This window comes from Bradyrhizobium sp. C9 (genome assembly GCF_002532045.1).
GTDB lineage: Bacteria > Pseudomonadota > Alphaproteobacteria > Rhizobiales > Xanthobacteraceae > Bradyrhizobium.
In genome coordinates this window covers 1-54,156 of record NZ_NWTG01000005.1, presented here as the reverse complement: position 1 = coordinate 54,156, position 54,156 = coordinate 1, and the positions used below count along the sequence as shown (strand labels likewise).

Genomic DNA, 54,156 nt, shown 5'->3' with positions numbered 1-54,156 from the left:
TCTCAAGAAGTTGGTTAAGCTGGGTCGTTTGGGATGGGGTGTCCTCTCCCAGATTTCTGGCGACGACGCGACTGACAAGATCGTATAGAAATGCTGATGCGGCCACTCCTGTAAGGCCGAGTACTTGAGCGGGATTCTGCTCGAGCCAAACGGCAAAGTCAGCGATCATGCTGCCTGCGGCTGGTGCACGCGCCCGGACAGCATTTCGGCCTAAGAACTCGCCACGCTGTCGGATTTTTCCCGTTTCTGCATAGTTCGTAACGAGAGCAAGAGTCCACGCGAAGCCTGCGAGGGCCATATACCCGTCGTAACCCTGGAATTGATGCTGATCGGCAGTATCGCCAGTTAGCTTCAAACGGAATGGAATAATATCTGCCATTATACCTTGAGCCAGTCGAGTTACTGAGCCAGCTTGTCCTTTTCAGGTGGCGCGGCGCGCTGACTTGATGGAAGCTTCGACCGCGAAAGCACGCTATCAGGAGAACTATTCGCTTCCGGCCATATCGTTCGGTACGCAATGAGAATAGCGGCAGCTACTGAGCTGGCTATCACGATCACCGCCAGCCACTTTGCTACCCTAAATGTCCGCTCACCAGACTTCACGCGCCGCCACTCAGTCTTTAGTAACGTTTGCGATGCGCCTAGAAACTGTCTCTCAACAGCACGAATATTTTCAGTGGTGAGTTTTGTTTCATCGGCCGTCAGCGAGTTGAAGGCTTCCATCGCATCAAGCAGAGCCCGGGAGTTACGTTCAGACGGGTTTACCCTGAGCAGAATGTTGAACGTCGAATTGTTCAACGGGATGTACAGGGGGCGAAGCGTCTCCACCTTTTCCGCGTGATCCGCGTATTTGACTTTTGTCGCGTCGTGGATGGCATTAACTTGGGTGAGGAATGCTGTGAGGTCTGACCGAAGCGCGTCAATCCAAGCCTGTCTAAAGTCGGATGTCTTTTGCTCTTTGCTGATTATAAGGCCGAGCAGGGACACAATCCCTGCTATCAATGCAGCCGCTACGGCGCCTATGGCGGCGTCTGGAATGTGGATCATTAGGTCTATGCCTCGAGTCGAAAGGTCCATAACTTCGCGGGTAGCGTCAAGTCTATTCTACCAACTGGCGAACTACACTTTCGAGAAATGCACAGCCAACTGCTTTGGAGGAGGGACGACGCCTCGCAAGTCGATTGATATTCGGTCCGCTTCGACCCGAGTGGGCGTTTAGATTTGCCGAAAAGCGTAACTAAAAGCTCGCCTCGTAACTCGGCTGATTTGCCTTCAACGCAAGCGAAATCCTGCTTGACCACCTGCGACAAATCACCCCGACGGGCAACTCAGCAAAAACCTGTCAATCCCGCGGTAAGAAAATATTCCTCTTGTCGTTTCCCCCAACTCAGATGTTCAATACGCACGTCTCACCCGACACGAGGGGCGGATCGCGATCGTCACGAACGTGGTGTGGGATGCGGTGGACGCTGAGTGCGCAGTTGACGAACGCGCATCAAGCGGACGGTGAAGTCGTGTGGTCCTGACGCCCTAACGGCAGGTGTCTTTTCCGATTGCGCAGGTCGCGCGTTGCGAAGACGGTGACAAGCAAGCCAAGTCTCGCCGGGGAGAGCACGAAGTAAGCCGCACAACCATCGCGCAGGGAAGGCCGGGATGTTCCCGGTTACACCTGTGGTCCTACCCCCGAGCTTCCTACCCATTGCTCGGGGCCCATGGGTGCGATCGGCACCCGGTCTTCCCTGCGCCCTCTGTTAGCAGCGAGGGCGAAACGAAGCGCAAAACTCGGACAGATCATGTCGCGAGACCGCGGACGTTCATGCTGTTTGAAACGTGAATGCTGTGGCCTGGCGGCAGGGCGCTCGCGTCAGCCGCAACGCGATCAATACGGGCCCGGTTCACAGGGGACATTGCCGCCGGTCCAGGGCGCAGTCGCGAACGAACCGACACGCGGCGCCGGAATGCAGGCGCGGCCATCGACATAGACGGGCTCGACCGGCGCGGCGGTGTTGGCTTCGGCCACATGCCTGGAAACAGCGTGCGTTTCACGCGCGATTGCCGGTGTCGCGATCATGGCAACCGCGATGAAAGCAGCCGACAACAGTTTGACGTTCGTCATTGAGTTTCTCCGTTTTGCTTAAGGGGCCAAGGAGTCTGGCCTCGTCAGATAGATGTGTGCAGGGCGGGTGAACTTAAATGCAATCCTCGCTCACGCCGGCTCAACGCTGCGTGAGGGGGTCGAAGCGATCGTGATCGTTGTGCCGGAACTGCAATGCGGCGTGGCGGTGCCGAGCAATTGCGCGAGGGCTGGGTCCCGCCTGGCGCAACTCAGCCGACCGGATGCTTACCCGTGTTGACTGCCAGCTGAGCCTCGAAAGCCCGCTTGTACGCAGGCCGGGCTTCGCCGCGGGCGACATAGGCGGAAAGGTTCGGAAATTCGTCGAGGATGCCTGACATTCTCAGCCTGAGCAGCACCGACACCATCATCAGGTCGCCCGCGCTGAAGGCGCCGTCGAGCCAGTCGGCATCGCCGAGGCGGGCGGAGAGCTGCTTCAGCCGGTCGCGGACGCGATCCATGACCAGAGGCAGGCGCTCCCTGGTCCATGGCTTGTCGCTCTCCAGGATTCTGGCGGTTGCGAGTTCGAGGATCGGCGGTTCCACCGTGTTGACCGCGGCAAACATCCAGCTGATGGCACGGGCGCGGGCATTGGCATCGCCGGGCAGCAGGCCCGCACGACGCTGGGCGATATGGAGCACGATCGATCCTGTCTCGAACAGCGCGAGGTCGCCTTCCTGATAGGTCGGAATCTGGCCGAAGGGATGCAGCGCCAGATGTGCCGGCTGCTTCATCGCCTGGAACGAAACCAGGCGAACCTCGTAAGGCTGGCCCACTTCTTCCAGCGCCCAGCGAACCCGCGTATCGCGCGCCAGCCCCTTGCCGCCGTCGGGGGAGCGTTCGAAGGCGGTGATGGTGGGGGTCATCGTTTCACTCCATGTCCTTGCGTCCCGAGGACGAACGAGCGGCGCGCGCCCCGACAGGCGATCGCCGAGTCTTTCGATAACGTGTCGCGAGCTGAAGTGCTGCTTGTCGCAACGGACGGGATGGAACCGTGGCTGTGACAACTTGAATCGAGAATTATCCTCATCGTCGTCCTGGCGGAAGCCAGGACGACACTGTGCATTTTTTCGTTGGCCTGTCGGCTGGCAGCTTGGTCAGGCGTCCTTTGCACAACACCAACAAGGAGACTGCAAATGACCGATCTCGTCACATGCCTTTGGTTCGATCAAGGCCAGGCGCGCGCAGCGGCGGAATTCTACGCCGCGACGTTTCCCGACAGCCATGTCGATGCGGGGCATGTCTCGCCGATCCCGGGGATCGGGCAGGGCGATGAGCTGACAGTCGAGTTCACCGTGCTCGGCCGCCGCTTCGTCGGGCTGAATAGCGGCTCCAACTACACGCCGAACGAGGCGGTCAGCTTCATGGTGCTGACCGACAGCCAGGACGAGACCGATCGCTACTGGAAAGCGGTCACCGGCAATGGCGGCAAGGAATTGCCGTGCGGCTGGTGCCGGGATCGTTGGGGCTTCACCTGGCAGATCACGCCGCGGCGGTTGCTCAAGCTCGTCAACAGCGCCGACCGCGCCGCCGGCAAGCGCGCGATGGAGGCGATGATGACGATGAAGAAGATCGACATCGCCGCGATCGAGCGGGCGGCTGCCGGGTAAATCCGTTTGGTGGAATGACTGGCCCGGACGCGACAATCATGTGTCCGATCAAGCTGGTCTATGCGACGCGCGGCCATTTGCGTCGCGGCATGCGCTTGCCGCGACGGTCACCCCGGCGCAAACGCGGGATGTGTCTCACGCCATCGCGTGATACGCATTTCGCTCCGCAGCTCTGGAGCCAGCCTTGATGTCCGTCGCAGCCGCCGCCAATCAACAGCAAAACCCCACCGCCGCAGGGTCCGATCCCGAGGCGCTCGGTTGGATGCAGGGCTTTCCGCCGCCGCAGGACAAGACGATCACATTCCAGGACGGCTCGTTCCGCAGCTTCCCCGAGCTGCGCTGGGCCTGGAGCAACATCCGCCAGCTGGTGCCGACGGTGAACGTCTGGCGCGGGCCAGGGCCGGCATCGGTGCTGCCGCGCGCAGATCATGACATCGGCGCCTCCGCGTCGGTCACGATGGACGGCCGCCCGCAGACGTTCGCGCGCATGCTCGAGGACAGCTACGCCGACGGCATCGCGGTGCTGCATCGGGGCAAACTGATCTACGAGCGCTATTTCGGCGCGTTGAAACCGCACAAGCCGCATATCGCGATGTCGGTGACGAAGTCGTTCACGGGCGTGCTTGCCGGCATGCTGGTCGCCGAGGGCAAGATCGATCCGCAGGCACCGGTGACCGACTATGTGCCGGAGCTGGCGCGAAGCGCATTCGGCGATGCGCGCGTCCACGAGGTGATGGATATGACGACGGGGTTGAAATACACCGAGGTCTATACCGACAAGAATTCCGACGTCTGGGGGCTGCGGCGCGCCAACGGCATGGCGCCGATCCCACCAGGCTATGAGGGCGCCACCAACATCTTCGATTTCCTGTGCGGGCAGCAGAAGCAGGGCGAGCACGGCAAGGCCTTCGCCTACAAGACGGTCAACACCGACGTGCTGGCGTTCATCTGCCGGCGCGCCAGCGGCATGACCTTGTCGGACCTGCTGTCCGAGAAGATCTGGGCGCCGATGGGCGCGGAGGAGGATGCGCATTATCACGTCGACCGCATCGGCACCGAAAGCGGCGGCGGCGGACTGTCCACGACGCTGCGCGATCTCGCCCGCTTCGGCGAGACGATCCGCAATCACGGCCGCTTCAACGGCCGCCAGATCGTGCCGTCCACGGTTGTCGAGGACATCGCGCGCGGCGGCGATCCCGAGAAGTTCAAGCCGGCCGGCTACACCACCTTGCCCGGCGCCTCCTACCGCAATCAGTGGTGGGTGACGCACAATGCGCACGGCGCCTACATGGCGCGCGGCGTGCACGGCCAGGGCATTTATATCGATCCGAAAGCCGAGATGGTGATCGCGCGCTACGCCTCGCATCACGCCGCCGGCAATGCCGCGAACGACCCGGTGACGTTGCCGGCCTACATGGCGCTGGCGAAGGATTTGATGGCCGGAGGATGAGGTCGGCTCACGCGCGCGAGATCTTCTCGAACCGCTTGACCAGGCGCTCCCGCTTCAGGCGGGACAGCCGCCTGATCCAGAACACGCCATCGAGCTGATCGATCTCGTGCTGATGGCACACCGCGCGCAGGCCGTCCGATTCCTCGGTCTGCATCTTGCCGTCGAGGTCCTGATAGCGGATGCGCACACGCGCATGGCGCTCGACCTCGTCGTTGACGCCGGGCATCGAGACGCTGCCTTCCTTGTGCAGGATCATTTCGGGCGAAGTCCAGATGATCTCCGGATTGACATAGGTCCGCGGCCCTTCGCTGGCATCGAGCTCGAGCACCACGACGCGCAGGGGCACACCGATATGCGGCGCGGTGATGCCGATGCCGGGTGCGGCATGCATGGTCTCGAGCAGGTCGGCTGCCAGTTCGCGCAGCGCGTCGTCGAACAGGTCGACCGGCTCAGCGGGTAGCGCAAGCCGCGGATCGGGAAAGCGGACGATGGAGCGAATGGTCATGGGAGCGTCATAGGCCAGCCCAGGACGCCGGACAACACGCGCGTGCAGATGCCGCGTGCGGCGGGCCGCTCAGAGATGCTTCTCGAAGAACAAGTCAGGGTACGGATCGTCGTTGAAGCGCGGAATCTCGGTCCAGCCGGTTCGGCGATAGAGCTGGCCGGCTTCCGCCAGCGCGCTGTTGGTGTCGAGCCGCAGCACCGCGATGCCGAGCTCGCGCGCGGCGCGCTCGGCGGCATCCATCAGTCGGCGGCCGAGGCCGAGCCCACGCGCGGCTGGTGCGACCCAGAGCCGCTTGATCTCCGCGAACTCACTGCTGCCCTTCAGCCCGACGCAGCCGATCGGCAGGCCGTCCGACATCGCCACGATGAAGCTGCCGCGGGGCCGCACCATGTCCTTGGCATCGGGATCGCGCGACAGCTTGACGTCAAAACCCTGTTTGAAGCGTCGCGCCAGCTCGGCGTAATATTCGCCGAGGCAGTAGCGCGCCTCGTCGCTGCGCGGGTCCATCTCGTTCAGCGCCGTGCCGTCGCGCCCGAGCGCCGAGGCGATCAGATCCATTGCCGCCAGCAGCGCCTCGCGCTGGGCGTGGTGGCCAAGGAAGTCCTTGGCCTGCCGGTTGGAGATCGCCTCGTAGGCGTTGAACTCGCGCTTGCCCGCCGGCGTCAGCCGCGCGATGCGGCGGCGCGCGTCGTCGCCATGCGCCGTGGTCTCGATCAGGCCTTCGTCCTCGAGGCTGCGAAGCAGGCGACTCATCAGGCCGGAATCGAGCCCGAGATAATCCCTGATCTCGCCGACGTCGGCGCGGCCGTGCCCGATCGCGTTCAGCACGCGCGCCGCGCCGAGCGGCCGGCCGCGGCCGAGGAACGAGGTGTCGAGCGCGCCGACCGCGGAGGTGACGGCACGGTTGAAGCGGCGGACGCGGGAAACAGGGTCGAGCATATATCTGACTTTAGTCAGATATCGTCGCAGCGTCAATTGGTGGCTTCGCGTTCATGGCTTGCCGATCGGCTCGAACTGGCGGCCGGCATGCTGATCCTGGGGCTCGCGCCCGGCGAGCACACCGCCATGGCCGGTGCGATCGTCGCGGGCTGCGGCATGTCGATGACGTATCCGCTGCTGGCGCTGCCGGTGGTGCGCGCTGTTCCCGCAACGCAGATTGCGTCCGGCATCGGACTGTTCGACGCCGCCTACGATGTTGCGACCCTGATCACGCCGCCGCTGGCCGGCTTGATCGCAGCGACCGTCGGCTACTCCGCGGTTTTTCAGGTCTTTGCGGCCGTCAGTCTGCTCGCCATGATCCCGGCGGCTGCGGCGTGGCGCCGTCGACCGGCGATCTGAACTCGCGAAGTGCGCGTCGGAAGATTCTAGGCGCGCGCAAGTATATTGCAACGAGATCGGAGCCATCGGAGCGCCTGCGCGAAAAATCCCGACACACTTGTCACTCCCATCATCCGTCGCCGCTGCGCCAGATTGCGGCATGGCCAATGACGAACGGCCTCGGCGCGGGAACTGCGCCGTGGTCGCGGAGTTCGCCCAATTCGAAAGATGGAGATCATCATGAGTAAATCGGCAGAGAACGGTCGCGGCGGACTGGCGGCAATGCAGACGCCGCCCGTGGTGTCGCGGGAGGCGTGGGAGGCGGCGCGCCTGGAGATGCTGGTGAAGGAAAAGGCGCAGCTGCGAGCGCGGGACGCATTGGCCGCCGAACGGCGGCGGATGCCGTGGATGGTAGTCGAGAAGGCCTATGTCTTCGAGGGACCAAACGGCAAGGCGAGCCTGCTCGATCTGTTCGAAGGCCGCCGGCAGCTGATCGTCTACCGCGCGTTCTTCGAGCCTGGCGTGTTCGGCTGGCCGGATCACGCCTGCCGCGGTTGCTCACTCGGCGCCGATCAGGTCGGCCATCTCTCGCATCTGAACCAACGCGACACCACGCTGGCCTACGCCTCGCGCGCACCCCAGGCCGACATCGCGCGGCTGAAGGCGCGGATGGAGTGGGAGATGCCGTGGTACACGATCACCGATAGCTTTGATGCCGACTTCGGCGTCGCCGAATGGCACGGCCACAACGTGTTCGTCCGCGACGGCGAGCGAATCTTCCGCACCTATCTCGTCAACAGCCGCGGCGATGAGGCGATGGGTACGGTGTGGAGCTATCTCGACATCACGCCGTTCGGCCGCCAGGAGCTCTGGGAGGACTCGCCGAGGGGTTATCCGCAGGGCCCGACCTACAAATGGTGGAACTGGCACGACAACTACGAGGCCGAGGCCGCGCCGAACGCCAAGTGGGCGGCCGTGACCGACGCCGGCGAGGCCGCGTTCCGCAAGATCGCGGAACAGGAACGCAAGGCCACTTGACGGGGGCGGAGCAGGGAGGACGCGCGCTGCGCCCTCCCTGGAGCTCTAGCGGCCGTCGTGCTTTGTGCCCGCGAGCGCCTTCAGCGCCAACAGCGTCTGCCGCAGCCCGCGGTCGAGGCGCTTGTCGCGGCGGATCACGACCGCGAGCCGGCGGTGGAGCTTTGGCGACAGCGACCGGACGATCAGGTCGCGCTGCTTGGTGTTGGCAGGCACCGCCATGCCGGGCAGGATCGCGCAGCCGAGGCCGGCGCGCACCATCTCCTTGATCGCCTCGACGCTGCCGAGCGACATCAACGGTTTCAGCGACACGCCGCCGCGCGCCAGCCACTCGTCCGCGGTACGCCTTGTGTTACCGCCGGGCTCGAACAGCAGAACCGGCCTGGTCGCCAGCACCTCCGGCGTGATCCGCGCCGGCAGCTTCATGTCGTGCGGCGCGATCAGCACGAACGCGTCGTTCATGACGGGGGTGATCTCAAAACTGCGCCCCGACACCGGCAAGGTGACAAGTCCGATGTCGATCGTGTTGTCCTCAATTGCTCGCGCGATCTCCACGGTGTTGCCGGTCGTGACCGTGATCTCGAGCGAGGGCAGTGCGGTCCGCAGGTCTTTCAGGATCGGCGGCAGCAGGAAGATGCAGGCGGTCGCACCGGTGCCGAGCCGCACGCGGCCCGCCGTTCCCGCCGTCTGCTGCGCAACGGCGTCGACCGCCGATGTCACCGCCGCACTGATCTGCTGCGCGTGCGAGAGCAAGGCGACGCCGGCGGCCGTCGGCCTCGCCCGTCGTCCGACCCGCTCGATCAGGGTCGCATTCAGGCTCTTCTCGAGCTGGCGCACCTGCAGGCTCACCGCGGGTTGAGTCAGCTGCAGCCGCTCGGCCGCGGCCGAGAAGCTGCCGCACTCGATCACGACGGCGAAGCTTTCGAGATAGTCGAGGTTGAGATTCTTCATCAAAGCATCTCTTATGCTGCGTATAACCAATCAAAGCTTCACTTATATAACGCCGAGGCGCATGCTCGGGCAATCTTGACGGCTCGGGTGAGACAGAATGGCGACAGGCAACAACGACGTTGTGGTGCGCGACGCAGCGGACGACGATATGGCCGACGTGCAGGGCATCTACGCCCATCACGTGCTTAACGGACTGGCGACCTTCGAGGAGCTGCCGCCGACGCTGGACGAGATGCGCAGCCGGCGGAACGCGGTGGTGGCGGCGGGACTGCCGTATCTCGTGGCTGTAGTTGATGGCCGGGTGGCCGGCTATTGCTATGCGACCGCGTACCGGCCCCGGCCGGCCTATCGCCACACCATCGAGGACTCGGTCTACGTGTCCAACGGGCTGCACGGCCGCGGCATCGGCATGGCGCTGCTTCAGGGCTTGATCGTGCGCGCCGAAGCGGGGCCGTGGCGGCAGATGCTGGCCGTGATCGGCAACAGCGGCAACGCCGGGTCGATCGCGCTGCACCGTCGCATGGGCTTCGAGATGGTCGGGACGCTGCGATCGGTCGGCTTCAAGCTCGGGCAATGGGTCGACACCGTGCTGATGCAGCGGCCGCTTGGGCCGGGCGCCTCCACGCTTCCGGCGGAGAGGGAATTGCCACGGTGATCGCCCGCCGCGTCGTGGCCGCGCTCGGGTTGGCTCAACTGATCTCGTGGGGCGCGACCTACTATCTGATCGGCGGCTTCGGCGAGCAGATATCAGCGGATCTCGGCTGGGGGCGCGACATCGTCTACGGCGGATTCGCCGCGGCGCTGCTGGTGATGGGCGTGGCGTCACCGCTTGCGGGGAGATGGGTGGATGGCCGTGGCGGCCGCGAGGTCATGGTCGCAGGTGCTGTGATCAACGCGCTCGGCTGCGCCGGTCTCGCGGTCTCGCACCAGATATCGACCTACTTCGCATCCTGGATCGTGCTCGGGCTCGGCATGCGGTTGACGCTGTACGATGCGGCGTTTGCGGCGCTGGCCCGGATCGGCGGACCGGAGGCGCGCCGCGCGATGTCCGGGATCACCCTGCTCGGCGGGTTGGCGGCAACAGTGTTCTGGCCGCTCGGATACACGCTCTCGGAGCAGTTCGGCTGGCGCATCGCAGTGCTGGTCTATGCCGCTCTTACACTGCTGACGATCCCGCTGCATCTGCTGATCCCGAACAGGCGGTTTGCCGTCGTGTCGGGTTCGGCGGCGCCGGCATCCAAGCAACCGCGCGCCGTCAGCCGCCGGCAGCTTGCGGCGGCCGGCGGGCTCTATGCCGTGATCATGACCGGCGCGAATTTCCTCAACGCCGGCCTGTCCGCGCATATGATCGCGGTGCTCGCCGGGCTCGGGCTCACCGTCACCGTGGCGGTATGGATCGCAACGCTCCGGGGCATTGGGCAATCCGCCGCGCGGCTCTGCGAGGTCCTGTTCGGTGCACGGCTCGATCCGCTCGCGCTCAATCTGATCGCCTGCCTGATCATGCCGCTGTCGTTCATCGCCGGCCTGTTCAGCGGAACGGCGAAGGAGATGGGGATCGCCTTCGCTCTGCTCTACGGCGCCTGCAACGGCATTCTGACCATCACCCGGGGAGCGCTGCCGCTGATCCTGTTCGATCATCGCAGCTACGGCACGCTGGTCGGCCGGCTCATCGTTCCGAGCTTCATCCTGCCTGCGGCTGCGCCGCTGGTCTATGCAATCGTGATCGACCGGTACGGCGATGCCAGCGCGCTCTATCTCTCCACCGGCCTTGCCGTGACGACGTTGCTCGCGGCTGCGATGTTGAAGGTGTTGTTCCCCAGAACTTCTTGAGCTCAAGGACTCGCTGAGGTGAGCGGCGCAAGTTATCCTGCTTCAAAACCAGATATGGGAGAAGAACAACATGGTGCCGTCGACCAAGACCCGCGTTGCTACGCTAGCCCTTGCCGCGCTGCTGTCCTGTGCCGGAGTGGGACATGCGCGCGCCGAGCAGCCGGGCGATCGAACGGTTGCGCTGCTCAAGAAACTGATCTCCTTCGATACTTCAAACGGTCCAGGCGATACGCGGGCGCTCGCCGAGTATTTGAAGTCGCAATTCGCGCCGCTCGGCGCCGAGGTGGACATCTTCGTCGCCCCGAACGGCAAGGCCGCACATTTCATCGCGCGGCTGCGCGGTGACGGTTCGCGGAAACCGGTGCTGCTGGCGGCACATGCCGATGTCGTTCCGGTCGAGCGCGAGAAATGGACCGTGGAGCCGTTCGCCGGCATCGAGAAGGACGGCTTCGTCTATGGGCGCGGCGCGATGGACTTCAAGGGCGGGCTCGCCGTCTTCGCCAGCGCGGTGATGCGGCTCGCCGAGGAGAAGACGCCGCTGTCGCGCGACGTGATCTTCCTCGCCGAAGCCGACGAGGAGCAGGGCCAGTACAGCACGGTGTGGCTGGCGAAGGATCATTGGGACAAGATCGACGCGGAGTTCGCGCTGAACGAAGGCGGCTATGTGTTGCGCGACGGCTCGGTGCGTCAGATCAATGTCACGACGGCGGAGAAGCTCTCGGCGACGTTCGCGTTGAAGGCGACCGGTCCGTCCGGTCATTCCTCACGACCGTTCCCGGCGGGCGCGATGGCCAATGATCGTCTGATTGCGGCGCTGGCGAAGCTCGCGGTGCATGATCCGGCGGTCAAGCTGGTGCCGGCGACCGAAGCCTATTTCAAGGCGTTGCTTCCGATCAGTTCGGAACAGACGGCAGCCGATATCAAGCAGCTATTGGCAGCGAAGAATCAGGGCGATCTCGACGCGGCTGGCAAGAAGCTGGTTGCCGACAATCCCAAGGACAGCCTGCTGCTGCACGCGCTGCTGCGCGATACCATGGTGATCACGATGATCGATGCCGGCATCAAGCCCAACGTCATCCCCGGCGACGCCAAGGCGGTCGTGAACACGCGGCTGCTGCCCGGCACCACCACGGATCAGATGATCGAGGAAATCAAGCGTGCGATCGGCGATCCCGGCATCGAAGTCAGCATCGTGACGTCGTTGTCGCAGCAGGACGCGCGGAACGCCTACCTGACGCGCTCCAAGATCCCGGCGTCACCCATCAATACCGAGCTCTATGCGGCGCTGGATCGCAACGCGAAGCGGCTCTGGAAGGACGCCGTCCTGGTACCGACGATGTTCGAAGCGGGGACTGACGCCATCGCCTGGCGCGAGCGCAACGTGCCGGTCTACGGCATCTATCCCTATCCGCTCGACGACGACATCCTGAGCCGAATGCATGGCAACGACGAAAGGATCGGCGTCGAGGCCATCAAGCAGGGGGCCGAGTGGGTCTACACCACGCTTCGCGAAGTCGCGAAGAAATAGAGCTCATTCCGAGAGGTATTTGCCGAGGAAGTCACGCTTGCCGAGCGCCACGCCGCGATGCCGCAGGATGGCGTAGGCGGTCGTGACGTGGAAGAACAGGCTCGGCAGCGCGAAGCCGTAGAGATAGCGCGCTGCCGGCATCGGCGGGACGCCGAACGGCAAGGTGATCGTGCGTTCCGCCGCTTGCTCGAAGGCCCGAACCGGCACCGTGTCGATGTAGTCGCGCGTTCGCGAGATCCGGGCGTAGGCCCCGGCGAGGCTCTGTTCGTCGTCTGCAAAGGGCGGCGGCTGGAGGCCGGCGAGCCGCCCGGCGGCGCCCTTGGCATGGTCGCTGGCCCGTTGCACCTGACCGACCAGCGCCAGCATGTCGGGCGCCAGCCGTGCCGCGAGCATGGCATCGGGATCGAGACCGCGTTCGCGGGCGTGGGCCTCGCCCTTGCGCAGGAGATCGGCAAGCGCGTCGAGCATCTGCCGGAACACCGGCACCGAGGCGTCGTACAATGGTGCGGTCATGGGTACTCTCCAATTCGTCATGTCCGGTGTGGGGCAAGCCAGTTGGTCACCGGAAGCTCCGGCACGATGCCGCGGCGCGTCGCAACCGTCCAATCGCCGTCGTAATAGTGCGTGAGGATATGGTCGTAGCACAGCGTGGCACCGACGCCGGGAAGGGCGTGGAAGCGCTTCAACAGGCCCGGCAGATGCGGATAGTCGACGAGCCGCCTGCGGCTTGCGCGGAACAGCGGATTGTACACGGCGTCGAAGCGCACCAGCGTCGCGTAGACCAGGACATCGGCCAGCGTTGGCCGTTCGCCGAGGCAGAATCGGCGGCCATCGCTCAGCCGGTCGTCAAGCTCGTCGAGAAAGCCGAATAGCTGATCCATCGCCGCGGTGTATTCGCCTTGATGCCTCGCGCCGGCCACCGCGTAGACGCCGACCGACAGACGGCGTGCGATCTCGCCGTTCAGATCGTCCATCGCGGGCTTCAGCTCGGCAGGGCAGAGATCGAGACCGCGATCGCCGGTGATCGCATCGGATGCGTCGTTCAGCATTCCCGCGATCTCGAGCGATTCATTGTTGACGATGCGGTGGGAGCGGCGATCCCACAGCACCGGCACGGTGACTTTGCCGGTATAGTCCGGTGCGGAAGCGCGATAGGCCTCGTGCAGATGCTGGAAGCCGTTGCCCGCATTGTCGATGGTCGACAGGGGCGTGTCCGCAAAGCTCCAGCCGTCGGGCGTGTCCCAATGCGGATGCAGGACGGAGAGGCCGACGCAGTTCTCCAGTTGCTTGAGCGCACGCACGATCAGGACCCGGTGCGAGAATGGGCAGGCCGGCGACGCATAGAGGTGATAGCGCCCGGGCTCGGCGCGGAAACCTGACGCGCTGTCTGCGCTGATGCGGTCGCGAAAGCGGCCGGCATGGATCGTCTGTTGCGCCTTGAGTTCGGGCGTCGGATCGATATCGCCGCGCCAGAGACCGTTGATCATGAGCTTCATGGCAATCACCGTTGGTCGCGGCGATCTCAGCTCGCCGCCGGCTCGCGCGGCAGCCACAGCGACAGCCAGCCGCCGAGTGCCAGCAGCGCGACATTGCAGCCGAGCGCGATCGTGAAGGCGTGCGCGTAGTCTTCGGCCTGCGGATGCGGCCCGAGCAGGCTGTAGAAGACGCCGCCGATGATGGCGACGCCGAGTGCGGCGCCGATCTGGAAGGTCGAGATCATCATGCCCGATGCCAGCCCGGCGTGACGCGGATCGATGCTGCCGATCACGGCCTTGATGACCGAAGGCATCACGGTGCCGAAGCCGAGCCCGGCGCAGATCAGGCCGAATTCAGCGCTTTGTGGCAGCGCGCCACTGACCGACAGCATCACGACACCGAAGCCGATGACCTGGAGCGCGAAGCCCAGTGTCAGCGTGCGCGCACCGAGCCATTGCATCACCAGCGACGACACCAGCGAACTCACGAAGAAGCCGGTGGCGAAGGGCAGGGTGGCGAGGCCGGCCGCCAGCGGTGAAAAATGCAGCCCGCTTTGTAGGTAGACCGCAAAGGTGAGGTAGAACGACGACAGCATGTAGAAGGCGAGCGCCATCACCAGCCCGATGACGAAATCGCTGTTGCGCAGCAGATGCAGCGCGACCAGCGGGTCGCCGCCGCGCCTTGCGAGGCGCGCCTCGAAGCGGACGAAGGCGGCGAGCATCAGCGGAGAGGCCAGCAGCATCGCGACGACCCAGGCCGGCCAGCCGGATTCCCGCCCTTCGATCAGCGGATAGACCAGCAAGCCCAGCGTCAGCGACAGCAGGATGACGCCGCCGATGTCGAGCCGCTGCGCATGCTCGGCACGCGAGTCGGTCAGAAACAGCAATCCGCCGATGAAAGCTGCGATGCCGATCGGCACGTTGATGAGGAAGATCGCCTGCCAGGCCAGTCCGAACGGATGGGTCGAGACCAGGACGCCGCCGAGCACCTGGCCGCTGATGTTGGCGAGACCGAACGTCGCGCCGTAGAAGCCGAGCGCGCGGCCCTGTTCGGCCGTCGGAAACAGCACGCGGATCGAGGCGAGCACCTGCGGCGCCATGGCGGTTGCGGTGAGGCCTTGCAGGATCCGCCCGGCGAGCAGCACGTCCGGCGACCATGCGATGCCGCACAGCACTGACGCGATCGTGAAGCCGGCGACGCCGATCAGGAACATGCGCCGCCGGCCGAGCAGGTCGCCGAGCCGGCCGCCCGTGATCAGGAACACCGCATAGGTCGCAGCATAGGCCGAGATCACGAACTGCACTTCGCTCGGGGTGGCGCCGAGATCGTCGCGAATGGCCGGCAGGGCGAGGTTGACGACGTTGAAGTCGAGGATCGGCAGGAACGCGCCGGTAAGAAGCACGGGCAGCGCCAGCCACCGCCGCGGGTCGACCGCTGCCGGTCTCGTGTCGTGCAATTGCAACGTCTCGGTGGTCTCGCTTGTCACCTGCCAGCTCCTCTGCGTTGCCTGCGCGGCACGCGAGGTGCGCCTGTCGGTCGTACTTTTCGAGAAGATGGCCTGTCGGTTTGTGATAAGGTATTCGCGAACTTTGCTAATTGAGTTTGCAAAAATGAACAGTCCGCTCGACTGGAATGATCTCCGCCTCGTCCTCGCGGTTGCGCGGGAGGGCAGCCTCTCCGGGGCGGCGCGCAAGCTGGGCGTCACGCATTCGACCGTGTTTCGCCGCCTCGGCACGATCGAAACAGCGATCGGAACGCGGCTGTTCGAGCGTTTCCGCGACGGCTACGCGCCAACCCCGGCCGGCGAGACCGCGGCGGCGTCGGCAGCCCGGCTCGAGGATGAAGTGCTCACGCTCGAGCGCAAGTTGGCGGGACAGGACCTCAGGCCGTCAGGCTTGGTCCGGATCACGACGACGGATACGCTCGGTAGCGTGCTGATGCGGCATCTGCCCGCGATGCGCGCTGCGCATCCGGATATCCAGCCGGAAATCATCATCTCCAATGCGATGGCGAACCTGACGCGCCGGGAGGCCGAGATCGCGATCCGGCCGACACCTGCGCCGTCCGAGTTGCTGGTCGGGCGGCGCGTTGCTGATATTGCCCATGCGGTCTACGGATCGCGGGCCTATCTCGCGCGGCGCAATGACAAGGATCTGTCCGCATACGACTGGGTCGGGCTCGACGATGTGCTGGCGGGAACCGTGATTGCCGGCTGGATGCGCGACAACCTGCGCTCGGCGCGTTTCGCCTGCCGCGTCGATGCGCTTCCGGCGCTGTGCGATGCCGCGGCCGCGGGATTGGGGCTTGCGTTGCTTCCGTGCTATGTCGGCGATCTCGCGCCGGCGCTGCGCCGCCTCACGCCGAAGGCGCTCGCCGAGCCGCGATCGGCGCTGTGGCTGTTGACGCATGACGATCTCAAGCGCACCGCGCGCATTCGCGCCACGCTCGATTTCCTGGCCAAGGCGCTCGCGTCGGAGCGCGCGCTGTTCGAGGGTAGACGAGCCGGTCGCGCGCGGCGATAGCGGGCGGGGCACGCAAGCGATCAGGATCCCGCCGCTTCGGTGACGATGCGGAGATCCCTTGCCGGGCGATCTACGGGCAGACGGTGATGCTCGCGGAAGGCATTTGCCAATGTTTTCAGCGTCGCGCGCGACTTCGCGTCCGACAATTTCGACAGCAGCATGATCTCGGACGGCGGCAGCGCGGGGAGGCCGAACTTCTCGGTCACCTCGACGGCGCCCGGCGGAACGACCCGGCGCGAGAACACTGAGATCGCAAGGCCTGCCGAGACGGCCTCGGCGACTGCGAAGGCTCCGCAGCCCAGGAAGGTTTCGGTCCACGGCAGCCCCGCGGTATCGAGCGCGTGCGTGGCGGTGTTGAGGATGCCGCAAGACGGTGAGGAGGCCGCCAATCGAAATGGCTCGCCGGTGCGATGGACAAAGTTCGGTGTGGCAAACCAGCCGAAATGATCGGGTCCGAGAACCTCGCCGTCGCGCCGGTCGTCATCCCGGAACACGATCACTGCGTCGATCGTCCCGCGATCGAAGGCCTCCAGCAAGTCACGGGCATCGTCGAGCCGTACCTCGATCGTCAGTGCCGGATCATGCGCATTGAGCCGCGCCAGCAAGGTCGGAAGCTCGGGCGCGCCGACATGGGTCGCGATCCCCAATGAGAAACGGCGTCGAACCGACGACAGCCCGGCGACCGCGCGATCGTGTGCGGCAAGGAAGGCGCGCGCGGACTCCAGGAACACCGCGCCCTGCGCCGACAGGCGCACCAGCCGCGGCGTCCGCTCGACCAGCTTCTGCCCGACCCGGTGTTCCAACCGTTTAAGCTTCACGCTGATCGCACCCTGCGTGGTGCCAAGCGCGTCGGCGGCACGCGTGAAGCTCTTGAGATCTGCGATGGTCACGAAGGCCTTCACGGCATCGACGTCGAGCGTGGTCATGTCAGTCATCCGGAATTGTTGTCTCTGAAATATCTAGTCATCCAATTCACCAATGCTCAAGTCGTGACTAGCTTTCTGCTGTGAAGCGCCGTGGCCACCCGATTCCCGCCGCTGCTGCCTCAATACATCGTGAGTCGAAGGGCCGACGCTGCTGCCAGCACCCTGGCAACAGCGTGCGGTATGCCGTTGGCTTGCCACAACAAAAGGCCTGATCATGTCCACTGAACTGAGTCGCCGCGGCGCCGTCGTGTTGTCTGCCGTATGTCTTGCCTGCCTGATGTTTGGATTGGAGATATCCAGCATTCCGGCGATCCTGCCGACGCTCGAGCAGGTGTTGCATGCCGACTTCAAAGCGCTGCAATGGATCATGAACGCCTACACCATCGCGGTGACCACGGTGCTGATGGCGATCGGGACGGTGGCGGACCGCTACGGGCGCAAGCGCATCTTCCTGGTCGCGATCGCGGCGTTCGGCATCACCTCGCTGATCTGCGGCGTCGCCTCGAGCGTCGAAATGCTGATTATCGCCCGGTTGCTGCAAGGGCTGAGCGGCGGCGCGCTGCTGATCTGCCAGATCGCCGTGCTCTCGCACGAATTCCAGGGCGGCCGGGTGCGCGCCGTCGCCTGGGGCTGGTGGGGCGTGATCTTCGGCATCGGTCTCGGCTTCGGCCCGATCATCGGTGGCGCCGTGGTCGCGGTCCTGAGCTGGGAATGGGTATTCCTGGTCCACGTGCTGTTCGCAGCCGTCGCCTTCGTGCTCACGATCGGCGGCGTCCATGAATCCAAGGACCCGAAGGCGAGCAGCCTCGATGTCGCCGGCATCGTGACCATGTCGCTCGCGGTGTTCTGCCTTGCGTTCTACATCACGCAGGGGCCGGATCTCGGTTTCGCCAGCCCGAAGGGGCTCGCGATCCTCGGCGTCTCCGCGCTGAGCTTCATCGCGTTCCTCGTTGCCGAGAGAATCAGCCGGCGGCCGATGTTCGACTTCTCGGTGTTTCGGATCCCGGCGTTCTCCGGCTCGATCGTCGGCTCGGCCGCGATGAACCTCAGCTACTGGCCGTTCATGATCTATCTGCCGATCTGGTTTCACGCCGGCCTCGGCTATGACAGCGTGTCCGCCGGCCTTGCGCTGCTCGCCTACACGCTGCCGACGCTGGTGATGCCGCCCTTCGCCGAGCGTCTGTCGCTGCGCTACCAGCCGGGGCTGATCATTCCGGCCGGCCTGTTCACCATCGGCATCGGCTTCATGCTGATGAAGTTCGGCAGCGCCGCCGCGCAGCCCGATTGGCTGACCATGCTTCCGGGCTGTTTGATCGCCGGCATTGGCCTCGGCATCACCAACACGCCGGTCACCAACACGACGACGGGCTCGGTGTCGAGCGACCGCGCCGGCATGGCCTCCGGCATCGACATGAGCGCGCGGATGGTCTCGCTGTCGGTCAACATCGCCTTGATGGGTTTCATCCTGGCGAGCGGCGTGCTGGCCCATCTGAAGGCGGTGCTGCCTGCGCTCGACGGCGCGCAACTCCGCAGCCTCGCGGAACGGATAGCTTCCGGCGATGCCGCGTCCGCGCCGGAGCTGACTGGCCCCGCCGTGCATCAGGCGCTTGCGAGCGGCTTTGGCTGGGTGATGCTCTATGGCGGCATCGGCGTCTGGATCATGGCCGCGGTCAGCTTCCTGATCTTCAACGCGCGACCGGTCCGGCAGGCCGAAGTTCAGTGCACCAAGTGAACCTGATGTCGCCGCGCTCGCCCCGGAATCGGGCGGGCAGGCGGCATCGGTCACTTCACGAGGGTCAGCAGCGGCTTGTCCTTCTCGACGATATAGGTCGCAAGCTCGCTGGCGGTGACATTGCCGGCGTTCCTTGCTGCATGGACCGTGCCTGCGGGAATGAACAGCACGTCGCCCGCCTTCAGCGTTGCCGGTGGTCTGCCATCGACATCGTATTCGAGCGTCCCGGCCAGCACATAGATGATCTCTTCGCCGGGATGGGTATGGCGGCCGAAGGCCTTGCCGGGCGCGATGTCGACACGCACCTGGACGGCTTCACGTCCGGGAGCGCTGAGGTCGTGGCGCTGCAGGTCGGTTCGCGTGATGCCGGCCGGCTGCTGCGCCTGGGCCGTCGGGATCGTCAGGAAACTTCCGGCGATCAGGGCCGCTCTCGCGAGCAGGCGCGTCGCCGTCATCAGCTTGCTGGTCATCTTGAACTCCTGGGTTTGTCGTCTGACTTGTCCGACCGCGAACCGGCAAACGGCCGGTCCGCGTCGGAGGTCGTCATGCGATCGTCTCAAACAAGGGTGGTGGTGACGTCGATGTTGCCGTGGACTGCCTTGGAGTAGGGGCAAATGCCGTGCGCGGCTTCGATCAACTGCTGCGCAACTTCGCGCTCGACGCCGGGAACGTGGACGTTGAGGCGTGCGGTCAGGAAGAAGGCGCTGCCGGCCTGGTTCAGATCGATCTCGGCGTCGACCTCGGGCTCGCTCGCGAGCTTGACCTTGCGCTGTCCGGCGGCGAGCTGGATCGCGCCGATGTAGCAGGCCGACCAGGCGGCGGCGAACAGGTTTTCGGCGGCCGGGTGCGGCTGCGGCAGCTTGACGTCGAGGAAGCCGTCGCGCGAACGGGCGGCGCCGTTCGGGCCGGCGGTGACGTGGGTCTTTCCGGTGACGAGAACCTTTGCATTGGCGGTCATGGCGCGCTCCTTTTGAATATAGATCGTATCCGATCTAATCGGATGCGAGTTGAAATAGATCTCGCATTGGCCGGCGTCAAGCACTTCCGATTTAATCGGATGCGATTATATTGGGCGGGACATCACAAACTCCGGAGAGCCTGTGACCCGCACCGCCAAGGCCGAGACCAAAGGCCGAAAACTCTCGAATTTTCTGTGCTTTGCGGTCTATTCGGCCAATCTGGCCTTTGGCCGCGCCTACAAGCCGATTCTCGACGCGGTCGGCCTGACCTACACCCAGTACATCGCCATGATCGCGCTGTCTGAGGCCGACGAGCAGACCGTCAGCGCGCTCGGCGAGAAGCTGTTCCTGGAATCCAACACGCTGACGCCGATCCTCAAGAAGCTGGAGCAGAGCGGCTACATCAGCCGCGTCCGCGATCCCGCCGATGAGCGGCAGGTGCGGGTCAGCCTGACGGCATCGGGCCGGCGCCTGCTCGACAAGGAGATCAACGCGTCGCTGGTCGACGCCACCGGGCTCGGCGACGAATTTCCGATCGTGCAAAAGAGCGTGGTCAGGCTGCGCGATAATCTGCTGCACCATACGCGCGGCGATTCGAAGAAGGGCTGATGCTGCGGCAGCGGCGAGCTCCGCGTCGCGCTGCCGGACCAAATTGTAACGCGCTGTATCCACGCCGCGTCGTTCCGCATTTTCGCCACGGCGCAACCGGCAACTCCGCCTCGCTTCGGGGTGACGCGGAGGAGAGTCCGGCTTGCGCAGAAAGTTGCCATTCGTCTGCGGGATGATCGCGGCGGCGAGTTTGTCTTGTACTGCAATGCCGCTTGCGGTGGCGCAACCGGCTTCACCGGATCAAGCACAGCGTTCGCCGCGCGCGGGCGGTGATCGCTCGCCGGCGATCGCGGCCGAGATCTGGGACGCCAATCATGATGGCGTCTACACCTGCGACGAATGGAAGGCCTATCTCGGGCGGCTGTTCGATCGCGCCGACCACAACCACGATGGAAATCTGACACCTGCGGAGTTCGAGGGCGTTCGTCGCGCCGGCAGCGCGCTCGCCGACGCGGATTTCGGCTATTTCGACGAGAACCAGGACGGCAAGATTACCCGCCGCGAGTTCGTCGAGAAGCCGAACGAGTTCATCTTGCAGAACGACAAGAACGGCGACTGCCGCGTCACGCCGGAGGAGCTCAAGGGGTCGACGACCGAGGAGAAGAAACCGGGCGGCAGGGGCAAGCGATCCTGAGTTCGATCTAGCCGGACACGAGCTCCGGAAGCGTGGGGCGAGCCGGACTTGCCCCGCTTCGATCTGATCCAAGATGTACGGCGCCCGGCAGTTTGATCCGGACAAGCAGGCCGTGCGGTACATTGTCGTGCAAGGAAAGCTCGCCGCCATGGCCGCATACCATGGCCTGGGCGATCGACAGGCCGAGTCCGAAGCCGCTTTTCTCGTCCATGGTGCGGGCCTCATCGCCGCGGACGAAAGGCTTCAACATCTCGGCCCGGCGATGCTCCGGAATCCCCGGGCCGTCGTCCGATACGTCGATGGTGGCGCGATCGGCGGATGCGGTCAGCCGGATATCGACCTCGCTGCCGAACCGCAGGGCATTTTCCACGAGGTTCGTCACGGTCCGGCTGATATCGCTGGGGCGGATCAACAGCGAAGCCCTGAGCGCGCCATGGTAGCGCACGACATGGCCGCAATCGGAGAACTGCTCGGCGATCGTCTGCAGCAGCGCGGCCACGTTCACAAGGGTCGGCTTCGCCGCGCTGCCGCCGCTCAGGAATGACAGCACCGATTCCAGCATGGCCTGCATCTGGTCGAGGTCGTGCAGGGTCTCCGCGCGCTGGGCGTCGTTCTCGATGTATTCGGATCTGAGCCGCAGCCGGGTGATCGGCGTTCGCAAATCGTGGCTGATTGCGGCGAGCATGCGCGTGCGGTCATTCATCAGGGTGGTGATGCGTTCGCGCATCCGGTTGAGCGCGACCGCCGCGGCGCGAATTTCCTGCGGGCCGGTCTCGGCAAGCGGAGCGGCCGCCTGGCTGATGCTGAAATTCTCGGCGGCGCGGGCAAATGCCGAGAGCGGAGCACTGAGCGCGCGGCCGGCCCAGATGCCGAGCAGTGTGACGCTGACGAACAGGAACAGGAATGTGCTCAGCCAGAAGGCGCCGAAGAATGGCGGGATCTTCGCCGGGCCGATGGTCGCCTCGAGCAGGGCGCCATCCGGTAGGCGCACCACCGCCGGCGCGGTCTTCGTTGAAAACTCGAGGTCGACATCGTCCATGCCTGATACTCCGGACGACGCATCGTCAGGCACGGCGGGACCTGCGTCGCGCAGTGCGAAATGCAGCCGGGGAAACGCCCGATCGGCAGCCTGCAACAGCGTTGCGCGCTCGGCCGCAGGGGTCTCGGCCAAAAGCTTCGCGACCAGCTGGAACTGATGGATCGGTCTGTCCGCGAACGATTTCGGTTTCTGGCTGGTGAAATAAAGCCCGATCAGCGCGTGGATCAGCACCAGCGACAGCAGGATCAGCGCGGCGATCTGGCCGCTGATCCGGCGGAAGCTGAACAGCGCGGCAATCCTGCGGGTCCAGCTCATGCGTCCTCCACATGCGGCGTGAAGATGTAGCCGCCGGTGCGCACCGTCCTGATTACCGACGGTCCTTCGCCGCCATCGAGCTTGCGGCGAAGCCGGCTGACGAGCACGTCGATGCTGCGCCCGAACGGGCTGGCCGGCCGGCTGCGCGTCATGGTCAGGAGGCCGTCCCGCGTCAGGATCCGGCCGGGCCGCTCGCAGAACGCCTGCAGCAGGTCGAACTCTGCGCTGGTCAGCGGGACCTGGGCGCCGTCGGGATCGCGCAGCTCGCGCAGGCGGAGATCGATGGTCCAATCCTGGAAGCGCAGGCGCGCGGCGCTCTGGCCGGCGCGTCCGGCAAGACCGGCCTGGGTCTGGCGGCGCAGCACCGCGTTGATCCGCGCCAGCAGCTCGCGCGGGTTGAAGGGTTTGGCGAGATAGTCATCGGCCCCCATCTCGAGCCCGAGGATCCGGTCGAGGTCTTCGCCCTTCGCCGTGAGCATGATGATGGGAATCGTCGAGTCGCCGCGAAGGCGCCGACATAAGGTCAATCCATCTTCTCCCGGCAGCATCAGGTCGAGCACGACGAGATCGAGAGAGTGTCCGGCAAGGTAACGATCCATTTCCTTGCCGTTCGAGGCCGTGGCCACCAGGCACGATTGGTCGCGCAGGTAACGGGCAATCAAGTCTCTGGTCGGCAGATCGTCCTCGACGACCAGGATTTTTGGCGTATGTGCGAGCATGGTTTGCGACTGGGCCTCGTCTTCAGGTCATTTGCGCGCATTGCAGCGCGCTGGCTTGGCCACCAATCGACCAGCATGCGCATCGCTTGTGGGCGGCATTGCGCCTTTTCGTCAGCATAGTGTTTCTGAACTGTAAGCGGCGCGCGCGGCCGGAAACAAAGCCGGGGCGGCGGCTGCGTCGTACAGCGCTCACAGTCCCCAATCACTGGAAATAATCCCGCAATCCGGCAGCCACACCGCAGCCATCACCGTCCCGGCACAACGGGCGACTGGTTCGCGAGGTGTGGAATGAAGATGTGGCGGGGCTTGGTCGCGGCGCTTGTGCTGACGGGATTTTCGATCCCGGGGACGTCGGTGAACCGGCCAGTGACTTGGCCGGTGACTTGGCTGTTGTTGGCACCGGCGGCTGCCCAATCGGTCGATGCGATCGCGATCGAGGGCAACCGGCGGGTCGAGGCGGAGACCATCCGCTCCTATTTCAGGCCGGGGCCGGGCGGCCATCTCGATCAGGCCGCGATCGATGATGGACTCAAGGAACTGGTCAGCACCGGATTGTTCCAGGACGTCAAGATCAATCATGCCGGCGGCCGGGTCGTCGTCTCGGTCGTCGAGAACCCGGTGATCGACCGCGTCGCGTTCGAGGGCAACAAGAAGATCAAGGACGAGCAACTCTCGGCCGAGGTGCAGTCCAAGCCGCGAGGCACGCTGTCGCGGCCGATGGTGCAGTCGGACGCGCTGCGGATCGCGGAGATCTATCGTCACTCCGGCCGCTACGATGTGCGCGTCACGCCCGAGATCATCGAGCGCTCGAACAACCGCGTCGACCTCGTCTTCACCGTCGACGAGGGCGCCAAGACCGGCGTCAAGACCATTGAGTTCATTGGAAACAACAGCTTCACGGCGGCGCGCCTGAAGGACGTGATCAAGACCCATGAGACGAACTTCCTGAGCTTTCTCGGGAGCGCCAACATCTATGATCCCGACCGCGTCGAGGCCGACCGCGACCTGATCCGCCGCTTCTACCTGAAGCACGGCTATGCGGACGTGCAGGTGGTGGCCGCGCTTGCCGAATATGACCGCGAGAGCAAGGGCTTTCAGGTCACGTTCAAGATCGATGAGGGACAGCAGTACCGTGTTGCGACGGTGAGCTTCCGCTCAAGCATCGCGGGCTTCGATCCCAGCATCCTGCGCTCGCTGTCGCGGGTCAGTGAAGGCTCGCTCTACAATGTCGAGGCGATCGAGAAGTCGGTCGAGGACATGCAGATCGAAGCGTCCCGCCGCGGCTACGCTTTCGCGGTGGTCCGTCCGGACGGCGAGCGGAATTTCGAGGCCCACACCGTCGGGATCATGTTCCGCGTGGAGGAGGGGCCGCGCACCTATATCGAGCGGATCGACATCCGCGGCAACGGCCGCACCCGCGATTACGTGATCCGGCGCGAGTTCGATCTCTCCGAGGGCGATGCGTATAACCGTGCGCTGGTCGATCGCGCCGAACGGCGGCTGAAGAATCTGGACTACTTCAAGACGGTCAAGATCACCACCGAGCCCGGCTCATCGGGCGATCGCGTCGTCCTGATCGTCGATCTGGAGGAGAAGTCGACCGGCGACTTCTCGGTCTCGGGAGGATATTCCACGACCGACGGTGCGCTCGCCGAGGTCAGCGTCTCCGAACGCAACCTGCTGGGACGTGGGCTGTTCGCGAAGGCAACCGTCAGTTACGGCCAGTACTCGCGCGGCCTGTCGCTCTCCTTTGTCGAGCCGTATCTGCTCGACTACCGCGTCGCGCTGGGGCTCGATGCGTATTACAAGGAGCAGCTGCCGACGACCTACACGACCTATGGCGTGAAGACGATCGGGTTCGCGCCGCGGCTGGGTCTCGCCTTGCGCGAGGATCTGACCCTTCAGCTGAGATACTCGCTCTATCAGCAGGAAATCTCGCTCGATAGCGCCTATAACAATTGCAACAACAACCCGTCCAATCCGTCGCTCGCGTTCAATCCGACGCCCGCCTACATTCAGAGTGTGCTCGGCGGTGTCGATCCGACCAACTCGGCCTCATCGGGGCTTTATGGATATGGTTGTTACGGCGACGGCGAATCCACTCTGCCCGTGCGCAGGGAGCTGGCGGCGGGCGCGACCTGGACCTCGGCGATCGGCTACACGCTGACCTACAACACGCTCGACAACAACAAGAACCCGACCGACGGCCTGCTGATCGACTTCAAGCAGGATTTTGCCGGCGTCGGCGGCGATGTGACGTATCTCAAGAGCGCGGTCGACGCGAAATACTACACGCCGCTGGTGTCCGACCTGATCGGGTTGATCCACCTGCAGGGCGGCCTGCTCACCAAGGTCGGCGATAATGATCTGCGTATGCTGGATCATTTCCAGATGGGGCCGAACCTCGTGCGCGGCTTTGCCACCAACGGCATCGGGCCGCGTGACATTACGTACGCGAGTTTCGGCGCAGTCGGCGATGCGCTCGGCGGCACTAAATATTGGGGTGCCTCGATGGAGCTGCAGATGCCGTTCTGGTTCCTGCCCTCCGAGGTCGGGCTGAAGGGAGCGGTCTATGCGGACGCCGGCTCATTGTGGGGTTATCAAGGCCCGACGTCATGGGCCGCGACCGGCGAAGTGAATACGGCCGCCTGCAAATGCGGTCTCCAATACGACGATGAGAATGTCGTGCGAACCTCGGTGGGTGTCGGCCTGATCTGGGCCTCGCCGTTCGGGCCGCTGCGCTTCGACTACGCGGTGCCGATCACCAAGGGCAAATACGACATCGTGCAGGAGTTCAGGTTCGGCGGCGGGACGTCGTTCTGAGAAGGCGATTGTTTTGCTGCCGGCGAAGCTCCGTCACGTTCGTGCGAGGTGTTCTCCATCGTGCGGACGGCGCGCCCGGTGTAGTGCTATGTGACCGGCAGGACTGAATGGCCGGAGCCGCCGATGCGCAAAGTGCAACGACGCACCTTCCTCGCAGCATTGATCCTGCTGCTTACGCCGCTGATGGCCCGCGGCCAGGACGCAATCCGCGGTGTCAATTTCGTGCATCCATTGCAGTTTAGTGACGCGGAGCAGGAAGCCGCGCTCGCCCGGATCGCGGCTGCGGGCATACGCGTGATTCGATTCGGCATGTATCAGCAGGATCTCGACAAGAATCTCGGCTTCATCGTGCGCGCCCATGCCCACAATATAGCGGTCGATCTTATTCTCCACGGTCTCTATCCGCCTGACGCAGCGGGGCGGCCATATCAGGCCAAGGAGTTTCCGGGCATGTCGGCAGGGCCGCCGATCTCGACGCTCAGCCCGGAACTATCGAGGGCGTATTTCCAGGAATTGCTCGACAAGCTTGATGCCGACGGCATCGTGCTTGCCGCGTTGGAACTCGAGAACGAGATCAACATGGCCGGCAGCAACCCAGACTTCAGCCTTCCTGGCGAGGGCCGGGTGCTCGGTCTCAACGATCTCGGCCACGACAAGGAAGGGCAGAGGGTCGCCAAAGGCTACCTGCAATATCTCAAGGTGCTGGCGGCGCTGAAGCAGGTGCGCGATCATTCCCGGCTGAACGCGCAGACGCCGTTACTGCCGACCAGCCTGGTCGACATTGTCGAGGAAGGCCCGTGGCCGACACCAAAGCGGTATGACGGGGTAAGCGTTGGCGCGACTATCTCCTTCATGCGCGCCAACGGCCTCGACCGGCTCGTCGATGCCTACAATCTCCACACCTATCCCTGGGCCGATCAACCCGGCGACAAGGCGGCGGCGATCCATCGCGCGCAACGCCTCGCGGCGCTGGTTCAGCCGGTCTGCGCCGCCGCCGGCTCGGCTGGCGGCAAGCCGTGCTGGATCACCGAGTGGGGGTTCAGCTATGGCAACAAGGCCTGTGCCGCGGACGAGGCGGCCCGCAGCGCGCTGGTGGAGGAGATGATGGGTGATTTCGCGCAGCGGGTGCGTGAGCGTCGTCTCTCTGGACTGATCTATTATTCGTGGACCGGCGATCCGTTGTTCGACGTCGATCGGTGCGGCAGCCTGACGCGAAGCGGACAGGCTGCGATCGCGCCGATCGCCGGTAGATGACGTCTTACACCGCGTGGGCTGTCGCATCAATCGTCAACGGACCAGGCGTCCGATCCGGGTGTGCGAGCAAGCGTCGCCAGCACGAAATCAGCCCGTGCTGATGGCGATATCTTCGGCAGGCTGATGACGTCGTAGCCGAGCGTAGGAAGCGCTTCCATGAGTCGCTGATACTCTGCCGTCGCTGCCTCGAACCCATGCCGCCGCTCGGCGTCGGTGACGTAGATCTCGGGCCATGGCGGTGTCATGAACACGCGTGCGTGGTAGCGATGGTCGGAGCAGATCGCGCGCAACACCGGCTCGCCCGTTAGAGCTTCCAGCGCAGACGCCGCGTCGACGAGGCCGCGATCGAAGAACACCCATCCGGAATCAGCCTTGGCCATCGCCATATCCTTCAGCGCGACGTCGATGGCACGACGCAGGAAGGCCGTTGTATCGTTCCAGGGCAGGGCACTGCCGCCGGATGCAAGCTCATCGGCGATGATGCGGCGGCCGGGCTCCTCGACGACCGGATAGCCGCGGCCACGCAGTTCCGCCAGCAGGGTCGATTTTCCGCCGCCGGAGCAGCCGGAGATCAGGACGAAGCGGTTCATCAGGAGCATGTCTTTACGTTCTTGGGTAGGACGAAGAGCGCTGACCAATTGGGGTTGCGGAATGGCTAACTTCACCGGCAGTTTGGAGAGTTCGCCTGGAGCTGTCTAAGCCCGCACCGCTTGAATCGCGCAACAGGTCCGTCAACACGCGGCCCATCTGGTTGGACTGGACCTGATTGTGGAGGAGTGCTCCTAACGCTGGAGCACTCACCACGCAATTTTCGGCAGCGCTTTCAACCTTCCACGCTCGGAACTAGCTCTTTATAGACGCGCATGATTGCGTCTTGCAAAGCAACGGCACGCATGTCTCCACCCTTTAGGCCGGTAGCACACTGTCCCCACTGATCGGCCGTTTGAGTCTGCAATGCTGCCACGAGACGGTCGGGATCCAAGTCTTGCGTAGAGCGAGACATTATCCGAACAAGACCTCCAAAAATTGCACCTCCGTGCCCCATCTTTTGGTTGGGGAAGGCCACAGCCATATTCGTTAGAACGGCCGAGGTGATAGCCGGTCCAAAGCGCCTGATCGAAGTCGCGATCGCTGCGGTGAAGGCGACCTCTCCCGGGCGCCAAGCGGTTGACGAGGTGTTCCTTGCGATTCGCAGACCCGCCTCCGTGACGATTTGATTAATCTCCAGCGCGTCCTCATCGGCTGCCGCGACCGCGGCAAAGTAGTCATCGAGCCGATTCACCGGTTTTCGCGCCCGATTGGCAACGATGAACATGCGGGCCTCTTCCTGGATGTTCTGATATCTGAATACACAGCATGGGAGCTGAAGGATGTCGTTCCGCTGAGATGCTGCCATCCAACGATGCTGGCCATCGATTATCGTGAGCTTATCGTCGGGACGTCGCGAAACGACGAGTGGGGCACATAGTCGCCAATCGAATTTTGCGGCTATGCTGGAGATGAGACGACGAGAAGCGGCGTTGTCAGTCGACCGCTGGTATGCACCATCGATCGAGAGGCGCTCAAGATGAATCCATTCGATACTTGGTTGTGAGCCGACCGGTGGAAGATGGCGCTGACGCTTGCTTGCGGACCCATTCGGTCCGGCTGCTGTCATTCTCGTGCGGGAACTCGCTCCATACTGTCGTACTTTTCCGGGGCCTACATTCGTTGTCGCTGGCATCGAACTCGATTTGAGGCCTTCAATAAATTCAGCGGTCTCCTCTGCGGCGCGCACCCAGACGTCTCCGCAACGCTCTATAATCACGTTCCCCGGATGAACTCTGGCTCGACCAAGTTCCGTCGCGACAGCAAAGGTTCCATTCGCTTCGATGCCGCCAGCCATATGTGGTGGCACCCAGTCCGGCATAGGAAGCTGCCCGTGTGTCCAGGTCCTGATCTCGCTGCCATTGTTAATGTTTAACTGGTGGTTGTATGTCATGGTTCAATCTCCCTAGTGACCCGGCCGAGATCACTCGCCGGTGGGAGAACGATGCAGCGGACCACCGACCGCTCTGTGAAGGATTCGCAACCGAACATGTTGTCTACAGGGTTTTCCAACGCAATCAGTTACTCGGCATCACGCTCGATCGCCTGCATCACGCTCGCGCTGCTGCTCTGCGGCGCGGCGCTTCAGTCGTCATGCGCAGCGGAATCCAGCGAACCGATCCGCGTCGGGGCGGTGCTGCCGTTCTCCGGTGGCGTCGAGCTCTATGGCCAGCAGGCGAGGCTCGGGCTCGATCTCGCCGCCCGGGATATCAATGCGGCCGGCGGCATTCTCGGCCGGCCGGTCGAGGTGATCTATGCCGATGACAAGACGCGGCCGGAGTCGGCCGCCGAGGCCATGCGTTCGCTGGTCGAGAAGGACGGCGTGCTGGCGGTGGTCGGTCCGATCACCTCGCGCAATCTGAATGCGCTGGTGCCGCTCGCGGAGAGCTCGAAGACGCCGTTGCTCTACGCCACCAATTACGAGGGCGGCAAATGCGGCCGCTATCTGTTTTCGTTCGGCGCGGTGCCGAACCAGGAGCTCGGCCAGCTGCTGCCTTACATGACGCAGACCTACGGCAACACGTATTTCCTGCTCGGCGCTGACCGGGTCTGGCCGCACCAGATGTTCGGCATCGCGCAGCCCCTGATCGAGCAACTCGGCGGCAAGGTGGTCGGGACGAAGTACACGCTGGGGACCGAGACGGATTTTTCTCCGCTGATTGAGGAGGTCGCGGCGAGCAAGGCCAAGGTGCTGCTGTTCGCGTTGAAGGGCGACGGGATGGACTTCATCCGGCAGGCCGACGAGGCCGGATTGCTGAAGGACATCACCGTCGCGTTCCTCGGACTGTCCGAGGTCGATCTCGGCATCTTTCGCGGCAAGGGCCAGAACATGGTGACGGTGGTGCCGGCGGTCGCGGCGAGCGAGGATCCGGCCGTAAAGGCGTTCGTCGCCAAGGCGCGCGCCGCGGCGAACCCGGGCGTCGCGGTGTCGAACTATGTGATGACGCACTACAACACCCTGGTCGCGCTCAAGGCGGCGGCCGAGAAGGCCGGCAAGCTCGACAAGGACGCGATCATCGACGCGATGGCCGGCCTCACCATTGCGTCGCCGACCGGCCCCGTGACGCTCGGCCAGGATCACCACGCAGCGATGAATATGTTCATCGCCAGGACGCAAGGCACCGAGTTGGTGCAGGTCCGGCCGCTTGGCGAGATCGCACCGCAGCCCGGATGCAGTCTGGCTGGCCGGTGAGGGTAGGCCGCGTATGAGCCTTGAAGGCCGCCACGGTCGCAAAAAAGTGAGCCGGGGCGGTCGTCCGCTGTCGGTTCCATGCCGGTCCGTTCGTCTTTCAGCCAGAACGCACTACATGGGAGTTCTGGAATGACCAATTCGACCTATCGCTGGGTGATTGTCGCAGCCGGCGGCCTGCTTGGCTGCGTCGCGATCGGCGGCATGTTTTCGCTGCCGGTGTTCCTGCAGCCGATGGCGCGAGAGACCGGTTGGTCGGTGACCGGCATCTCCAGCGCGATGACGATCGGCTTCCTCGCGATGGCCTTCACCAGCATGATCTGGGGCACGCTGTCCGACCGCTTCGGGCCGCTCCCGGTGGTGCTGACCGGATCGGTCGTGCTGGCGGCAAGCCTTGCGCTCGCAAGCCAGGCACCGTCGCTGCTGGCATTTCAGTTTCTGTTCGGCGCGCTGGTCGGCGCGGCCACGGCGGCGATCTTCGCCCCGATGATGGCCTGCGTCACCGGCTGGTTCGACACCCATCGCAGCCTTGCCGTCTCGCTGGTGTCGGCCGGCATGGGCATGGCGCCGATGACGATGTCGCCGCTCGCGGCCTGGTTGATCTCCCACCACGACTGGCGGACGTCGATGCTGATTATCTCAGGCGTGGTCGGCGCGATCATGATCCCGGTCTCGCTCTTCGTACGTCGCCCGCCGGCGCTGCAAGGCGGCCACGCCGAAGCGGCGAGCACGAATGGGGAGCCGGCGATGTCGCTGGCGCAGGCGCTGCGCTCGCCGCAATTCATTATCCTGATCGCGACCAATTTCTTCTGCTGCGCCACCCATTCCGGGCCGATCATCCACACGGTGAGCTACGCGGTCACCTGCGGCATCCCGATGGTCGCGGCGGTGACGATCTACAGCGTGGAAGGGCTCGCCGGCATGGGCGGCCGCATCGCCTTCGGCCTGCTCGGCGACCGCTTCGGCGCCAAGCGCGTGCTGGTGCTGGGGCTGCTGGCGCAGGCGTTCGGCGCGCTCGGCTACGTCTTCGTGCGCGAGCTGGCCGCGTTCTACGCGGTCGCGGCGATCTTCGGCTTCATCTATGCCGGCACCATGCCGCTGTATTCCGTGCTGATCCGGGAGAATTTTCCGCTGCGGATGCTGGGCACCGTGATCGGCGGCACCGCGATGGCCGGCAGTCTCGGCATGGCGACCGGCCCCTTGGCCGGCGGCCTGATCTACGACACCTTTGCGAGCTACACATGGCTGTATGTCGGCTCGTGGGCCGTTGGCCTCGGCGCGTTCCTGATCATGATGACCTTCCGGCCGATGGCGACGGCGCGGCCCTCAGCGGTGCCCGCGCCGGCGTGAGGTTTGCCCTACGTCATGCAGCGCGCCGCTCGGACGGACGCATTGTTCTTGCCGACTGGCGCGCAAGACTGCACGTTGTGGCATCATTGGATCGCTCGGGCGCCTGCGCGCCCGAACGCCGTTGCGGTGACGGTCATCACAACGGAAACGATATCCACGAGAGCCATCGATGTTTCATCACCTCAAATGGTCCCCGGCCGAGAAGAAGATCGCGCGCGAGGCTTATGATGCAGCGTTGCAATGCGCACTCGCCAAGCTGATGGCCGAATTCAAGAGTAAGGCCGGTGCAGTGGCGACGCCATCGGAGATGTGGGAAGTCGGCGACTATCTGCACCAGCAACGGAGGGAGATCGGTGAGATGTTCGACTATCGGTACTCGCAGCTTCCGCTTGTCTTCGCGCGACTCATTCGAGAGCAGCATCTCGACGAGGCGCTGCTAGCGGGTTTGTCGGACGAAAAGCGCCGGATCATTCGCTCCATTCTTTCTTCTGCGGCGAGGTGATCGGCTACCTTGGTCAATAAGCCACCGTTATCACGCGCGGCTGCGCTTCGGCCGCCGGATCGCGCGCACCTTGTTGTTGGTCGAGCCGCTGCCGCAGAAGAACCGGTCCTTGCCGTCAGACTCGAGCCCGGAGACGAACACGCCCTGCGGCATCTCGAGCCGTTCCATCACCTCGCCGCTCTGCGGATCGATACGGCGGACGTCGCTCTGGTCCTCTTCCCAGGTGCCGTGCCAGAGTTCGCCATCGACCCAGGAGACGCCGGTGACGAACCGGTTGCTTTCGATGGTGCGCAAAACCTTGCCGGTGTCGGGATCGACCTGAACGATGGTGCGGTCGCGATACTGGCCGACCCACAGCGAGCCTTCCGCCCAGGCCAGACCTGAGTCGCGGCCGCCGCCCGGCGAGGGGATCGTCGACACCACGCGTCCGCTGTTCGGCTCGATCTTCAGGATGCGGTCCTCGGCGATCTGATAGAGGTGCTTGCCGTCGAAGGCGGTGCCGGCATGGGCCGCGATGTCGAGGGTGCGGGTGGTGTTGCCGCTGTCGGGATCGAAGGCGACCAGCCGGCCGCCGGCCGCGAACCAGACCTGCTCGCCGTCGAAGCTGACACCGCCCACGCTCTCGACGCCCTCGAAGGCATATTCCCGGATGATCTCGGCCTCGGACTTCTTCATGCGGCGCTCCTGTGATTGCTGCCGGATGCTAGCCGTTCGGCAGCGGGGCAGGGAGTAACAACGTCGTCGTGAATCCCGGCACCGGGGGCGTCATCCAGCGCCGGGCGCGGGCACGGCCGACCGACTGCACCTTGCCCGTGGCGGCCAGGGCGTCGAGCGCGCGCTGCACGGTGCGCTGGCTCGCGCCCAGCGCCACCGATAGCGCCGAGCTCGACCAGGCCTCGCCGTCGGCGAGGAAGGCCAGCACCGCCGCATGCTCCTCCTCGACCGGCAGCGCCAGCACGGCGACCTCACGGCGGCCATGCGGCTCCAGCACGAAGCCGTCGGGCGTCGCGCTGAGATCGGCGAGCGGCTGCAAGGCCCGGCGCAGCCGTCCGATCTCGACCCGCAGCCGCGCCCGGTGCGATTCATCGGCGTGCTTGCCGCGAAACGCGCGCGCGATCAGCGTGCCGCGCGACACGTCCTGCGGCCAGGCTTCGCCGAGTGCGCGGGCGAGCGCGAACAGCACCGGCCGCCGCGTCAGCGAGACCGTGGTGCCGCTATTGCGCACGACGTAGCGGCAGGCATCGACGACCAGCGCCTTCGAGCCGATCAGGGCCTCGACCTCCGCGAGCAGCAGCGGCTGCTCGTGGCCGCGCGCGATCAGCCGCGCCGCCGGCATGGCGAGGAGGTTTGCGGTGCTTTCCACTTCGGCCGCAAGCTCGGCAATGCCGGCGCGGCGTGCCGCATCCCTTGCCCGTGCCAGCGCCTCGCGCGCCGGCTTGGTCCGCAACCGCCGCATCGCGATGCCGGCGACGACCAATTCATGTCCGACCCGCAGCGCAGGCGGGAAGGGCGCCGGGTCGAGGTCATCGAGCATGCGCTCGGCCGCATCGAGGCTGCCGATCAAGAGCAGGCGACGGATTTCCAGATAGCCGGCATGGGCAGCGTTGAGCGCGTCGCCGCGCGCCGCGAGCGTTGCGCGCGCCGCCGCGAGGCTCCTGCTGGGAAAGGAAAGGTCGCGCGACACCAGCGCGATCTCGGCTTCGGCCACCACGCAGCGTGCACGCGCGATGGCTTCACGCGGACCGAAGGCGCGGCCCGCGCGCCGTAACAGCTCCTTGGCGCGGGGGAAATCGCCGAGCCGGGCCATCGCAATGCCGCGCAGCGCCAGCGCCGGCGCATCGTCGCGCAGGGCCACCCGTTTCAGTGCGCCGAGGGGATCACCCGCCGCAAGCGCGCGCGCCGCAGCGGTAATCAGCGAATCCATTCGAATCCCGACACACTTGTCACTCTCGCCCTCCGAAGACCGGTCCTAACCTAGCACATGACGACATGGATCATCCCCAGAGAGATCGAATGATGACCGGAATCCAGACACATCAGGATTGGTTGAAAGGCCCCATCAGTGGCCGCGGTGCCATGGTCGCGCGCTGGCTGTCGCTGGCGGCCGCGCCGACCTTCGCCGTGATGGCGCTGGTGGCCGCGCTGGCGCCGGCCGACATGATCTGCGGCGCCATGCAGGGAGCGTTCTCGTTGCAGGGGATGGTCCCGATGTACGCGCTGATGAGCGCATTCCATCTGGCGCCGTGGTTGCGCCTGTTCCGATGACCGCCTCATCCCTCCGGCAAGGTGAAGACCGCGCAGGGCACCGCGATGCCGCGCAGCTCATGGGTGCCGAGCGCGACCAGCGGCATCTCGGTCTCGGCGGCGAGCGCGCCGGAGACCAGCACGGTCTGCTCCAGCGGCTTGCACAGGCCTTCCAGCCGGCTGACCAGATTGACCGCGGCGCCGATCGCGGTGAAGTCGAGGCGGTCGGCAGCGCCGATATTGCCCCAGTGGACCTCGCCGAGATGCAGCGCTACGCCGAATGGCAGTGGTGGCAGGCCGTACTTGCGCCGCTCGGTATCGAGATGCGTCATGCCGACGCGGGCCGCCGACACCGCGCGCAATGCCGCCTCGCATGCGCTGCGCGCGCTGGTCGTGACCGGAAAGATCGCGAGCAGCCCGTCGCCGATGAATTTCAACACCTCGCCGCCGAAGGCGTGGATCGCGCCGGCGATACGGTCGAACCAGGCGTCGAGGGCCGCGATCACCTCGGCGGGCGGATGGCTTTCGGAGAGCGCGGTGAAGCCGCGCAGGTCGGCAAACAGCAGCGCCGCGCGGATGGTTTCGCCGGTGTTGCGCCGCAACGGCGATGCCAGCACGCGCGCCGCGCTGCGCCGGCCGAGATAGGCCTCCAGCGCCGCCGTCAATGTCGCACGCGCCGCGAGCGCGGCGAGCGGTGCCGCCGTGAAGCGCGCGGCCTCGCGCAATTGATCCGCTTCGACCGGCGTGAAGGCGCGGGTCCCGATCCAGCCGAGGGCCGGGCCATCCGGCCGCGTTCCAATCGTGTCCTCGTGGATCGGGCCGGGTGCGAGGCCGTTGAGCCAGCGCCGGCCGGCATCGCCGGATCCGACCATACCGGGCATCGCAAAGGGTTGTTCCGGCGCGAACCCGAGCGCCTCGATGACCTCACCATTGCCGGCGCGCCACAGCCAGGTCCGCCTTGCAATCAGCGGGTGCGGAACCTCGAGCGTGAGCGCGCCGCCGGCCAGCGGCAGGCCATCCGTGATAAGATGGTGACCCAGGTCCGCCAGCAACCGGTTGGCGCCCGCGGTCTCGGCCGCGGCGTCGACCAGCCAGCTCAGTGTCGAGGACAATCGCATCACCCCATCATGGGGTTGATGCGCCACCCTTGTCACGAAATATCCCTGAAGACCCACGTCAATGGAGAATGGACCGATGACTGAAGCCTTCATCGTTCAACGCGAGATCCAGATCGCGGCGCCGCCCGCAACCGTATTCGCCTTCCTGACCGATCCGCAGAAGATCGTGAGCTGGATGGGACTCGAGGCCGAGACCGAGCTGCATCCCGGCGGGCTCTATCTGCTGAAGGGTCTCGGCGACGACCGCAACCGCGCTGCGCGCGGAGCGTTCCGCGAGGTCGTGCCGGTACATCGTCTCGCCTACAGTTTCGGCTGGGAAGGCGGCGCGGAAGTGCCGCCGGGATCGAGCCTGATCGAGATCGACCTGATCAACAAGGACAGCGGCACGCTGTTGCGGATGACCCATAGCGGCCTGCCCAATGCTGAGCAGTGCGCGAGCCATAGCAAGGGTTGGACGCACTACCTTGCGAGGCTCGCGCTCGCGGCCACTGGGCGAGCTCCAGGCCCTGACCGCGGTCCGCACGCCTGAAAGTCGCCTTGCCTCACGTCGGCCATTTCGAGCCGAGGATGATCGAGCAGAAGTTGACCCGCGTGTAATTCATGTCCTTGAGCGCCAGCACGTCGGCCTTGACGTTGCCGAAGGTGGTCAGCGGCTTCTTGACGGTGCCGGCCGCGAAATGATCGATGATGTTCTCCTTGAAATTCGCCTCGCGCGGATGATGCGCGCAGACGTGGTCGCGGTGCTCGTGCGAGAAATCGTCATAGGCGATGCCGAGCACGTCCATCTCGACGCCGGCGGTGACCAGCGCGACGGTCGGACGCATATGTTCGGGGATGCCGGGCGTGGTGTGCAGCGCAATCGAGGCCCAGACGTCATCGATGTCGCGCTCGGCGATGCCGTAACCCCTGAGGAAGTCGCGTGCGGCGTTGGCGCCGTCGACCTCGAAGCGCAGATCGGGGCTCGCATGCTTGGCGGTGAGGCCCATGTCGTGGAACATGGCGCCGACATAGAGCAACTCGGGATCGAATTTCAGCTTGCGGCGATTGCCGGTCAGCGCGCCCCAGAAGAACACGCGGCGGCTGTGATTGTAGAGCAGGTCGTCCTCGGTATCGCGCACCAGCTGGGTGGCGGCACGTGCCATGGCGCTGTCGGGTACACGGATCCCGGCGATGATCTCGGTCATTTCAAGACGCTCCTCGATATGGCAAGACGATGCCGTGGCGTGCGAAACACGCGGGGCGCGCCGGCGCTCGTCGCTCTCGTGTGTTCGGATCGCCTGATGGCGTGATCCGTGCTCTGCTTGTCGCCCGCTTTGGCCTGATCTCGCAATGATCGTGCGCCGCCGGATCGAGCCAACGAGCCATCGTTTCGCGCCAGCGGGCAGGGAGAAGGTATGTCGGTTCAGAAGGTGGCGATCGCGATTCACGAAGGGGTGCAGGCGCTGGATGTCGCCGGTCCCGTCGATGTGCTTGCGGAGACCAACGGCTTCGTCGCTCATGGCGACGGCTATGAGACGGTGCTGGTCGGCGCCAGCCGCGAGCCGCTGCGCGCATCGAACGGCATGAAGATATCGGCCGATCTAAGTTTCGATGAGGCGAAGGAGAAGTTCGACATCCTGCTCGTTGCCGGCGGGCCGGCATTGCCCGATGCCGAGCCGGATCCGGCGCTGACGCAGTGGCTGCGCGGCGCGCCCGCGCGCGCCGCGCTCTACGGTTCGATCTGCACCGGTGCCTTCGCGCTCGGCCATGCCGGGCTGCTCGACGGTCACAAAGTGACGACGCATTGGCAGAACGCGCAGCGTCTGGCGGCGTGCTTTCCGGCTGCCGAGGTGATCTTCGACCGGATCTACATTCGCGACGGTCGACTGATGACCTCCGCCGGCGTCACCGCCGGCATCGATCTCGGTCTCGCGCTGGTCGCTGAGCGTCATGGGCCGCAGGTCGCGGTCGCGGTGGCCAAGCGGCTGGTGGTGGTGGCGCAACGCCAGGGCGGCCAGTCGCAGTTCAGCCCGTATCTCACCGCGCCGGTCGACGAGGACTCGCCGATCGCGCGCGCGCAGGCGCATGTCATGCAGCGTGTCGGCGAGCGCCACACCCTGCAATCGCTGGCCGAGGCCGTCGGCATGAGCGTGCGCAATTTCGGCCGCGCCTTCGCGCAGGAGACCGGCATCACGCCGCACGAATTCGTCGAACGCGCGCGGATCGACGCCGCGCGCCGCCTGCTCGAGGGCAGCGATCGGCCGCTGAAGGCGGTCGCGTTCGATTGCGGCTTCGGCTCGGCCGACCGGATGCGCATCGTGTTCACCGAGCGGCTCGGCGTGTCGCCGGCGCAGTACCGCTCGAGTTTTCGCAAATTGTGACGCCGTTCATGAAGCGGAGCATGTCGCCCGCGTAGGATCGAAATCGCCGCTGCAAGCAACACATCTTCTCCCGAGAGGACGCCATGGACGCGCTCACGCTCTTCATCATTCGTCACGCCGAAAAGCCTGATGATGGCTGGCCGGGGCCCGGCTTCACCGCGGACGGCGTGTCCGATACCGAGTCGCTAGTGCTCCGCGGCTGGCAGCGCGCCGGCGCGTGGGCTGCATTGTTTGGCACCGACCTTGCCAAGGGTGACTATGCCAGGCCCGACGCGATCTATGCCGCGACGCCCGGCACCACGCCCAACCGGGGCCCGAGCAGCCGTCCCGCCGAGACGATCGTGGCGCTTGCGGCGCGTCTTGGCGCGACACCGAACGAAGATTTTGGCAAAGGTCATGAGCCGGCGCTGATCAAGGCGCTGCTGGCGCTGAACGGCGTCGTGCTGCTGTGCTGGGAGCACAAGGCGATCATCGCCGACATCCTGCCGCTGATCCCGGTCAGCAAGGGCAAGCCGCCCACGAAATGGGAGAGCAGCCGCTTCGACGTCGTGCTGCGCTTCGAGCGCGCCAAGGGCGACGACAAGTTCGCCTTCAAGGAGCTGTTTCCGAAATTGCTGTCGGGTGATTCAGACAAGCCGTTGGGCGACTGAACCGCGTAGCGGCCCGGCCCGTCAGTCGAGCCCGAGCGCCTTGCGCGATTTCCGCGTCAGCTTGGCTGCGATCAGCGCATGCGCCTGATCGAGATAGGCCTTGAGCTCGGCGTCGGGCAGGGCGTCGTTGCCGACCAGTTGCACCCATTTGGCGCGCGCCAGATACGGCGCCGGCCGCGCGAGTTCCTGCTCGATCAGCAGCTGATAGGCCATGTTCGAGGTCTTGAACATGAAGCCGCCGGTGCTCGCGACGTAGCCGCCGGCCAGCGCGAACATCTTGCCGCCGACCTTGAACACCGACGTGCCTTCCCATTGCACCACCTTGGTGGCGGCGGCCAGGCGCAGGCAATGAGCTTCGAAGGTTTTTGGGCGCATGAGTCGGAGGGGCTGGAGGGCGTCAAAGCCATAGGCCAGCCGCGCGAAGACAGGCAAGCCCGGCACGAGCCGACGAGGCTGGTTCCGCTCGCTGCTTCGTTTGCGGGACCTCACGAAAACGTGGGTTGCCGCTATTCAATCTGTAGATATATCGTAAGATATATTTTCAGTAAGGAATGACCAATGAGACGATCGATGTTTGGCGGCCGGGACGATGATGGCTTTCGGTTCGGGTTTTTCGCCATGGGCCGGCACGGCCGGGGCGGCCATCGCTTTGGCCGCGGCGGACATGGCTTCTTCGGGCGGGGTGGCGGCGGCGACTTTCCGGGATCGCGGCGGCTCTCGTCGCAGGATCTGCAACTCGTCATCCTCGCGCTGCTCGGCGAGCAGCCGGCGCACGGCTACGAGCTGATCAAGAAAATCGAGGAGCGGTCGGACGGCTTCTACAGCCCGAGCCCAGGCGTGATCTATCCCGCGCTGACCTTCCTCGAGGAGATCGGCCATGCCAGCGTCACCCAGGATGCGGCGCGCAAGCTCTACAGCATCACCGAGCAGGGCAAGGCGCATCTCGCCGAGAACCGCGCCACCGCGGACACCATTCTCGAAGCGCTGTCACGGATCGGCCGCCGCATGGACGAGGTGCGCGAAGCCTTCGCTGGCGTCAGCGATCTCGATGGCGAGGCTTCCGACGACGTGCACCGCGCCCGTCACGCGCTGAAGAGCGCGCTGCGCCAGAAGCGCGGCTGCGATGCCGCCGAGGCGCGCCGCATCGCCAAGATCCTCGACCGCGCTGCCGCTGAGATCCTGCAGCAATGACGTCATCTCAAGGGAGACCCTTCATGTACAACGCTGAACCGCACAGCGCGATCGCCGATGCTCGCGTCGCTGCCGTCATCGCGCGCCTGCAGGTCACGCGCCCCAGGCCGGCTGCCGGCGGTCCGCGCGGCAATCCGGCGATGAGCCGCGATCCGAACGACTATGCCGAGCAGGGATTCTCGATCCACCCGGAGCAGGGCGAATTGATCTATCTCTTGTGCCGCGGCCTGCGCGCCAAACGCGTCGTGGAGTTCGCGACGTCGGTCGGAATGTCGACGCTCTATTTCGCCGCCGCGATGCGCGACAATGGCGGCGGCACCGTGATCGGCTCGGAGATCGTGCCGGCCAAGGTCCAGGCCGCGAAGCGCAATCTTGCGGAGGCTGGCCTTGCCGACTACGCCGACATCCGCGAGGGCGATGCGCGCCAGACGCTGCGCGATCTCGGTGGTCCCGTCGACTTCATCCTGATCGACGGCTGGCCGGGCGACAAGGGACCGACGCTGGCCCGCAGGTGATTGAGATCATCGCCCCGCAGCTTCGCGTCGGCGGCTATGTCATGAACGACAATGCCGAGGCGGATTTCCTGGAGTTCGTGCGCGACCCCCAAAACGGCTTCGTGTCGATCACGCTGCCGCTCAAGGGCGGGACCGAGCTCTGCCTGAAGGTGGCGTAGGCGGCGATCCTGCTGGCGTGATTGTGAGCCGCAACGGCATCACGCCACACTGGATTTTGTCGGCGCTTCTTGCTCTGCTCGATGAAAATCAGGAGCGAAGCGCCGCATGTTCGAAGTCCCGCCGATCCATCCGCTTGATCGCCCGATCTGGAGCGCGCTGACCACGCGGCAACGAGACCTTGCGGAAGGCGCCGCCGATGCAAGGCGCTTTCCGGTCACGATCGCCCCTTTCGCCGACATGATCGACATGTCGCCCAAGAGTTTTGCCGCGCTTGGCGCGCTGCTGTCGGGACCCGACATCGCGGTGCTGTTCACGCCCGATCCGGTCGCTGTGCCGCCGCAGTTCAAGGTGCTGCTGGCCGAGACGGGCGAGCAGATGACCGGCACACCGGCGGAGTTCTCTCGGCCCGGCGTCGAGATCGTCACGCTCGGCGTCGCCGACGTTCCCGCGATGGTGGCGTTGACGGAAATGACGAAACCCGGTCCGTTCAGCGCGCGGACGCATGAGCTCGGCAACTTTTTCGGCATCCGCATTGGTGGCGAGTTGGTCGCGATGACCGGGGAACGGATGAAGCCGGGGAACTATACCGAGATGACTGCGGTCTGCGTGCATCCGGACCATCGCGGCCGGGGCTACGCGCAGGCGCTGCTGTCGGCGGTCGGTCGCCAGATCGTGGCGCGCGGCGAGCTTCCGTTTCTGCACGTCTTCACTAGCAACGTCTCGGCAATCGCGCTGTACCGCCGCCAGGGCATGGAGATCCGCCGCCGTCTGCACATAACGGTGCTGCAGAAGCAGGGGTAGGCCTGGACTGAAGGGGAAAGTCTCTCTTCAGATAGATGGGGACGAAACAGTTCAGTTCAAGAATTGTCAGGCGCGCCTCTCACCGCGTATGTCCCGCCTCCCTCAAAGCGTGGGGACGGAGCGGGGAGCACGGCCATGGCAATTGCGATATCACACGGATTCGCCGACGCGCGGTTTTCGGTGGCACGCGAGGCGTTCGAGGCCAATTTCGCCGACGGGGAAGAGCTCGGCGCATCGTTCTGCGCCACGATCGACGGCGAGACCGTGGTCGATCTGTGGGGCGGCTTCGCCGACGAGGCCGAGCAGCGGCCCTGGACGCGCGACACCATCGTCAACGTCTATTCGATCACCAAGACCATGACCGCGCTGACCGCGTTGTGGCTCGCCGATCGCGGCGCGCTCGACTTCGCGGCGCCGGTGGCGCGCTATTGGCCGGAATTCGCAGCCAACGGCAAGGCCGCTATCACCGTGGCGCAGCTGATGAGCCACTCGGCGGGCCTCTCGGGCTGGTGTCCCGCGATCAGCGGCGAGGATTTTTATGACTGGGACAGGGCGACGTCGACGCTTGCCGCGCAGGCGACGCTGTGGGAGCCGGGCACTGCATCCGGCTATCACGTCTACAGCTTCGGCTTCCTGGTCGGAGAAGTCGTTCGTCGCATCACCGGCAAGACACTCGGCACGGTGTTTCGCGAGGAGATCGCGGCGCCCTTGAATGCGGATTTCTGGATCGGCCTGCCGGCATCGGAAGATCATCGCGTCGCCGATCTCGTGCCGTTCCTGCCGTCGGCGGCCGCGACCGATGTGGAAATGACCACGATCCAGAGGATCACCTTCAGCGACACCCGCACCGACGTGCCGTCGACCCGCACCCGCGCCTGGCGCGGCGCCGAGATCCCGGCGGTGAACGGTCACGGCAACGCGCGATCGATCGCCGCCATTCAGACCATCCTCGCGACCGGCGGCACCGCGAAAGGGCAGCGGATCATGTCGGAGGCCGGCTGCCGCAAGGCGTTGGAGGTGCAGATCGACGGCCCGGACCTTGTGATGCGCGGCATCTGCGTCCGCTTCGGCCTCGGCTTCGGTCTGCCGAGTCCGATCCTCAGCCTGGTGCCGCCCAACCCCAATACGCTGTTCTGGTCGGGCGGCGGCGGGTCGTTTGTGCTTATCGATACCGACGCGCGGATGACGTTCGCCTATGCGATGAACCGGATGCAACGTGGCCTCGTCGGCGATGCCCGCTCGTTCCGGATAATCCGCGCGATGTGGCGCGCGCTCGGCATGACGCCCTGAGCGGCATTGTGCTCGCTCAGGCCAGCCTGTTGCCGGCAAGATGCACCGAATGCTTGTCGCAGCTGGGATCGATCGCGACGGCATTGGTCGTGATCCGGCCGTGCGCGGCGACGTTGTTGCTGATCTCGACGTTTCTGGCGCGGCCGACGAAGATCGCGCTGCCGGGCTTGATGTGGAAGAAGTCGCCGGCCCCGAACGCGCCGCCGCGCAGAAATGTCTGGCCGATCACATTGCCGGCGATTTTGACGCCGTCGGCATTGCTGACGAAGATCGCGTAGATGTAGGAATCGTCGATGTGATTGCCTTCGATGATGACGCGCCGGTTCTGGAAATTGTCCTGAAATCCCCTGGCGCCTTCCGGCGGCACCATGCCGACATAGATGGTGCCGAGCGTGCCGCTGCCGCTGGTCAGCTCATTGGCGCCGTTGACGCAGTGGCTGAAGCGGTTGTTGCGGAACACGAGGTTCTCGGCAAATCCGGACTCCGACCAGAAGCCGATGTCGCTCCCCGCCTGCAGCGCGACCCCGGTCGAGAACGTGAACTGGCAGTTCTCCACGATGGCGTTCGGTGCCTTCATCAGCACGCGGCCGCAGGCGTGGAAGTTGCAGCGCAGTACGGTGGCGCCGGATCCGATATGCGTCAACGAGGTGACGGCATCGCCGGTCTTGAGCGGCAGGTCCTGCTGCAGCACCACGTCGTAGATCAGGTCCGGCTGGGTGGTCGGACTCCGGTTCTTCCAGAGCTGGGCGATCTTGGCCTTCAGCTCCGGCGCATGGCGCTTGGTCAATTGCTCGACCTTGCCGCGTCCGAGCGAGCGAAACGTCGCATGATCGCAGCTCTCGATATCGTCGCCGGCCGCAAGGCCGACGTCCCATTTCGGGCTGAGCAGAAACCGCCGCGCCGCGGTCTTCGCCACGACATAGTAGTAGAAGCCGTGCACGTTGACGGCATCGTCGGAGGTGTTGGCGAAACTGCAGTCCTCCATGGTCGGACCGCGCGCGACCGCGGTGAAGTGTGAGCCGTCGGAATTGGTCGAGATCAGCCGGTCGGTCGTCGCGCCCTTCGGCCGGGGTCCCGGAACGACCGAGACTTTCTGCAGCATCATCGAGCCTTCGCCGCCATTCTCGATGATGCCCATGCCCGGCGAGGCCAGCAGCTTCAGGTCGATCAGGCTGGTGGCGACGCTGGAGTCCACGGCGATGGCGTGCGCGCCGCTGTTTGCGATGGTGACGACGTCACCGACCGTGATCGGCAGCTGACTCGGGAAACGATCGTTCGCGCTCCATTGCAGATGCACCTTGATCAGACCGTCGCTGAGCCGCGTGGCATGGGTCGGGGAGAGGAAATCCCTGGCGCCGGTCTTCAGCGCCCGGTTGCGGCGGTCCATCACCTTGAAGAAGCCATCGGTGAAGGCGGCCAGCAGCGCCGCATCATCGGGATAGCCGGGGTCGACCTTCACCGTGATGTCGACCGCCTGCTTGTCGAATGCGGTGATCGTTCCCTGGGTGAAGGGCAGCGGATCGTAATCGATGGTGAGATCGCGGATGGTGAGGCGGTTGCAGCCGGAGATCGCGAAGGTTCCGCTGCGTGCCGTGTTAATCAGCTGTGCGCCATTGCCGTTGAGCTCGAAGCCGTGCAATTGCCGGAACGCGAGCGGCCGCTTGATCCGGTAGCTGGCGTTCTTCTCCAGATTGAGGACGATGTGAGCCGGCCCGGCCTTGCTCGCATCAGCGGCTGCCTTGGCGACGGCAGCCAGCGCCTTGGCAAAGGCCGCGTCGGCGTCGCCGCCGGAGGAAGCCGTGAAGGTGGCCATGTCAATTGTGACCGCGCCCGCAACGGTCGTCGGTTGGGCACGGCTTTCGCTGCCGAGCAACGGGCTCGCTGCGGCAAACGAGGCAAGCTTGAGCGCTCGCCGGCGGCTGATCGGCATGGGCACACGAGTCCCTCTGGAACCGCAGTTGATTGGGCACATTGTCTGCCGGCCGAGATGAACCGCAGCAAAATGACGGGGAGTTGGCGTGAGGGCTCTCGACCTCGTGATGAAGATCGCCGCCGGCCGATCACGAATATATTGGTTGCCGCTCGTGAAAAGACCCGGGCGCGCAGTGGTCCGCGCGTCCGGGTCCGTTGTTGCGTGACGCAGGTCAGTGCATCGTCGCTTCCGACGCCGCGATCCAGGCGATCACGGCTTCGGAGAAGCCGTCGACCCGCGTCCACGGGCCATGCCCGACACCGTGCTGGTAGGACGCCACGTTGACCATGTATCCGCGCCCCTTGGGCGCGGGCACCTGGTCGTGGCTCTGCTCGTCGGTGAAGACGACCAGCCGATCGCCCTTGCGGTCGATCTCCGTCACCGCCTTGCCGAGATACGTCCCACCGTGCGGCTGCGAGCCGATGATCGCATCGCGCAGCGCGAAGCCGCGGCGCGGCGGCAGCTTCACGACTTCATTGCTGAACGTGAAGATCTCCACCTCGTCGCAGACCTCGCGGGCGAGGATCGCAAGTCCGCAGGCCGCTTCCGCCCGCGTCATTTCAGACTGGGCCGAGAGCGGCGTGAACATCGATCCCGACACGTCGATCAGCAGCCGCGTGCGGCCGTCCAGCCGCGCGTAGTCCTTGACCGACTTCAGCATCGCGGACTCGAGCTCCGGCTCGAAGTCCGGCGCATAACGCGCCGCCGTGATGAAGCGGTAGGGCAGGATACGATCCGTCCGCATCGCCTCAATCGCGTCCGCAATGATCCGGCGCGGCACCTCCGCCTTCTGCATCAGGCGCAGGTTGCGCAGCAGCGCCAGCCCGCCGAGCCCGTTCTCGGCGATCAGCCGCTCGAAAGTCTCACGCTTGTCCTTGCCGGACGAGAGCGAAACCTCCCAGGTGTCGGGCGAGGCCAGCTCGCCGTCGACGAGCTGCTTCCACACCTTCTCCTGTGCGGCGTCCTTCGGCTTGGCGTGAACCAGGAACAGCACGTCCCTGATCCGCACCGCGCCGTCGCGATCGTACTTCGCGAGCTGGTAGGCGTCGAACCTGGTGAGCGCCCGCGCCAGCCCCTTCTTGATCTGCGCCGAGACCGGCTGACGCTTGCGCTGCTGCTGCGGGCCGAGCGCATCCACCCAGTAGATCGCAAGCAGCTCGGTCATTTCGTCCGGCCGCTGGATCACGCGAGCGAGCGTATCGGCGACGAGGGCCCGATGCGTCGCGTGCCGCGCCATCTCGCGGACCACGAGCAGCGGCGCATGCCGCAGCTTCATGGTCTCGCGGGCGGCAATCGCGAGTTCGGCTACGCGCGCCGGCTCGACCGTCGGCACCAGCGCCTTGATGCGATCGGCGATCGCGACGCCGTCCTCGTAGAACTGGTTCTCCCACAAGAGGCAGTTCAGCAGCGCACGCCGCAGCTCCATCTCGGGCGTGAAGCGCTTGCCACGCGCCCCCTCACGGGTGAAGGCGCGCATGATCTTGTTGATCGTGGCCATGATGGCCTCCTTTCTGGGTGAGTATGGATTGGAAAGTGGTGCCGGGGAACAGACGAGACTGTACTGCCCTTGCGGGCTTCGCTTGCTCGACCATCGAGCGGCGGACGCAGGGTCCGGAGGGAATCGAACCCTCAACTGGCGATCCGAAGCAACGGCACTCTTCACCACCGGCCGTCGGCACGATCGTCGCGACAAACGTGAGGCGCTTGCACAAAGATCATGCCGACGAATGAAGACCACGACCCGGAAACAGGCGATTGCTGAGACCCCAGCCGGCAGCTTACCCTGCCGATCGGGAAGTGCTCTACCGCTGAGCTACCGGTGCACATGACACCAGGCGGGATTCGAACCCGCGACCTCTCGTTTCACAGACGATGTAACAGCGATCTTCACCACGGGGCGTGGAGAGGGTTGGCGGGGAACAAGCGATGCTGTTGCTGCCCTTGCGGGCGAACCGCCTTTCGGCGTGCGGGCCTCGAACCCGCTCGGCGCTGGAGCGCCTTACCACGAAGTAACAGACATCTTCACCACCGCCTGGCCGGCGTAGCGACGCCGGCCATTGATGGGTACGCTGGGGAACAGGCGATATCGGTGTCAGTGACGACAACGCAGCGCCTCGCCTTGCGGACGAGAAACTGCGCCGGGCCGCGTGCGGATCCTTGCCAGGCCGCATCCCGGTGCGTGTGTCACAGGCGGGATTCGAACCCGCTCTTTCCGGTGGAGCGAAGTATCCGACATCTTCACCACCAGCGTCGGTTGAGCCGCAGCGATGCGGCAAACCGAATAGAAAATTTCGTCGCGGCGCTATCGACGCGCCGCCGTTTGCGAACTCCTTGGAGTTCACTCTGCCATCGGTGTCCGGCTCATCGCCTCGTTCCCTCCGGCAGGCCCCGCGCGCTTGGGCACGCGCGTTGCCGCGCGAGCCCCGGGATCCGGGTCTCCCGTTCCGGCTTGCGCCGGGCAGTTCAGATGAGCCGTGCTTCGGACAACAAAAAACCCTCCGGAGCAGCTGGCTCGGGAGGGTCCGTTTAAGGCGGACTGTCGACCTCGCATTATGCGAGATCGCTCCCATGAGCCGGGCACACGCTATCGGTCGGCCGGAGGCCGTTCGATAGTCTGCGGAATTTTTCAAATCCGTATTGCATCGTCGTGCTCATGTTCGATCGCGAACGACAGTGCTCGCGAAGGTTGCGGGACATACGCCTCGTCGCTGACGATGTCAACAAGGGAAATGATCGCGATCGAAAAGCTTCAGCGCGGCTTGCGTGTCGCCGTCTTGCGTTTGAGCTCGCCGCTGCGCGCGGCGATCCGCGTCAGCGCGTCTGCGAATGCGCGTGCGGCGGGGCCGAGCGGTTCGTCGAGCCGGTGCGCGAGATAGGCCTCCATCGCAAGCGCCGCGTTGCGGCCGAGTGCGCCGGTTTCGACCCGTACCAGGCGACGCTCCTTAAGGTCGCGCGAAACCTGCCAGAGCGGCAGCCGGCCCCAGCCGAGTCCGGCGAGGATCATGGCGTGCTTGGTGTCCTGATTGCTCACCCTGCAAATCTGCGGCGAGAGCACGCCGAAGCTGCGGCCCTCGGACAGCGGCGTCGGATCGGACAGCACGATCTGCAGATGATCGGCAAGGTCGGCGACGCCCTTGCGGCCGCGGCGTGCGAGCGGATGGCCGGCGGAGGCGACGGCGACGACATGTACGGCGCAGATCGCATCGAGCGCGAGGCGGGGATCGCGAAAATCCTCGCCGACGGTGACGGCAAGCGCACTGCGCCGTTCGGTCAGGGCGGCGATCGGCCCGCCCATCGGTTCGACCGCGAGCCGCATCGTGACGGACGGATAGGCCGAACGCATTTCCGTCAGCGCCGCGCCGACTGCGGCGATCGGAAACAGCGTGTCGACCACCAGCGAGAGTTCCGATTCCACTCCCTCGCCGAGGCCGTGCGCCCGGGCTCGCATCGCATCGACCCGGAGCAGCAGGTCGCGGGCGTTGCCGAGCAGCGCCTTGCCTTCGGCCGTCAGCGCCGGGCGATGGCTGGAGCGGTCGAACAGCATGAGACCGAGTTCGGCCTCGAGGTTGGCGATGGCATGGCTGACCGCGGACTGCACCGTGCCAGCTTGGTCGCGGCGGCGCGAAAGCTGCCGCTCTCCGCGATGGTGACAAAGACCCGGATCTGGTCGAGCGTGAGGTTATCGAGCATGATCTATGAAATCGATCAACTGGATGCAAAACATATCACTCCTGTCGATGATCGGGAATCGCTATCTGTGGTGGCTGAACTGGCGGAGTGGACGCATGACGATCGAGACGGCCGTGGTGCAACAGAGCGAAGCAAGACGATGGGCGACGGTCGCCGTCGTCACCGGTTGCGGGATCGGCGCCGCCCTCCAGGTCGGGAAGGTGCCGATTGCCGCGGCGATGCTGCAACAAGACCTCGACATCGACCTCGCCGCGGTCGGAACAATCGCCGGCATCTTTGCGGTGCTGGGGCTGGTCGGCAGTGTTCCGGCGGGCGTCGTGATCGCCGCGGTCGGCGCGCGCAGGGTGCTGTTGTGCGGGCTTGCGGCGATTGCGCTCGGTGCGGCGTCGGGCGCGCTGGCGCCGCAGCTTGCGGTGCTGCTGGGATCGCGACTGCTGGAAGGGCTTGGCTTCCTGCTGGTGATGGTTTCCGCCCCCGCACTGCTCAATCGCGTGGTCGATGTCGGTGCGCGCGACATCACCATGGCGGTGTGGAGTTGCGTGATCCCGTTCGGGATCGCGCTGGCGCTGGTCGCAGGTCCGGTGTTCGACGGTTGGCGCGCGATCTGGTGGGCAAGTGCTGCGTTTGCCGCCCTGCTGTTCGTGCTTGCCGGCGTCATCGTGCCTGAGGTGGCATTGCGGACCGGCCCGGTGCGGAGCGGCTTGATGCAGGAGGCCACCGCACTGGCGCGGCGCCGCACGCCCGCGCTTTTGATGGTGCTGTTCGGGCTCTACAGCCTGATGTTCTTTGCCGTGTTCAGCTTCCTGCCGATCCTTCTGACGGAGCGGCTCGGCGTCTCCAGCCAGAGCGCCGGCGGGCTCAGTGCGCTGGCGGCGGCCGCGAACGTCGTCGGCAATCTCGCCGCCGGCAATCTGCTCGCGCGCGGTGTGAGCCGGACTGGGTTGATCGCAGTTGCGGCAGTCGTGATGGGCGCGTCCGCGCTCGGCATCTTCCTGCCGGTGCTCGGCGGGCAGGGCGCCTTCATTCTGTGCCTGCTGTTCTCCGCGACCGGTGGGCTGATCCCGGCGACATTGCTTGCGTCCGCACCCGCGGCGGCGCGTTCGGCGGCGATGGTGCCGGTCATGATGGGGCTGTTGATGACGGGCAGCAATTTCGGCCAGGTGACCGCACCGATCGCGGTCGGCGCGGTCGTCTCTGCGTGGGGCTGGAGCGCGGCCTGCGTCATGGTGGTCGGCGCTGCGATCCTTGCCGGTCTTGCGGCAAGGATGCTGGCGCGCGGCGATCACGACAACGTCAGCGAGGCGAGGGGCCCGGCTTGACGCCGCGCGCGCAGGGGGCGAAGGAGTGAAGGTCTCTGACGTCAACGACAACAGGAAAGCTTCATGACACGCGTGCGCTGTATCACTGAAATGGGCATGGGCGTCGACGTCCACGGCCGCGATGCCACCAAGGCCGCCAAGCGCGCGGTCTCGGATGCGATCCGCCATTCCAGCCTCGGCTTCTTCCGCATGCTCGGCAAGACCGCCAACGACATGTTCGTCGATGTCACGATCGCGGTGCCGAATCCCGAGGCGGTCGATACCGAAGCCGTCGCCAAGGAACTGCCCTATGGCACCAAGACGGTGAAGGCGATCGCGGGCGGGCTCGAGATTCCGTCCGATGTCGGCAACGACCCGATCCTGATCGCGAACGCGGCCGTCATCGTCAGCTTCGACGACGGCAAATAATCGAGCGAGCTGCGGGCGGCGTATGCGTGCGTTATTCGTCGCCCTTGAAGTAGTCGGGCTTGCCGGTGGTCCAGGTCTCGCCCCAATGCTGGCCGCCGCCGTCGACGGTCAGCGTCTCGCCGGTGATGAATTTGCCGGAGGGCGCGGCGAGATAGACCGCGGCCTCGGCGATGTCCCAGGGCGTGCCCGGACGCATCATCGGGTTGGAGCGTGGATAGGCGGCGCGCGCCGCTTCGCTGTAGACGTTCCAGCCCTCGGTCTCGATCGCGCCGGGCGCGATGCAGTTGATGCGGATGTTCAGCGGCGCCCATTCGACCGCGAGCGCGCGCGACAGGCCGATCACGCCGGAGCGCGCGGCGATCGTGTGCGCGATGCCGTAGAGGCCGTGCGTCGTGACCACGACGATATTGACGATGCTGCCGGGATGGTTGTGGTCGCGCCAGCGCTGCGCGGCGGCCTGCATCATGTACCAGGTGCCGTTGAGGTTGGTGTTGATGACCGCGTTCCAGCCCTTGATCGAGAAATCGATCGCCGCTTGCGGGAATTGGCCGCCGGCGCTGTTGACGAGATGATCGACGCGGCCATGCGCGGTCCACAGCGCGTCGAACATCGCGCTGGCCGCGTCGGGATCCCTGATGTCGGCAACGTACGCCGACGCCTTCAGGCCCTTGCGGCCGAGATGATCGACCAACGCATCGAGCTTGTCGGCATTGCGTCCCGCGATCACGACATGGGCGCCGAGCCGGGCGAACAGCCATGCGATGGCGCGGCCGATGCCGCCGGCGCCGCCGGATACGACGACCACCTGACCGGCCAGTGCGTCTGCCGCGAACACGGTCGGATGTGTTGCGAGTTCGTCGTCGGAGGGGCCGAGCGTTGCCTCTGTCTGTTGATCGTTCATGGCGGGTTGCAGACCTTGCGGCTTTCAATGAGCTCCGTACATTAGCCACCCAACAACAACCGTGCAAAGAATGTCGACATGACCGATCTGTCCGCCTTTCCCATCACAAAACGCTGGCCCGCCCAGCATCCGGACCGCCTGCAGCTCTATTCGCTGCCGACGCCGAACGGCGTGAAGGTCTCGATCATGCTCGAGGAGATCGGGCTGCCCTATGAGGTCCATCTCGTCGACTTCAACACGGACGACCAGAAGACGGCGGAGTTCCTGTCGCTGAACCCGAACGGCAAGATCCCGGCAATCCTCGATCCCAACGGTCCCGGCGGCGAGCCGCTGCCATTGTTCGAATCCGGCGCGATCCTGCAATATCTTGCCGAGAAAACCGGCAAGCTGTTGCCGGCGGATGCCGCGCGCCGCTACCAGGCGATCCAGTGGGTGCATTTCCAGATGGGCGGCATCGGGCCGATGTTCGGCCAAGTCGGCTTCTTCCACAAATTCGCCGGCAAGGATTATGAGGACAAGCGGCCGCTACAGCGCTATGTCGCCGAGTCCGCGCGGCTGCTCGGCGTGATGGAGATGCATCTTGTCGGGCGGCAATGGTTCATGGACGACGAATACACCATCGCCGACATCTCGATGCTCGGCTGGGTGCGCAACCTGATCGGCTTCTACGGCGCGCGCGAACTCGTCGCGTTCGACCAGTTCAAGAACGTCGCCGCCTGGCTGGAGCGCGGTCTCAAGCGACCGGCCGTGGAGCGCGGGTTGAATATTCCCAAGCGGCCCTAGCTTGTCTGCTTGAGCAACTCATAGACAATCGGATTGTCGGCGCAGGCGCCAAAGCCGCATTCGAGCAGCGTTGAAAGCACGTTCAGCGCCGTCAGCCCGACCACCAGCCACACGCTACCCTGTGCGAATTTGCCGGGCGAGGTGCCCGGCGCCGCGCGGTGCTCGAACTGGCGGTCGAACAGCAACATCGCGGCCAGCAGCACGATCGCGGCGATGAATCCGATCAGCGCCCACGTATAATAATGATAGCCGAGCAGCGCGGACCCATAGCCCGCGTCGCCAGGAAGGATGTGCAGCAGCACCTGCCGGGTCGAGACCGAGGCGCCGAGGACAGCCGTCAGCAGCGACAGGGCATAATGGCTCGGCCGCGGTCCGAAGCGGATGTTCAGGATCGGTCCGATCGCCAGCAGGGCGAAAAGGATGCGCTGCAGCAAACACAGCGGGCAGGGCAGCTCGTGCAGCAGCAGCTGCGCTGCAAAGGCCGCGGCCAGCAGCAGCGCGAGGCCATAGAGCGCGAGGGCATTGAGGGTCACAGCCCGGGTGTCGGTCATGGCCTGCCTCAGAACGACAGCGTGAGCCGGTCGGTGGCGTGGTGCAGCAACGTCGCGACGCAAGCGACCAGGATCACCGCGAACAATCCGATCGCGAGCGGACGCGGGCCACGCCAGGCCACCAGCATGGCGATGGTGATGGCGAGAAACAGCGCGGTGAATTCCATCTCGGCCTCCGGATGCGAACCGGCCGTAGTCTATGACAGATTCGTGTGCGCGCGCGGCGGCGGCGAATGGCCATTGTCGCTTGCGCGCGGCTCCGCCAAGATGGCATCACCAGTTCAGTTCATTCCAGCCCGGGGCACCTCATGACGACAGACGCGATCAAGCCCGCCGTCCATCACCGACATCAGCCCTGGTACAAGATCCTCTACATCCAGGTGCTGATCGCGATCGCCGCCGGCGTCCTGATCGGTCATTTCTATCCCGGCCTCGGCAAGCAGTTGAAGCCGCTCGGCGACGGCTTCATCGCGCTGATCAAGATGATGATTGCACCGGTGATCTTCTGCACCGTGGTGCACGGCATCTCCTCGATGGGCGACCTCAAGCGCGTGGGCCGGGTCGGGCTGAAGGCGCTGATCTATTTCGAGGCAGTGTCGACGGTCGCGCTCGCGGTCGGCTTGCTGATCGGCGAGCTGCTGCAGCCGGGCCGTGGCTTCAACATCGATCCCGCCACGATCGATCCGAAGTCGGTCTCCACCTACGTGACGCAGGCGAAGGAGCAGGGAATCGTTGCCCATTTGATGGCGATCATACCCGACAGCTTCTTCGGCGCGCTGGCGCGCGGCGACCTGCTGCAGGTGCTGCTGATCTCGATCCTGTCGGGGTTTGCCATTGCCCTGATGGGCAAGCCCGGCGAGCCGATCGCCGAGGCGATCGACAAGGCATCCAAGATGTTCTTCGGCATCATCCGGATGATCGTCCGCGTCGCGCCGCTCGGCGCGTTTGGCGCGATGGCCTTCACCGTCGGCGCCTACGGCCTCGGTTCGTTGGTCAATCTGGCGGCGCTGATCGCCACCTTCTATCTCACCAGCATCCTGTTCGTGCTGATCGTGCTGGGCGCGATCGCGCGGCTGGCGGGCTTTTCCATCATCCGCTTCATCGCCTATATCAAGGACGAGCTCCTGATCGTGCTCGGCACCTCGTCGTCGGAGACGGTGCTGCCGCAGATGATCCAGAAGATGGAGCACCTCGGCGCCTCGCGCTCGGTGGTCGGCCTCGTGGTGCCGACCGGCTACAGCTTCAATCTCGACGGCACCAACATCTACATGACGCTGGCGACGTTGTTCCTGGCGCAGGCCACCAACACCCATCTGACGATCTGGCAGGAGCTCGGCATTCTCGGCATCGCCATGATCACCTCGAAGGGCGCATCGGGCGTCACCGGCGCCGGCTTCATCACGCTGGCCGCGACGCTGTCGATCGTGCCGGATATTCCGATCCAGTCGATCGCGATCCTGGTCGGCATCGACAAGTTCATGAGCGAGTGCCGCGCGCTCACCAACCTGATCGGCAACGGCGTCGCCTGCGTCGTGATCAGCCTCTCGGAGGGTGAGCTCGACAAGGACGCGCTGCACGAGACGATGGCGCATCCGCTCGAGCTCGGCGAAGCGCTGGAGCCGGGCGGCTCCGGCTAGGGCAATATGAAGTGATGGGGCCGTCGCAGGGGGGCGCTGCCAAAATATCGAAAACAACCCCATGCACAGTAGCCGGCGCTGCCGGCGGACA

At 65.1% G+C, this 54,156-nt stretch carries 56 protein-coding genes and 1 pseudogene (1 of these 57 only partly in view); 29 read left to right on the top strand and 28 right to left on the bottom strand.

The features are described 5' to 3' along the window. The 4 genes from CO675_RS13225 to CO675_RS13210 form a co-directional block, all read right to left on the bottom strand. Nucleotides 1-379: the 5' end (the start) of a DUF7946 domain-containing protein gene (locus tag CO675_RS13225; RefSeq protein ID WP_143279001.1), read on the bottom strand. The gene continues 446 nt to the left of window position 1, outside the view; the window shows 379 of its 825 coding nt (coding positions 1-379); the start codon lies at nucleotides 377-379; its stop codon lies beyond the left edge, outside the window. 20 nt (nucleotides 380-399) lie between these two features. Continuing rightward, nucleotides 400-1,047 (bottom strand): hypothetical protein, encoded by a 648-nt coding sequence (locus CO675_RS13220; protein WP_097672346.1) that lies wholly within the window; start codon nucleotides 1,045-1,047, stop codon nucleotides 400-402. 832 nt (nucleotides 1,048-1,879) lie between these two features. After that, a complete protein-coding gene (locus CO675_RS13215) occupies nucleotides 1,880-2,116 on the bottom strand; it encodes a hypothetical protein (RefSeq protein ID WP_097672345.1) in 237 nt (78 codons plus the stop codon). Between the two features lie 209 nt (nucleotides 2,117-2,325). Continuing rightward, nucleotides 2,326-2,979, bottom strand: a complete 654-nt coding sequence (locus CO675_RS13210; RefSeq protein WP_097672344.1) for a glutathione S-transferase family protein — start codon at nucleotides 2,977-2,979, stop codon at nucleotides 2,326-2,328. Nucleotides 2,980-3,249: 270 nt separating this feature from the next. Here CO675_RS13210 and CO675_RS13205 point away from each other — a divergent pair, with 270 nt between their 5' ends. Both CO675_RS13205 and CO675_RS13200 read left to right on the top strand, forming a co-directional pair. Beyond that, nucleotides 3,250-3,723: a VOC family protein gene (locus CO675_RS13205; RefSeq protein ID WP_097672343.1), complete on the top strand. Its 474-nt coding sequence runs from the start codon at nucleotides 3,250-3,252 to the stop codon at nucleotides 3,721-3,723. Nucleotides 3,724-3,910: 187 nt separating this feature from the next. Beyond that, nucleotides 3,911-5,173 (top strand): serine hydrolase domain-containing protein, encoded by a 1,263-nt coding sequence (locus CO675_RS13200; RefSeq protein WP_097672342.1) that lies wholly within the window; start codon nucleotides 3,911-3,913, stop codon nucleotides 5,171-5,173. 7 nt (nucleotides 5,174-5,180) lie between these two features. Here CO675_RS13200 and CO675_RS13195 read toward each other — a convergent pair whose 3' ends face one another. Beyond that, on the bottom strand, nucleotides 5,181-5,678 hold the full coding sequence (locus tag CO675_RS13195; RefSeq protein WP_097672341.1) for a peptide deformylase: 498 nt from the start codon (nucleotides 5,676-5,678) through the stop codon (nucleotides 5,181-5,183). Nucleotides 5,679-5,747: 69 nt separating this feature from the next. Further along, on the bottom strand, nucleotides 5,748-6,617 hold the full coding sequence (locus CO675_RS13190; protein ID WP_097672340.1) for a bifunctional helix-turn-helix transcriptional regulator/GNAT family N-acetyltransferase: 870 nt from the start codon (nucleotides 6,615-6,617) through the stop codon (nucleotides 5,748-5,750). Nucleotides 6,618-6,656: 39 nt separating this feature from the next. On the opposite strand from CO675_RS13190, the gene CO675_RS13185 reads away from it, so the two are divergent. Further along, entirely contained in the window at nucleotides 6,657-7,016 is a 360-nt protein-coding gene (locus CO675_RS13185; RefSeq protein ID WP_158231237.1) for an MFS transporter, read from the top strand. A gap of 219 nt (nucleotides 7,017-7,235) precedes the next feature. Beyond that, nucleotides 7,236-8,033 (top strand): DUF899 domain-containing protein, encoded by a 798-nt coding sequence (locus tag CO675_RS13180; protein WP_097672657.1) that lies wholly within the window; start codon nucleotides 7,236-7,238, stop codon nucleotides 8,031-8,033. 45 nt (nucleotides 8,034-8,078) lie between these two features. Here the strand turns inward: CO675_RS13180 and CO675_RS13175 are convergent, their stop codons facing one another. Next, nucleotides 8,079-8,981 carry a LysR family transcriptional regulator gene (locus tag CO675_RS13175; RefSeq protein WP_097672338.1) on the bottom strand — a complete coding sequence of 301 codons (903 nt, stop codon included), beginning with the start codon at nucleotides 8,979-8,981 and terminating at the stop codon, nucleotides 8,079-8,081. Between the two features lie 97 nt (nucleotides 8,982-9,078). Between CO675_RS13175 and CO675_RS13170 the strand changes: the two genes are divergently transcribed. The 3 genes from CO675_RS13170 (at nucleotide 9,079) to CO675_RS13160 (ending at nucleotide 12,339) form a co-directional block, all read left to right on the top strand. Continuing rightward, nucleotides 9,079-9,636 carry a GNAT family N-acetyltransferase gene (locus CO675_RS13170; protein ID WP_097672337.1) on the top strand — a complete coding sequence of 186 codons (558 nt, stop codon included), beginning with the start codon at nucleotides 9,079-9,081 and terminating at the stop codon, nucleotides 9,634-9,636. Continuing rightward, the gene (locus CO675_RS13165; protein ID WP_097672336.1) at nucleotides 9,633-10,811 is read left to right on the top strand and encodes an MFS transporter; all 1,179 of its coding nucleotides are present in this window, start codon (nucleotides 9,633-9,635) and stop codon (nucleotides 10,809-10,811) included. The genes CO675_RS13170 and CO675_RS13165 overlap by 4 nt, the downstream gene beginning before the upstream one ends. A 70-nt stretch (nucleotides 10,812-10,881) precedes the next feature. After that, the gene (locus CO675_RS13160; protein WP_097672335.1) at nucleotides 10,882-12,339 is read left to right on the top strand and encodes a M20/M25/M40 family metallo-hydrolase; all 1,458 of its coding nucleotides are present in this window, start codon (nucleotides 10,882-10,884) and stop codon (nucleotides 12,337-12,339) included. A 3-nt stretch (nucleotides 12,340-12,342) separates the two neighbouring features. Here CO675_RS13160 and CO675_RS13155 read toward each other — a convergent pair whose 3' ends face one another. From CO675_RS13155 to CO675_RS13145, 3 genes are read right to left on the bottom strand one after another with little or no spacing between them, the layout of a single operon-like run. Next, a complete protein-coding gene (locus tag CO675_RS13155) occupies nucleotides 12,343-12,852 on the bottom strand; it encodes a DUF1993 domain-containing protein (RefSeq protein ID WP_097672334.1) in 510 nt (169 codons plus the stop codon). 17 nt (nucleotides 12,853-12,869) lie between these two features. Next, the gene (locus CO675_RS13150) at nucleotides 12,870-13,835 is read right to left on the bottom strand and encodes a glutathione S-transferase C-terminal domain-containing protein (RefSeq protein WP_097672333.1); all 966 of its coding nucleotides are present in this window, start codon (nucleotides 13,833-13,835) and stop codon (nucleotides 12,870-12,872) included. Between the two features lie 26 nt (nucleotides 13,836-13,861). Further along, a complete protein-coding gene (locus tag CO675_RS13145) occupies nucleotides 13,862-15,301 on the bottom strand; it encodes an MFS transporter (RefSeq protein ID WP_097672332.1) in 1,440 nt (479 codons plus the stop codon). Between the two features lie 124 nt (nucleotides 15,302-15,425). Here CO675_RS13145 and CO675_RS13140 point away from each other — a divergent pair, with 124 nt between their 5' ends. Further along, nucleotides 15,426-16,337, top strand: a complete 912-nt coding sequence (locus tag CO675_RS13140) for a LysR family transcriptional regulator (protein WP_097672331.1) — start codon at nucleotides 15,426-15,428, stop codon at nucleotides 16,335-16,337. 20 nt (nucleotides 16,338-16,357) lie between these two features. On the opposite strand, the gene CO675_RS13135 is transcribed toward CO675_RS13140, so the two are convergent. Beyond that, complete coding sequence (locus CO675_RS13135) at nucleotides 16,358-17,263, bottom strand: LysR family transcriptional regulator (protein ID WP_198964591.1); 906 nt, start codon at nucleotides 17,261-17,263, stop codon at nucleotides 16,358-16,360. Nucleotides 17,264-17,477: 214 nt separating this feature from the next. Here CO675_RS13135 and CO675_RS13130 point away from each other — a divergent pair, with 214 nt between their 5' ends. Further along, the gene (locus CO675_RS13130; RefSeq protein WP_097672329.1) at nucleotides 17,478-18,995 is read left to right on the top strand and encodes an MFS transporter; all 1,518 of its coding nucleotides are present in this window, start codon (nucleotides 17,478-17,480) and stop codon (nucleotides 18,993-18,995) included. A gap of 50 nt (nucleotides 18,996-19,045) precedes the next feature. On the opposite strand, the gene CO675_RS13125 is transcribed toward CO675_RS13130, so the two are convergent. Both CO675_RS13125 and CO675_RS13120 read right to left on the bottom strand, forming a co-directional pair. Then, the gene (locus CO675_RS13125) at nucleotides 19,046-19,450 is read right to left on the bottom strand and encodes a cupin domain-containing protein (RefSeq protein ID WP_198964604.1); all 405 of its coding nucleotides are present in this window, start codon (nucleotides 19,448-19,450) and stop codon (nucleotides 19,046-19,048) included. Nucleotides 19,451-19,551: 101 nt separating this feature from the next. Then, entirely contained in the window at nucleotides 19,552-19,953 is a 402-nt protein-coding gene (locus CO675_RS13120; RefSeq protein ID WP_198964590.1) for an Ohr family peroxiredoxin, read from the bottom strand. Nucleotides 19,954-20,095: 142 nt separating this feature from the next. Between CO675_RS13120 and CO675_RS13115 the strand changes: the two genes are divergently transcribed. Then, the gene (locus CO675_RS13115; protein ID WP_097672327.1) at nucleotides 20,096-20,563 is read left to right on the top strand and encodes a MarR family winged helix-turn-helix transcriptional regulator; all 468 of its coding nucleotides are present in this window, start codon (nucleotides 20,096-20,098) and stop codon (nucleotides 20,561-20,563) included. Nucleotides 20,564-20,705: 142 nt separating this feature from the next. Further along, nucleotides 20,706-21,197: an EF-hand domain-containing protein gene (locus CO675_RS13110; RefSeq protein ID WP_143278997.1), complete on the top strand. Its 492-nt coding sequence runs from the start codon at nucleotides 20,706-20,708 to the stop codon at nucleotides 21,195-21,197. A 7-nt stretch (nucleotides 21,198-21,204) separates the two neighbouring features. Here the strand turns inward: CO675_RS13110 and CO675_RS13105 are convergent, their stop codons facing one another. Together CO675_RS13105 and CO675_RS13100 are read right to left on the bottom strand one after the other, a co-directional pair. Continuing rightward, nucleotides 21,205-22,551, bottom strand: a complete 1,347-nt coding sequence (locus CO675_RS13105) for an ATP-binding protein (RefSeq protein WP_097672325.1) — start codon at nucleotides 22,549-22,551, stop codon at nucleotides 21,205-21,207. Beyond that, nucleotides 22,548-23,270 carry a response regulator gene (locus tag CO675_RS13100; RefSeq protein ID WP_097672324.1) on the bottom strand — a complete coding sequence of 241 codons (723 nt, stop codon included), beginning with the start codon at nucleotides 23,268-23,270 and terminating at the stop codon, nucleotides 22,548-22,550. Before CO675_RS13100 ends, CO675_RS13105 begins: the two co-directional genes overlap by 4 nt. Nucleotides 23,271-23,558: 288 nt before the next feature. On the opposite strand from CO675_RS13100, the gene bamA reads away from it, so the two are divergent. Together bamA and CO675_RS13090 are read left to right on the top strand one after the other, a co-directional pair. Then, entirely contained in the window at nucleotides 23,559-26,093 is a 2,535-nt protein-coding gene (gene bamA / locus CO675_RS13095; protein ID WP_097672323.1) for an outer membrane protein assembly factor BamA, read from the top strand. A gap of 123 nt (nucleotides 26,094-26,216) precedes the next feature. Then, nucleotides 26,217-27,347, top strand: a complete 1,131-nt coding sequence (locus CO675_RS13090; protein WP_143278995.1) for a hypothetical protein — start codon at nucleotides 26,217-26,219, stop codon at nucleotides 27,345-27,347. A gap of 26 nt (nucleotides 27,348-27,373) precedes the next feature. Here CO675_RS13090 and CO675_RS13085 read toward each other — a convergent pair whose 3' ends face one another. Beyond that, the gene (locus CO675_RS13085) at nucleotides 27,374-27,937 is read right to left on the bottom strand and encodes an AAA family ATPase (protein WP_097672655.1); all 564 of its coding nucleotides are present in this window, start codon (nucleotides 27,935-27,937) and stop codon (nucleotides 27,374-27,376) included. Nucleotides 27,938-28,170: 233 nt separating this feature from the next. Next, the gene (locus tag CO675_RS13080; RefSeq protein ID WP_097672321.1) at nucleotides 28,171-29,328 is read right to left on the bottom strand and encodes a DUF6551 family protein; all 1,158 of its coding nucleotides are present in this window, start codon (nucleotides 29,326-29,328) and stop codon (nucleotides 28,171-28,173) included. 51 nt (nucleotides 29,329-29,379) lie between these two features. Here CO675_RS13080 and CO675_RS13075 point away from each other — a divergent pair, with 51 nt between their 5' ends. From CO675_RS13075 to frp, 3 genes are all read left to right on the top strand, one after another. After that, nucleotides 29,380-30,627 carry a substrate-binding protein gene (locus CO675_RS13075; protein ID WP_097672320.1) on the top strand — a complete coding sequence of 416 codons (1,248 nt, stop codon included), beginning with the start codon at nucleotides 29,380-29,382 and terminating at the stop codon, nucleotides 30,625-30,627. Nucleotides 30,628-30,756: 129 nt separating this feature from the next. After that, nucleotides 30,757-31,974: an MFS transporter gene (locus CO675_RS13070; protein WP_097672319.1), complete on the top strand. Its 1,218-nt coding sequence runs from the start codon at nucleotides 30,757-30,759 to the stop codon at nucleotides 31,972-31,974. Nucleotides 31,975-32,143: 169 nt separating this feature from the next. After that, nucleotides 32,144-32,476 carry a fluorescence recovery protein gene (gene frp / locus CO675_RS13065; RefSeq protein WP_097672318.1) on the top strand — a complete coding sequence of 111 codons (333 nt, stop codon included), beginning with the start codon at nucleotides 32,144-32,146 and terminating at the stop codon, nucleotides 32,474-32,476. Nucleotides 32,477-32,506: 30 nt separating this feature from the next. Here the strand turns inward: frp and CO675_RS13060 are convergent, their stop codons facing one another. Both CO675_RS13060 and CO675_RS13055 read right to left on the bottom strand, forming a co-directional pair. Next, on the bottom strand, nucleotides 32,507-33,151 hold the full coding sequence (locus tag CO675_RS13060; RefSeq protein ID WP_097672317.1) for a Vgb family protein: 645 nt from the start codon (nucleotides 33,149-33,151) through the stop codon (nucleotides 32,507-32,509). A gap of 28 nt (nucleotides 33,152-33,179) precedes the next feature. Next, entirely contained in the window at nucleotides 33,180-34,400 is a 1,221-nt protein-coding gene (locus tag CO675_RS13055) for a winged helix-turn-helix domain-containing protein (protein ID WP_097672316.1), read from the bottom strand. Nucleotides 34,401-34,492: 92 nt separating this feature from the next. On the opposite strand from CO675_RS13055, the gene CO675_RS13050 reads away from it, so the two are divergent. After that, a complete protein-coding gene (locus CO675_RS13050; RefSeq protein WP_245452765.1) occupies nucleotides 34,493-34,741 on the top strand; it encodes a hypothetical protein in 249 nt (82 codons plus the stop codon). 5 nt (nucleotides 34,742-34,746) lie between these two features. Here CO675_RS13050 and CO675_RS13045 read toward each other — a convergent pair whose 3' ends face one another. Beyond that, a complete protein-coding gene (locus CO675_RS13045) occupies nucleotides 34,747-35,838 on the bottom strand; it encodes an adenylate/guanylate cyclase domain-containing protein (RefSeq protein ID WP_097672314.1) in 1,092 nt (363 codons plus the stop codon). Between the two features lie 76 nt (nucleotides 35,839-35,914). Here CO675_RS13045 and CO675_RS13040 point away from each other — a divergent pair, with 76 nt between their 5' ends. Continuing rightward, a complete protein-coding gene (locus CO675_RS13040) occupies nucleotides 35,915-36,367 on the top strand; it encodes an SRPBCC family protein (RefSeq protein WP_097672654.1) in 453 nt (150 codons plus the stop codon). A 13-nt stretch (nucleotides 36,368-36,380) separates the two neighbouring features. On the opposite strand, the gene CO675_RS13035 is transcribed toward CO675_RS13040, so the two are convergent. After that, a complete protein-coding gene (locus CO675_RS13035; RefSeq protein WP_097672313.1) occupies nucleotides 36,381-37,022 on the bottom strand; it encodes an HD domain-containing protein in 642 nt (213 codons plus the stop codon). 210 nt (nucleotides 37,023-37,232) lie between these two features. On the opposite strand from CO675_RS13035, the gene CO675_RS13030 reads away from it, so the two are divergent. Beyond that, nucleotides 37,233-38,198, top strand: a complete 966-nt coding sequence (locus CO675_RS13030; protein ID WP_097672312.1) for a GlxA family transcriptional regulator — start codon at nucleotides 37,233-37,235, stop codon at nucleotides 38,196-38,198. 83 nt (nucleotides 38,199-38,281) lie between these two features. Further along, complete coding sequence (locus tag CO675_RS13025) at nucleotides 38,282-38,848, top strand: histidine phosphatase family protein (RefSeq protein ID WP_097672311.1); 567 nt, start codon at nucleotides 38,282-38,284, stop codon at nucleotides 38,846-38,848. Between the two features lie 21 nt (nucleotides 38,849-38,869). Here the strand turns inward: CO675_RS13025 and CO675_RS13020 are convergent, their stop codons facing one another. Further along, nucleotides 38,870-39,223, bottom strand: coding sequence for an MmcQ/YjbR family DNA-binding protein (locus tag CO675_RS13020; protein ID WP_097672310.1), 354 nt, complete (start codon nucleotides 39,221-39,223; stop codon nucleotides 38,870-38,872). Nucleotides 39,224-39,418: 195 nt separating this feature from the next. Here CO675_RS13020 and CO675_RS13015 point away from each other — a divergent pair, with 195 nt between their 5' ends. The 5 genes from CO675_RS13015 to CO675_RS13000 all read left to right on the top strand — a co-directional run bounded on the left by CO675_RS13015 (nucleotide 39,419) and on the right by CO675_RS13000 (nucleotide 42,804). After that, nucleotides 39,419-40,039: a PadR family transcriptional regulator gene (locus CO675_RS13015; RefSeq protein WP_097672309.1), complete on the top strand. Its 621-nt coding sequence runs from the start codon at nucleotides 39,419-39,421 to the stop codon at nucleotides 40,037-40,039. A 23-nt stretch (nucleotides 40,040-40,062) separates the two neighbouring features. After that, nucleotides 40,063-40,554: an O-methyltransferase gene (locus tag CO675_RS13010; protein ID WP_245452740.1), complete on the top strand. Its 492-nt coding sequence runs from the start codon at nucleotides 40,063-40,065 to the stop codon at nucleotides 40,552-40,554. Next, the gene (locus tag CO675_RS41420) at nucleotides 40,551-40,712 is read left to right on the top strand and encodes a hypothetical protein (protein ID WP_245452739.1); all 162 of its coding nucleotides are present in this window, start codon (nucleotides 40,551-40,553) and stop codon (nucleotides 40,710-40,712) included. Before CO675_RS13010 ends, CO675_RS41420 begins: the two co-directional genes overlap by 4 nt. Before the next feature lie 106 nt (nucleotides 40,713-40,818). Next, nucleotides 40,819-41,514, top strand: coding sequence for a GNAT family N-acetyltransferase (locus CO675_RS13005; RefSeq protein ID WP_097672308.1), 696 nt, complete (start codon nucleotides 40,819-40,821; stop codon nucleotides 41,512-41,514). Nucleotides 41,515-41,649: 135 nt separating this feature from the next. Next, on the top strand, nucleotides 41,650-42,804 hold the full coding sequence (locus CO675_RS13000) for a serine hydrolase domain-containing protein (protein WP_097672307.1): 1,155 nt from the start codon (nucleotides 41,650-41,652) through the stop codon (nucleotides 42,802-42,804). Between the two features lie 16 nt (nucleotides 42,805-42,820). Here CO675_RS13000 and CO675_RS12995 read toward each other — a convergent pair whose 3' ends face one another. From CO675_RS12995 to CO675_RS12980, 3 genes and pseudogenes are all read right to left on the bottom strand, one after another. Then, nucleotides 42,821-44,734 carry a right-handed parallel beta-helix repeat-containing protein gene (locus CO675_RS12995; protein WP_097672306.1) on the bottom strand — a complete coding sequence of 638 codons (1,914 nt, stop codon included), beginning with the start codon at nucleotides 44,732-44,734 and terminating at the stop codon, nucleotides 42,821-42,823. A 214-nt stretch (nucleotides 44,735-44,948) separates the two neighbouring features. After that, a complete protein-coding gene (locus CO675_RS12990; protein WP_097672305.1) occupies nucleotides 44,949-46,274 on the bottom strand; it encodes a TROVE domain-containing protein in 1,326 nt (441 codons plus the stop codon). A gap of 1,251 nt (nucleotides 46,275-47,525) precedes the next feature. Next, a pseudogene (locus CO675_RS12980) lies at nucleotides 47,526-48,466 on the bottom strand (LysR family transcriptional regulator). Between the two features lie 95 nt (nucleotides 48,467-48,561). On the opposite strand from CO675_RS12980, the gene CO675_RS12975 reads away from it, so the two are divergent. Further along, nucleotides 48,562-49,785, top strand: a complete 1,224-nt coding sequence (locus CO675_RS12975) for an MFS transporter (protein WP_097672653.1) — start codon at nucleotides 48,562-48,564, stop codon at nucleotides 49,783-49,785. 63 nt (nucleotides 49,786-49,848) lie between these two features. Further along, nucleotides 49,849-50,193, top strand: coding sequence for a Lin0512 family protein (locus tag CO675_RS12970; protein WP_097672304.1), 345 nt, complete (start codon nucleotides 49,849-49,851; stop codon nucleotides 50,191-50,193). A 31-nt stretch (nucleotides 50,194-50,224) separates the two neighbouring features. Here the strand turns inward: CO675_RS12970 and CO675_RS12965 are convergent, their stop codons facing one another. After that, nucleotides 50,225-51,094 carry an SDR family oxidoreductase gene (locus tag CO675_RS12965; protein ID WP_097672303.1) on the bottom strand — a complete coding sequence of 290 codons (870 nt, stop codon included), beginning with the start codon at nucleotides 51,092-51,094 and terminating at the stop codon, nucleotides 50,225-50,227. A 78-nt stretch (nucleotides 51,095-51,172) separates the two neighbouring features. On the opposite strand from CO675_RS12965, the gene CO675_RS12960 reads away from it, so the two are divergent. Beyond that, nucleotides 51,173-51,877, top strand: coding sequence for a glutathione S-transferase family protein (locus tag CO675_RS12960; protein WP_097672302.1), 705 nt, complete (start codon nucleotides 51,173-51,175; stop codon nucleotides 51,875-51,877). Here the strand turns inward: CO675_RS12960 and CO675_RS12955 are convergent. Continuing rightward, the gene (locus CO675_RS12955; RefSeq protein WP_097672301.1) at nucleotides 51,874-52,428 is read right to left on the bottom strand and encodes a disulfide bond formation protein B; all 555 of its coding nucleotides are present in this window, start codon (nucleotides 52,426-52,428) and stop codon (nucleotides 51,874-51,876) included. The genes CO675_RS12960 and CO675_RS12955 overlap by 4 nt on opposite strands. Nucleotides 52,429-52,436: 8 nt before the next feature. Then, the gene (locus CO675_RS40950) at nucleotides 52,437-52,595 is read right to left on the bottom strand and encodes a DUF5993 family protein (RefSeq protein WP_021080068.1); all 159 of its coding nucleotides are present in this window, start codon (nucleotides 52,593-52,595) and stop codon (nucleotides 52,437-52,439) included. A 141-nt stretch (nucleotides 52,596-52,736) separates the two neighbouring features. Here CO675_RS40950 and CO675_RS12950 point away from each other — a divergent pair, with 141 nt between their 5' ends. Beyond that, the gene (locus CO675_RS12950; protein WP_097672300.1) at nucleotides 52,737-54,065 is read left to right on the top strand and encodes a dicarboxylate/amino acid:cation symporter; all 1,329 of its coding nucleotides are present in this window, start codon (nucleotides 52,737-52,739) and stop codon (nucleotides 54,063-54,065) included. Nucleotides 54,066-54,156: the final 91 nt, after the last annotated feature.

What these genes read in the sequence shown, in the direction of transcription:
- CO675_RS13220 (WP_097672346.1), bottom strand. Translation starts at nt 1,047, where the DNA reads ATGATCCACATTCCAGACGCCGCCATAGGCGCCGTAGCGGCTGCATTG.
- CO675_RS13215 (WP_097672345.1), bottom strand. Translation starts at nt 2,116, where the DNA reads ATGACGAACGTCAAACTGTTGTCGGCTGCTTTCATCGCGGTTGCCATG.
- CO675_RS13210 (WP_097672344.1), bottom strand. Translation starts at nt 2,979, where the DNA reads ATGACCCCCACCATCACCGCCTTCGAACGCTCCCCCGACGGCGGCAAG.
- CO675_RS13205 (WP_097672343.1), top strand. Translation starts at nt 3,250, where the DNA reads ATGACCGATCTCGTCACATGCCTTTGGTTCGATCAAGGCCAGGCGCGC.
- CO675_RS13200 (WP_097672342.1), top strand. Translation starts at nt 3,911, where the DNA reads ATGTCCGTCGCAGCCGCCGCCAATCAACAGCAAAACCCCACCGCCGCA.
- CO675_RS13195 (WP_097672341.1), bottom strand. Translation starts at nt 5,678, where the DNA reads ATGACCATTCGCTCCATCGTCCGCTTTCCCGATCCGCGGCTTGCGCTA.
- CO675_RS13190 (WP_097672340.1), bottom strand. Translation starts at nt 6,617, where the DNA reads ATGCTCGACCCTGTTTCCCGCGTCCGCCGCTTCAACCGTGCCGTCACC.
- CO675_RS13180 (WP_097672657.1), top strand. Translation starts at nt 7,236, where the DNA reads ATGAGTAAATCGGCAGAGAACGGTCGCGGCGGACTGGCGGCAATGCAG.
- CO675_RS13175 (WP_097672338.1), bottom strand. Translation starts at nt 8,981, where the DNA reads ATGAAGAATCTCAACCTCGACTATCTCGAAAGCTTCGCCGTCGTGATC.
- CO675_RS13170 (WP_097672337.1), top strand. Translation starts at nt 9,079, where the DNA reads ATGGCGACAGGCAACAACGACGTTGTGGTGCGCGACGCAGCGGACGAC.
- CO675_RS13160 (WP_097672335.1), top strand. Translation starts at nt 10,882, where the DNA reads ATGGTGCCGTCGACCAAGACCCGCGTTGCTACGCTAGCCCTTGCCGCG.
- CO675_RS13155 (WP_097672334.1), bottom strand. Translation starts at nt 12,852, where the DNA reads ATGACCGCACCATTGTACGACGCCTCGGTGCCGGTGTTCCGGCAGATG.
- CO675_RS13150 (WP_097672333.1), bottom strand. Translation starts at nt 13,835, where the DNA reads ATGAAGCTCATGATCAACGGTCTCTGGCGCGGCGATATCGATCCGACG.
- CO675_RS13140 (WP_097672331.1), top strand. Translation starts at nt 15,426, where the DNA reads ATGAACAGTCCGCTCGACTGGAATGATCTCCGCCTCGTCCTCGCGGTT.
- CO675_RS13135 (WP_198964591.1), bottom strand. Translation starts at nt 17,263, where the DNA reads ATGACCACGCTCGACGTCGATGCCGTGAAGGCCTTCGTGACCATCGCA.
- CO675_RS13130 (WP_097672329.1), top strand. Translation starts at nt 17,478, where the DNA reads ATGTCCACTGAACTGAGTCGCCGCGGCGCCGTCGTGTTGTCTGCCGTA.
- CO675_RS13125 (WP_198964604.1), bottom strand. Translation starts at nt 19,450, where the DNA reads ATGACGGCGACGCGCCTGCTCGCGAGAGCGGCCCTGATCGCCGGAAGT.
- CO675_RS13120 (WP_198964590.1), bottom strand. Translation starts at nt 19,953, where the DNA reads ATGACCGCCAATGCAAAGGTTCTCGTCACCGGAAAGACCCACGTCACC.
- CO675_RS13105 (WP_097672325.1), bottom strand. Translation starts at nt 22,551, where the DNA reads ATGAGCTGGACCCGCAGGATTGCCGCGCTGTTCAGCTTCCGCCGGATC.
- CO675_RS13100 (WP_097672324.1), bottom strand. Translation starts at nt 23,270, where the DNA reads ATGCTCGCACATACGCCAAAAATCCTGGTCGTCGAGGACGATCTGCCG.
- bamA (WP_097672323.1), top strand. Translation starts at nt 23,559, where the DNA reads ATGAAGATGTGGCGGGGCTTGGTCGCGGCGCTTGTGCTGACGGGATTT.
- CO675_RS13090 (WP_143278995.1), top strand. Translation starts at nt 26,217, where the DNA reads ATGCGCAAAGTGCAACGACGCACCTTCCTCGCAGCATTGATCCTGCTG.
- CO675_RS13085 (WP_097672655.1), bottom strand. Translation starts at nt 27,937, where the DNA reads ATGAACCGCTTCGTCCTGATCTCCGGCTGCTCCGGCGGCGGAAAATCG.
- CO675_RS13080 (WP_097672321.1), bottom strand. Translation starts at nt 29,328, where the DNA reads ATGACATACAACCACCAGTTAAACATTAACAATGGCAGCGAGATCAGG.
- CO675_RS13075 (WP_097672320.1), top strand. Translation starts at nt 29,380, where the DNA reads ATGCAGCGGACCACCGACCGCTCTGTGAAGGATTCGCAACCGAACATG.
- CO675_RS13070 (WP_097672319.1), top strand. Translation starts at nt 30,757, where the DNA reads ATGACCAATTCGACCTATCGCTGGGTGATTGTCGCAGCCGGCGGCCTG.
- frp (WP_097672318.1), top strand. Translation starts at nt 32,144, where the DNA reads ATGTTTCATCACCTCAAATGGTCCCCGGCCGAGAAGAAGATCGCGCGC.
- CO675_RS13060 (WP_097672317.1), bottom strand. Translation starts at nt 33,151, where the DNA reads ATGAAGAAGTCCGAGGCCGAGATCATCCGGGAATATGCCTTCGAGGGC.
- CO675_RS13055 (WP_097672316.1), bottom strand. Translation starts at nt 34,400, where the DNA reads ATGGATTCGCTGATTACCGCTGCGGCGCGCGCGCTTGCGGCGGGTGAT.
- CO675_RS13050 (WP_245452765.1), top strand. Translation starts at nt 34,493, where the DNA reads ATGACCGGAATCCAGACACATCAGGATTGGTTGAAAGGCCCCATCAGT.
- CO675_RS13045 (WP_097672314.1), bottom strand. Translation starts at nt 35,838, where the DNA reads ATGCGATTGTCCTCGACACTGAGCTGGCTGGTCGACGCCGCGGCCGAG.
- CO675_RS13040 (WP_097672654.1), top strand. Translation starts at nt 35,915, where the DNA reads ATGACTGAAGCCTTCATCGTTCAACGCGAGATCCAGATCGCGGCGCCG.
- CO675_RS13035 (WP_097672313.1), bottom strand. Translation starts at nt 37,022, where the DNA reads ATGACCGAGATCATCGCCGGGATCCGTGTACCCGACAGCGCCATGGCA.
- CO675_RS13030 (WP_097672312.1), top strand. Translation starts at nt 37,233, where the DNA reads ATGTCGGTTCAGAAGGTGGCGATCGCGATTCACGAAGGGGTGCAGGCG.
- CO675_RS13025 (WP_097672311.1), top strand. Translation starts at nt 38,282, where the DNA reads ATGGACGCGCTCACGCTCTTCATCATTCGTCACGCCGAAAAGCCTGAT.
- CO675_RS13020 (WP_097672310.1), bottom strand. Translation starts at nt 39,223, where the DNA reads ATGCGCCCAAAAACCTTCGAAGCTCATTGCCTGCGCCTGGCCGCCGCC.
- CO675_RS13015 (WP_097672309.1), top strand. Translation starts at nt 39,419, where the DNA reads ATGTTTGGCGGCCGGGACGATGATGGCTTTCGGTTCGGGTTTTTCGCC.
- CO675_RS13010 (WP_245452740.1), top strand. Translation starts at nt 40,063, where the DNA reads ATGTACAACGCTGAACCGCACAGCGCGATCGCCGATGCTCGCGTCGCT.
- CO675_RS13005 (WP_097672308.1), top strand. Translation starts at nt 40,819, where the DNA reads ATGTTCGAAGTCCCGCCGATCCATCCGCTTGATCGCCCGATCTGGAGC.
- CO675_RS13000 (WP_097672307.1), top strand. Translation starts at nt 41,650, where the DNA reads ATGGCAATTGCGATATCACACGGATTCGCCGACGCGCGGTTTTCGGTG.
- CO675_RS12995 (WP_097672306.1), bottom strand. Translation starts at nt 44,734, where the DNA reads ATGCCGATCAGCCGCCGGCGAGCGCTCAAGCTTGCCTCGTTTGCCGCA.
- CO675_RS12990 (WP_097672305.1), bottom strand. Translation starts at nt 46,274, where the DNA reads ATGGCCACGATCAACAAGATCATGCGCGCCTTCACCCGTGAGGGGGCG.
- CO675_RS12975 (WP_097672653.1), top strand. Translation starts at nt 48,562, where the DNA reads ATGACGATCGAGACGGCCGTGGTGCAACAGAGCGAAGCAAGACGATGG.
- CO675_RS12970 (WP_097672304.1), top strand. Translation starts at nt 49,849, where the DNA reads ATGACACGCGTGCGCTGTATCACTGAAATGGGCATGGGCGTCGACGTC.
- CO675_RS12965 (WP_097672303.1), bottom strand. Translation starts at nt 51,094, where the DNA reads ATGAACGATCAACAGACAGAGGCAACGCTCGGCCCCTCCGACGACGAA.
- CO675_RS12960 (WP_097672302.1), top strand. Translation starts at nt 51,173, where the DNA reads ATGACCGATCTGTCCGCCTTTCCCATCACAAAACGCTGGCCCGCCCAG.
- CO675_RS12955 (WP_097672301.1), bottom strand. Translation starts at nt 52,428, where the DNA reads ATGACCGACACCCGGGCTGTGACCCTCAATGCCCTCGCGCTCTATGGC.
- CO675_RS40950 (WP_021080068.1), bottom strand. Translation starts at nt 52,595, where the DNA reads ATGGAATTCACCGCGCTGTTTCTCGCCATCACCATCGCCATGCTGGTG.
- CO675_RS12950 (WP_097672300.1), top strand. Translation starts at nt 52,737, where the DNA reads ATGACGACAGACGCGATCAAGCCCGCCGTCCATCACCGACATCAGCCC.